At 39.4% G+C, this 57,671-nt stretch carries 55 protein-coding genes, 1 pseudogene and 1 riboswitch (2 of these 57 cut by a window edge); of the genes and pseudogenes, 38 read left to right on the top strand and 18 right to left on the bottom strand.

Going from position 1 to position 57,671, the window contains the following annotated elements; translation table 11 throughout:
* The 3 genes from ACUW85_RS03980 to ACUW85_RS03970 all read right to left on the bottom strand — a co-directional run.
* Window positions 1–1,078 carry the 5' portion of an aminopeptidase gene (locus tag ACUW85_RS03980; RefSeq protein WP_165696626.1) on the bottom strand. Its footprint begins 170 nt before the window's first position, so 1,078 of the gene's 1,248 nt are visible here — the first part of the coding sequence; its start codon is at window positions 1,076–1,078; its stop codon lies off the left edge, out of view.
* A 21-nt stretch (window positions 1,079–1,099) separates the two neighbouring features.
* Window positions 1,100–1,555 carry a flavodoxin gene (locus tag ACUW85_RS03975; protein ID WP_048729332.1) on the bottom strand — a complete coding sequence of 152 codons (456 nt, stop codon included), beginning with the start codon at window positions 1,553–1,555 and terminating at the stop codon, window positions 1,100–1,102.
* A gap of 106 nt (window positions 1,556–1,661) precedes the next feature.
* Entirely contained in the window at window positions 1,662–2,369 is a 708-nt protein-coding gene (locus ACUW85_RS03970) for a GntR family transcriptional regulator (protein ID WP_182023267.1), read from the bottom strand.
* Between the two features lie 236 nt (window positions 2,370–2,605).
* Here ACUW85_RS03970 and map point away from each other — a divergent pair, with 236 nt between their 5' ends.
* The 6 genes from map (at window position 2,606) to ACUW85_RS03940 (ending at window position 9,746) form a co-directional block, all read left to right on the top strand.
* Entirely contained in the window at window positions 2,606–3,361 is a 756-nt protein-coding gene (gene map / locus ACUW85_RS03965; protein WP_026466487.1) for a type I methionyl aminopeptidase, read from the top strand.
* A 211-nt stretch (window positions 3,362–3,572) separates the two neighbouring features.
* Window positions 3,573–5,168, top strand: coding sequence for an LCP family glycopolymer transferase (locus ACUW85_RS03960; protein WP_182023266.1), 1,596 nt, complete (start codon window positions 3,573–3,575; stop codon window positions 5,166–5,168).
* Between the two features lie 69 nt (window positions 5,169–5,237).
* Window positions 5,238–6,230 (top strand): LCP family glycopolymer transferase, encoded by a 993-nt coding sequence (locus ACUW85_RS03955; RefSeq protein WP_182023265.1) that lies wholly within the window; start codon window positions 5,238–5,240, stop codon window positions 6,228–6,230.
* A gap of 123 nt (window positions 6,231–6,353) precedes the next feature.
* Window positions 6,354–7,250, top strand: a complete 897-nt coding sequence (gene rbsK, locus ACUW85_RS03950; RefSeq protein WP_182023264.1) for a ribokinase — start codon at window positions 6,354–6,356, stop codon at window positions 7,248–7,250.
* A 349-nt stretch (window positions 7,251–7,599) separates the two neighbouring features.
* The gene (locus ACUW85_RS03945) at window positions 7,600–8,568 is read left to right on the top strand and encodes a GMP reductase (RefSeq protein ID WP_026466483.1); all 969 of its coding nucleotides are present in this window, start codon (window positions 7,600–7,602) and stop codon (window positions 8,566–8,568) included.
* Between the two features lie 197 nt (window positions 8,569–8,765).
* On the top strand, window positions 8,766–9,746 hold the full coding sequence (locus tag ACUW85_RS03940) for a DNA/RNA non-specific endonuclease (RefSeq protein WP_286163232.1): 981 nt from the start codon (window positions 8,766–8,768) through the stop codon (window positions 9,744–9,746).
* Between the two features lie 53 nt (window positions 9,747–9,799).
* Here ACUW85_RS03940 and ACUW85_RS03935 read toward each other — a convergent pair whose 3' ends face one another.
* A complete protein-coding gene (locus ACUW85_RS03935) occupies window positions 9,800–11,323 on the bottom strand; it encodes an FAD/NAD(P)-binding protein (RefSeq protein WP_182023263.1) in 1,524 nt (507 codons plus the stop codon).
* 259 nt (window positions 11,324–11,582) lie between these two features.
* Between ACUW85_RS03935 and brnQ the strand changes: the two genes are divergently transcribed.
* The 12 genes from brnQ (at window position 11,583) to ACUW85_RS03875 (ending at window position 22,909) form a co-directional block, all read left to right on the top strand.
* A complete protein-coding gene (brnQ, locus tag ACUW85_RS03930; protein ID WP_154837911.1) occupies window positions 11,583–12,938 on the top strand; it encodes a branched-chain amino acid transport system II carrier protein in 1,356 nt (451 codons plus the stop codon).
* A 366-nt stretch (window positions 12,939–13,304) separates the two neighbouring features.
* Window positions 13,305–13,457, top strand: coding sequence for an MFS transporter (locus ACUW85_RS03925; protein WP_154837909.1), 153 nt, complete (start codon window positions 13,305–13,307; stop codon window positions 13,455–13,457).
* 367 nt (window positions 13,458–13,824) lie between these two features.
* Window positions 13,825–14,694, top strand: a complete 870-nt coding sequence (locus ACUW85_RS03920) for a DegV family protein (RefSeq protein ID WP_149315032.1) — start codon at window positions 13,825–13,827, stop codon at window positions 14,692–14,694.
* 92 nt (window positions 14,695–14,786) lie between these two features.
* On the top strand, window positions 14,787–15,659 hold the full coding sequence (locus ACUW85_RS03915) for a DegV family protein (protein ID WP_182023262.1): 873 nt from the start codon (window positions 14,787–14,789) through the stop codon (window positions 15,657–15,659).
* A gap of 11 nt (window positions 15,660–15,670) precedes the next feature.
* Window positions 15,671–16,126, top strand: a complete 456-nt coding sequence (locus ACUW85_RS03910; RefSeq protein ID WP_149315030.1) for an NUDIX hydrolase — start codon at window positions 15,671–15,673, stop codon at window positions 16,124–16,126.
* A gap of 201 nt (window positions 16,127–16,327) precedes the next feature.
* A complete protein-coding gene (locus tag ACUW85_RS03905; RefSeq protein WP_149315029.1) occupies window positions 16,328–17,104 on the top strand; it encodes a tyrosine-protein phosphatase in 777 nt (258 codons plus the stop codon).
* Window positions 17,105–17,205: 101 nt separating this feature from the next.
* Window positions 17,206–19,041, top strand: a complete 1,836-nt coding sequence (locus tag ACUW85_RS03900) for a polysaccharide biosynthesis protein (RefSeq protein WP_182023261.1) — start codon at window positions 17,206–17,208, stop codon at window positions 19,039–19,041.
* Window positions 19,042–19,181: 140 nt separating this feature from the next.
* Window positions 19,182–19,937: a YveK family protein gene (locus tag ACUW85_RS03895; protein WP_182023260.1), complete on the top strand. Its 756-nt coding sequence runs from the start codon at window positions 19,182–19,184 to the stop codon at window positions 19,935–19,937.
* Window positions 19,938–19,948: 11 nt separating this feature from the next.
* Window positions 19,949–20,692, top strand: coding sequence for a CpsD/CapB family tyrosine-protein kinase (locus ACUW85_RS03890; protein ID WP_182023259.1), 744 nt, complete (start codon window positions 19,949–19,951; stop codon window positions 20,690–20,692).
* Between the two features lie 190 nt (window positions 20,693–20,882).
* On the top strand, window positions 20,883–21,311 hold the full coding sequence (locus ACUW85_RS03885; protein ID WP_182023258.1) for a PPC domain-containing DNA-binding protein: 429 nt from the start codon (window positions 20,883–20,885) through the stop codon (window positions 21,309–21,311).
* Window positions 21,312–21,465: 154 nt separating this feature from the next.
* Window positions 21,466–22,548: an LLM class flavin-dependent oxidoreductase gene (locus tag ACUW85_RS03880; RefSeq protein ID WP_182023257.1), complete on the top strand. Its 1,083-nt coding sequence runs from the start codon at window positions 21,466–21,468 to the stop codon at window positions 22,546–22,548.
* 199 nt (window positions 22,549–22,747) lie between these two features.
* Window positions 22,748–22,909 carry a hypothetical protein gene (locus tag ACUW85_RS03875; protein ID WP_182023256.1) on the top strand — a complete coding sequence of 54 codons (162 nt, stop codon included), beginning with the start codon at window positions 22,748–22,750 and terminating at the stop codon, window positions 22,907–22,909.
* Between the two features lie 79 nt (window positions 22,910–22,988).
* Here ACUW85_RS03875 and ACUW85_RS03870 read toward each other — a convergent pair whose 3' ends face one another.
* The 3 genes from ACUW85_RS03870 to proB all read right to left on the bottom strand — a co-directional run bounded on the left by ACUW85_RS03870 (window position 22,989) and on the right by proB (window position 26,250).
* Entirely contained in the window at window positions 22,989–23,987 is a 999-nt protein-coding gene (locus ACUW85_RS03870; RefSeq protein ID WP_182023255.1) for an asparaginase, read from the bottom strand.
* A gap of 98 nt (window positions 23,988–24,085) precedes the next feature.
* Window positions 24,086–25,354, bottom strand: a complete 1,269-nt coding sequence (locus tag ACUW85_RS03865) for a glutamate-5-semialdehyde dehydrogenase (protein WP_182023254.1) — start codon at window positions 25,352–25,354, stop codon at window positions 24,086–24,088.
* Window positions 25,355–25,446: 92 nt separating this feature from the next.
* The gene (proB, locus tag ACUW85_RS03860; RefSeq protein ID WP_016896438.1) at window positions 25,447–26,250 is read right to left on the bottom strand and encodes a glutamate 5-kinase; all 804 of its coding nucleotides are present in this window, start codon (window positions 26,248–26,250) and stop codon (window positions 25,447–25,449) included.
* Between the two features lie 159 nt (window positions 26,251–26,409).
* On the opposite strand from proB, the gene ACUW85_RS03855 reads away from it, so the two are divergent.
* On the top strand, window positions 26,410–27,426 hold the full coding sequence (locus tag ACUW85_RS03855; RefSeq protein WP_182023280.1) for a M15 family metallopeptidase: 1,017 nt from the start codon (window positions 26,410–26,412) through the stop codon (window positions 27,424–27,426).
* An 89-nt stretch (window positions 27,427–27,515) separates the two neighbouring features.
* Here the strand turns inward: ACUW85_RS03855 and ACUW85_RS03850 are convergent, their stop codons facing one another.
* Entirely contained in the window at window positions 27,516–28,769 is a 1,254-nt protein-coding gene (locus ACUW85_RS03850) for a diaminopimelate decarboxylase family protein (protein ID WP_048729375.1), read from the bottom strand.
* A 494-nt stretch (window positions 28,770–29,263) separates the two neighbouring features.
* Between ACUW85_RS03850 and ACUW85_RS03845 the strand changes: the two genes are divergently transcribed.
* The 3 genes from ACUW85_RS03845 to ACUW85_RS03835 are packed head-to-tail and all read left to right on the top strand — an operon-like array spanning window position 29,264 to window position 31,967.
* Window positions 29,264–30,226, top strand: a complete 963-nt coding sequence (locus ACUW85_RS03845; protein WP_149256416.1) for an ABC transporter substrate-binding protein — start codon at window positions 29,264–29,266, stop codon at window positions 30,224–30,226.
* Window positions 30,227–30,248: 22 nt separating this feature from the next.
* Entirely contained in the window at window positions 30,249–31,148 is a 900-nt protein-coding gene (locus ACUW85_RS03840; protein ID WP_149256417.1) for an ABC transporter permease, read from the top strand.
* Between the two features lie 15 nt (window positions 31,149–31,163).
* Window positions 31,164–31,967, top strand: a complete 804-nt coding sequence (locus ACUW85_RS03835; RefSeq protein WP_149256418.1) for an ABC transporter ATP-binding protein — start codon at window positions 31,164–31,166, stop codon at window positions 31,965–31,967.
* Between the two features lie 193 nt (window positions 31,968–32,160).
* Here ACUW85_RS03835 and trhO read toward each other — a convergent pair whose 3' ends face one another.
* Window positions 32,161–33,129: an oxygen-dependent tRNA uridine(34) hydroxylase TrhO gene (gene trhO, locus ACUW85_RS03830; RefSeq protein WP_016896444.1), complete on the bottom strand. Its 969-nt coding sequence runs from the start codon at window positions 33,127–33,129 to the stop codon at window positions 32,161–32,163.
* A 212-nt stretch (window positions 33,130–33,341) separates the two neighbouring features.
* Between trhO and ACUW85_RS03825 the strand changes: the two genes are divergently transcribed.
* Window positions 33,342–33,881: a GNAT family N-acetyltransferase gene (locus tag ACUW85_RS03825; RefSeq protein WP_016896445.1), complete on the top strand. Its 540-nt coding sequence runs from the start codon at window positions 33,342–33,344 to the stop codon at window positions 33,879–33,881.
* A gap of 68 nt (window positions 33,882–33,949) precedes the next feature.
* Here ACUW85_RS03825 and ACUW85_RS03820 read toward each other — a convergent pair whose 3' ends face one another.
* Window positions 33,950–34,696 (bottom strand): amino acid ABC transporter ATP-binding protein, encoded by a 747-nt coding sequence (locus tag ACUW85_RS03820; RefSeq protein ID WP_016896446.1) that lies wholly within the window; start codon window positions 34,694–34,696, stop codon window positions 33,950–33,952.
* Between the two features lie 212 nt (window positions 34,697–34,908).
* Here ACUW85_RS03820 and ACUW85_RS03815 point away from each other — a divergent pair, with 212 nt between their 5' ends.
* Window positions 34,909–35,841 (top strand): YitT family protein, encoded by a 933-nt coding sequence (locus tag ACUW85_RS03815; protein ID WP_048726204.1) that lies wholly within the window; start codon window positions 34,909–34,911, stop codon window positions 35,839–35,841.
* A 75-nt stretch (window positions 35,842–35,916) separates the two neighbouring features.
* Window positions 35,917–36,597 carry a hypothetical protein gene (locus ACUW85_RS03810; RefSeq protein WP_048726207.1) on the top strand — a complete coding sequence of 227 codons (681 nt, stop codon included), beginning with the start codon at window positions 35,917–35,919 and terminating at the stop codon, window positions 36,595–36,597.
* A gap of 77 nt (window positions 36,598–36,674) precedes the next feature.
* Here the strand turns inward: ACUW85_RS03810 and ACUW85_RS03805 are convergent, their stop codons facing one another.
* The gene (locus ACUW85_RS03805) at window positions 36,675–37,607 is read right to left on the bottom strand and encodes an AraC family transcriptional regulator (RefSeq protein WP_259345370.1); all 933 of its coding nucleotides are present in this window, start codon (window positions 37,605–37,607) and stop codon (window positions 36,675–36,677) included.
* Between the two features lie 396 nt (window positions 37,608–38,003).
* Between ACUW85_RS03805 and ACUW85_RS03800 the strand changes: the two genes are divergently transcribed.
* Both ACUW85_RS03800 and purB read left to right on the top strand, forming a co-directional pair.
* Window positions 38,004–39,086, top strand: a complete 1,083-nt coding sequence (locus ACUW85_RS03800) for a tetratricopeptide repeat protein (protein WP_259345369.1) — start codon at window positions 38,004–38,006, stop codon at window positions 39,084–39,086.
* Window positions 39,087–39,231: 145 nt separating this feature from the next.
* A complete protein-coding gene (gene purB, locus ACUW85_RS03795) occupies window positions 39,232–40,533 on the top strand; it encodes an adenylosuccinate lyase (RefSeq protein WP_048726211.1) in 1,302 nt (433 codons plus the stop codon).
* Window positions 40,534–40,781: 248 nt separating this feature from the next.
* Here the strand turns inward: purB and ACUW85_RS03790 are convergent, their stop codons facing one another.
* From ACUW85_RS03790 to ACUW85_RS03775, 4 genes are all read right to left on the bottom strand, one after another.
* Complete coding sequence (locus ACUW85_RS03790; RefSeq protein WP_048726214.1) at window positions 40,782–41,651, bottom strand: helix-turn-helix transcriptional regulator; 870 nt, start codon at window positions 41,649–41,651, stop codon at window positions 40,782–40,784.
* A gap of 122 nt (window positions 41,652–41,773) precedes the next feature.
* Window positions 41,774–42,664: a 4-hydroxy-tetrahydrodipicolinate synthase gene (dapA, locus tag ACUW85_RS03785; protein WP_149314732.1), complete on the bottom strand. Its 891-nt coding sequence runs from the start codon at window positions 42,662–42,664 to the stop codon at window positions 41,774–41,776.
* Window positions 42,665–42,833: 169 nt separating this feature from the next.
* Window positions 42,834–42,982, bottom strand: a riboswitch (Lysine riboswitch).
* A 91-nt stretch (window positions 42,983–43,073) separates the two neighbouring features.
* Window positions 43,074–44,237, bottom strand: a complete 1,164-nt coding sequence (gene alr, locus ACUW85_RS03780; protein ID WP_149358144.1) for an alanine racemase — start codon at window positions 44,235–44,237, stop codon at window positions 43,074–43,076.
* 175 nt (window positions 44,238–44,412) lie between these two features.
* Window positions 44,413–44,958, bottom strand: coding sequence for an FUSC family protein (locus ACUW85_RS03775; protein WP_149314734.1), 546 nt, complete (start codon window positions 44,956–44,958; stop codon window positions 44,413–44,415).
* 130 nt (window positions 44,959–45,088) lie between these two features.
* On the opposite strand from ACUW85_RS03775, the gene ACUW85_RS03770 reads away from it, so the two are divergent.
* On the top strand, window positions 45,089–45,457 hold the full coding sequence (locus tag ACUW85_RS03770) for a hypothetical protein (protein WP_149314735.1): 369 nt from the start codon (window positions 45,089–45,091) through the stop codon (window positions 45,455–45,457).
* A gap of 288 nt (window positions 45,458–45,745) precedes the next feature.
* Here ACUW85_RS03770 and ACUW85_RS03765 read toward each other — a convergent pair whose 3' ends face one another.
* Together ACUW85_RS03765 and ACUW85_RS03760 are read right to left on the bottom strand one after the other, a co-directional pair.
* The gene (locus ACUW85_RS03765; RefSeq protein WP_149314736.1) at window positions 45,746–46,858 is read right to left on the bottom strand and encodes a M24 family metallopeptidase; all 1,113 of its coding nucleotides are present in this window, start codon (window positions 46,856–46,858) and stop codon (window positions 45,746–45,748) included.
* Window positions 46,859–46,875: 17 nt separating this feature from the next.
* Entirely contained in the window at window positions 46,876–47,667 is a 792-nt protein-coding gene (locus ACUW85_RS03760; protein ID WP_378102555.1) for a response regulator, read from the bottom strand.
* Between the two features lie 313 nt (window positions 47,668–47,980).
* Here ACUW85_RS03760 and ACUW85_RS03755 point away from each other — a divergent pair, with 313 nt between their 5' ends.
* From ACUW85_RS03755 to ACUW85_RS03710, 10 genes and pseudogenes are all read left to right on the top strand, one after another.
* The gene (locus ACUW85_RS03755) at window positions 47,981–48,709 is read left to right on the top strand and encodes an amino acid ABC transporter ATP-binding protein (RefSeq protein WP_083069159.1); all 729 of its coding nucleotides are present in this window, start codon (window positions 47,981–47,983) and stop codon (window positions 48,707–48,709) included.
* A gap of 35 nt (window positions 48,710–48,744) precedes the next feature.
* Entirely contained in the window at window positions 48,745–49,560 is an 816-nt protein-coding gene (locus tag ACUW85_RS03750; protein ID WP_149256552.1) for a transporter substrate-binding domain-containing protein, read from the top strand.
* Window positions 49,561–49,573: 13 nt separating this feature from the next.
* The gene (locus ACUW85_RS03745; protein ID WP_182023252.1) at window positions 49,574–50,227 is read left to right on the top strand and encodes an amino acid ABC transporter permease; all 654 of its coding nucleotides are present in this window, start codon (window positions 49,574–49,576) and stop codon (window positions 50,225–50,227) included.
* A 16-nt stretch (window positions 50,228–50,243) separates the two neighbouring features.
* The gene (locus ACUW85_RS03740; protein WP_149256554.1) at window positions 50,244–50,936 is read left to right on the top strand and encodes an amino acid ABC transporter permease; all 693 of its coding nucleotides are present in this window, start codon (window positions 50,244–50,246) and stop codon (window positions 50,934–50,936) included.
* Between the two features lie 350 nt (window positions 50,937–51,286).
* On the top strand, window positions 51,287–52,003 hold the full coding sequence (locus ACUW85_RS03735; protein WP_149256555.1) for a TraX family protein: 717 nt from the start codon (window positions 51,287–51,289) through the stop codon (window positions 52,001–52,003).
* Window positions 52,004–52,055: 52 nt separating this feature from the next.
* The gene (locus ACUW85_RS03730) at window positions 52,056–53,438 is read left to right on the top strand and encodes a Sapep family Mn(2+)-dependent dipeptidase (protein ID WP_182023251.1); all 1,383 of its coding nucleotides are present in this window, start codon (window positions 52,056–52,058) and stop codon (window positions 53,436–53,438) included.
* A gap of 21 nt (window positions 53,439–53,459) precedes the next feature.
* Window positions 53,460–54,134, top strand: a complete 675-nt coding sequence (gene rpiA, locus ACUW85_RS03725; protein WP_149256557.1) for a ribose-5-phosphate isomerase RpiA — start codon at window positions 53,460–53,462, stop codon at window positions 54,132–54,134.
* 745 nt (window positions 54,135–54,879) lie between these two features.
* Window positions 54,880–55,218 (top strand): annotated as a pseudogene (locus ACUW85_RS03720) (mannonate dehydratase); the annotation flags it as partial.
* Between the two features lie 14 nt (window positions 55,219–55,232).
* Window positions 55,233–55,472 (top strand): glucuronate isomerase, encoded by a 240-nt coding sequence (locus ACUW85_RS03715; RefSeq protein ID WP_182023250.1) that lies wholly within the window; start codon window positions 55,233–55,235, stop codon window positions 55,470–55,472.
* Between the two features lie 196 nt (window positions 55,473–55,668).
* Complete coding sequence (locus tag ACUW85_RS03710; protein ID WP_149256215.1) at window positions 55,669–56,823, top strand: hydroxymethylglutaryl-CoA synthase; 1,155 nt, start codon at window positions 55,669–55,671, stop codon at window positions 56,821–56,823.
* 63 nt (window positions 56,824–56,886) lie between these two features.
* On the opposite strand, the gene ACUW85_RS03705 is transcribed toward ACUW85_RS03710, so the two are convergent.
* A protein-coding gene (locus tag ACUW85_RS03705) for a hydroxymethylglutaryl-CoA reductase, degradative (RefSeq protein ID WP_149256216.1) crosses the window boundary here: on the bottom strand, window positions 56,887–57,671 show its 3' portion. 529 nt of this gene lie beyond the right edge of the window; the window shows 785 of its 1,314 coding nt (coding positions 530–1,314); the start codon falls outside the window, past its right edge — the gene reads right to left on this strand; the stop codon is at window positions 56,887–56,889.

Raw genomic sequence — 57,671 nt, 5'->3', positions numbered from 1 at the left:
TAGTTGGGTAAGCAGCACCGATCGCCAAGTGGTTTGAAGCATTCTCATCAAATAGGGTATTGTAGAATGTTAGGTTACTTTGAGAAATTGGTGATTTATGTGGCACTAGGGCAACTTCACCTAAACCTTGCGCACCATCATTGTTGAAGACTAAATCTTTCATGATTTGCTCACCTTTATCAGCTGTAACGTCTACAATTTTACCGTCTGCAAAAGTTACTTTGATGCCTTCAATTGTAGAACCCGCGTAAGATAGTGGTTTTGTTGAAGTCACGTAACCATCCATCACGTTTGTATCTGGTGCTGTGAAGACTTCTTCAGTTGGCATATTAGCGATAAATGGTGAACCATCAGGGTTAAAGCTTTGAGCAGATACCCAGATGTGACCTTCAGGTAAACCTAATGTTAAATCTGTACCAGGTGCAGTGTAATGTAATTTTTTGAATTGTTTGTCGTTTAATTTTTGTGCTTTTTCGTCTAACAAGTCACGGTGTTTGTTCCAAGCTTCTACTGGATCAGCTTCGTATACGCGACTTGCTTTGAAGATGGCATCCCATAATGCGTCTGTTGCTGCTTGTTTATCTTCAGCTAATTCAGGGAAAACGTGCTTCGCCCAGCCGTAGTCAGCAGCTGCTGCAACTGTCCATTTAACTTGATCGTTCATTGTCGCAGTGCGGACAACTTTTAATTTTTGACCGTGGTTGGTTTGAACAGTGTCAATTTTACTTGCATCAATACCGTTTAATAGATCTGGGTCACCAGATACGATTGAAAGGCGTGACACTTTTTGGTTTAAGATTAAATCTTCTTGGCGGGCTACAGTATAGTCAGCAACTTCCGCTAAATCTTCTGTCGCTTGGTACTCGTAGTTTAAGCGGGTAGTGTAGTCATCTTTCCAAGTAAAGTGTACACGGCGAGCACCATTTTCATAAGCGTGTTTTGCTAAGTAGTGCGCTAGGGGTGCTTGGTCGATGGCAATGTAAATCATAACATTGTCGCCTTTTTGTACGTTAATCCCTTTTTCGATTAATAGGTTTGCATATTTGTCTAATAATTGGTCAAAATTCTCCATGTAAATATTGTCCTCCTAAGATTGCTTTTATTGATGTTGTTGGTAGCTATCTACACATTGCTGGGCAAGTTGTTCAATTAGAGGGATATCTTCGTCTTCAGGATACAACTCAATCTTTACAGCTTCACCAGCTTGGATAGCACCGGTTTGTTTGAATTGTTCGGTAAAATCATCAACAGATTTACAGAATTCTTCGTAATCATATTCGCCTGAACCTAAGGTCGCGAAAATCTTACCTGTTAAATCAACGTCCGACAATTCTTCGTATAGGTCTACAATTTCATCTGGTAAGTCTGCAGCAGCACCGTATGTATAGGTCACGACAACGCAGATATCCTCTTCTAGAAAATCGGTCGCATACACAGATTGGCATTCCACCATACGTGCATCTATGCCCAAATTAACTAAAGAGTTGGTCATAATATTTGCTATTTCTTCATCGTTTCCAGTTAAAGAAGCAAAGGTAACTAGTGCCTTTGGCAATATGGTTCGCTCCTTTCAATAATAATTTTCATTTCTAATTAAATTATAGCAAAAAAAGCACTCTTTGACGATATAGAGTACTTTCATTCGTTAGATATTCACTTTATCAAGCTAAACGGTAAGTATCGATATTTTCAAAAGCTTCTTGTGTTTCTTTTGGTAGTTGCATTTTCAGATAGTTGATAATGATTTCAAATAAAACACGTGCATCATTGAAGCGGTTTTCTGCAATCAACCGTACTAAGTCACCGAGGTACATCATGAAAGGATACATATCCAAAATGAAATCTTTTGGTTCATCCGTATGGTATTTCTCAAGAATAGCTGTCATTACAGTATGTGAACACTCTAAAGCTTCATTAACTAGGTAGTCATGATTACCAATATCCAAAATTGTTTTTAATAATGCTTCACTAGCTGCAAAGAAGTCATCAAAATTTTTGTGTTCATATGCATTCTGTACCGCTAGTACTTTCTCATCTAAAATATCCTTGTAGTTTTCACCTTTAACCTTTTGTTTAATCATTTGATCCAACATCCGGTAACTGATAATTAATTCATAGCGTAAACGGTGGGCTACGAAGTCAACTTTCGGCACATTATCTCCGACGAAGAATCCGCGATACGGAATCATAACTACAAAGCCTTCATCTGCTAAGGTACTTAAAGCAGCACGAATAGGGCTTCGACTGATATCTAAATCTTCAGAAATAAAGGCTTCAACAATATGAAAACCGGATTTCCAGTTTTCACTAAGTATTTGATCTTTAATATGTAAGTAGGCAACTTGTTCTAATTTTTGCGTTTTTCCCATGCCATTCACCTCGCTCAGGTCATTGGTAGATACGTTTCATATTTGGCTTTAAAAAATATGCAATAACGTTTTATTACTTTCTTAATCATACCAGTTTAGTCAAGAAAAAGCCAAAGATTATCATTAAAAGTTATAAAAAATAAAGCGGTTACAATTGGTAAAGGGTGTCGGATTCGTTTTATTTCGCTGGATTTTAAGGTATAATAAAGCAGAATATACAGGAAGGACGAGAGTGAATGATAACATTAAAATCTGCCCGTGAAATAGAAGGCATGAAAAAAGCAGGGGCTTTATTAGCAAGCATCCATGAACAATTGCGTCCAATGATGGTACCAGGCGTTACCACAATGGAAATTGAAGCCTTTTTTGATAAAAAAATTACTGAAGCAGGCGCTATCCGTGAACAAGTTGGCTTTGAAGGCTATGAGTATGTGACATGTGTATCCATTAATGATGAAATTTGTCACGGCTTCCCAGCACCTAACCGCGCTTTAAAAGATGGCGATATCGTCAGTGTCGATACTGTTTTATCATTAGACGGCTATTTTGCTGATTCTTGCTGGACATACGGTATTGGCCAAGTGGATGAAGAGGGTCAACGACTAATGGACGTAACGAAGAAAGCCTTAGAATTAGGGATTGAGCAAGCACGTGTTGGTAACCGTATTGGAGATATCGGTGCGGCAATTCAAACATATGTTGAAAGCCAAGGTTTTTCAGTTGTGCGTGAGTTCGTGGGTCACGGTATTCAACCAACTATGCACGAAGGACCATCTGTACCGCATTTTGGTGTAGCTGGAAAAGGACAACGTTTACGTGCTGGCATGACGATTACTATTGAACCAATGGTCAACACTGGTAAATGGCAATCGCAAATGGACGCTAACGGTTGGACTGCACGCACAATTGATGGCGGACGTTCAGCACAGTATGAGCATACCTTAGCCATCACTGAAGATGGGCCAATTATTTTAACGCAACAAAAAGATTAAAGAAATGAATGTAACCATTAAGGGCGGTCATGCAAACTTAATGGTTTTTTCACATAAATAATTATTAAGATTATTTAAATTAAAATGAAGTTAAATTTCATTATGCTATAATGTAAATTGGTATAGATTGCTTAAGTTTCACAAGATAAACCAGATATTTCTAGCAAAGAAAACCCAGCAATTTTCCTAATAATTCTCCAGAGGAGCGCTTATGACAAAGCAAGATAATCAAAAAAATCAAGCCCCTAGTCGCCGCGATAATAAAAAAGCGAATTCATTCAATTTAAAGGCCCTTACATCATCAAAATGGTTGCCTAAAGAAAAGAAAACCTATTGGATTTTAGGTGCTGCGGCTGTGGTAGTCGTTATATGTGCGATTGCATTTAAAGTATATGCTGATATTTCTGGATTCGGTTCTGATATTTATGAGGATGTGAATTCAGCGCAACTTCGTGATGCAGATGCACAATTAAAAAATGGCGAACCAATTACTATTTTACTAACAGGTCTTGATAGCGGAGCGCTTTATTACGAGGATGTTGAGGAGACGCGGACGGATGTAATGATGGTCTTCACCATTAATCCAAAGACCAACGAATCAACTGTCGTTTCTATTCCAAGGGATGCATTAGGGGTCCAAAGTGATACGGATGAATTTGATAAATTAAACCATGCTTATATGAATTATAATGGGATTGAAGGGACAATCAACTCCCTACAACGCTATTTAGATATGCCAATTGATTATTATGTGAATGTCAATATGCAAGGATTTATGGACGTGATTGATGCCTTGGGTGGTGTGGATATTACGCCAACCTTAACTTTTACTCAAAACGACGTTTCTTTTACAGAAGGCGAAACACGCACCTTATCTGGAATAGAAGCAATGCAATACGTGCGGATGCGTAAATCGGATCCTGAAGGCGATATTGGCCGTGAAAAACGACAACAACAATTAATCGAAGCGGTAGTAGATAAGGTCATTTCACTTGGAACAATTACCAATTACAATGACATCTTAGATGCCGTAGGTGATGATATTAAAACAAATATTACAGTGGATAATATGTTTGCCTTGCAGTCAAATTACTTAGCAGCCATGGATAATTTAAATAAATTAGTCTTTGATGACTATGTTGACCTAAACCTTGATTTTGGTTATTACATGTTAATTCCAGAATTAGAGCGTTTAGAAAATGTATCCATCATGCAAGACAACATCGATTATGAAGCAACTAATTCAGCCATTGTTTACCCTGTAGAGTATGGGGTTGAATCAACCTACTTCCCAGTGTCTGACTTGAATTGGGACGGCGTCTTAACAGATGATGAGATGGCCATTCAACAAGGGGTATATTCAAGAGAAGACTTGAATGAACTGGTCAAATATATCTTTGGTTATTCAATTAATGACTACTTAGAATCAACAGGGAACACAGACTTGATCGATGAAAATGAAGATCAAACGATTCCAACCACTTTAGATGATGAATTGCTAGAACATATTACAGCTGGTTTTGACCCAAGTGGCACTGTGACTGAGGATACAAGTAGTGACTTGGATACTTACGGCGACACAACTACGGGAGAAGACACGGGAACATATTACGATTCATCTACTTATTCGGAAACATCTAATTATACAGATACCTATAGCAATACTTATAGTGATGAAGCGCCGGCAACATCAGAATCAATGACATTACCTGAAGAAAGCGTGCCGGAAACGATTCAAGAAGCACCGGTTACATCTGAAGAACCCGTGACCGATACACCTGTTGAAGAAACCACCGTTGCAGAATAAATCATAGAATAATAAATAGCATAAAATTTATAAAAGTTTTTATATCTATCTTTGAGGAGGAGGGATTATATGGCAAATAGAGAAAGTCGCCATCGTAGAAGTCAAAGGGAAGCGTATCATGAGGAGCATCCTCGTAAGAAACGTCGTGGATTATTGGGTTGTTTTGGATGGGTATTGTTAGCCTTTTTAATTATTGGGGGCGGGATTCTTGCATACTCATATTACCGAATTGACCAAACAGGAGACGCGATTTATCAACCTGCGGACGCCGATGGTGCGGAACCGGTAGAAGAAGTCCGTGAAGAAGAAGTGACTGTATCGGATAAAGAGCCAATTTCTATTTTACTCATGGGGATGGACTCAGGGGGGACAAGAACGACTGGTGAACAAAATACTGACGTCATGATTCTTGTGACCATTAACCCGAATACACAAACTGCTAAAATGGTTTCCATTCCACGTGATACTTATGTTTCAAGTATTGATTTCAAGATTAACGGTGCTTATGCCATGGCCGGTGGGGCATCTGGTTCAATCAATGCAGTTCAAAACCTATTGAATGTGCCGGTTGACTACTATGCCTTAGTGAATATGACGGGTATGATGAACATCATCGATGCAATTGGTGGGGTATCCTTATACAATGATTTCAGTTTCTCTCAAGATGAATATACCTTCCCAGAAGGTCAAATTACCCTGGAAACAGGTGCTGAAGCCCTAGCATACGTTCGTAACCGTTACGATGATCCAGATGGTGACTATGGTCGTGCTGACCGTCAACGCCAAGTCCTATTAGCCATCTTAGACAAGTATTCTGATGTATCTAATATTGGATCTCTAGGTAGCTTATTTGACACAGTACAAGCCAATGTGGTTACTGACTTAACTGTTTCAGATATGACCCAATTAGCCTTGAACTACCGAATTGATTCTGAAAATGTTGAATCTACTACTTTAGTAGGTACGGGCGATATGTCGACAGGTATTTACTACAATATCTTATCTGAATCGCAAATTTCAGAAACCTCTGCAGAACTTAGAGATCATTTAGAATTAGAATAGCTTTATGCTTGTAAAATGGGAGTCGTGTGTAGTGCACGGCTTCTTTTTTTCGGAAAAATTCTGTTTAGCTGGCATGAATAACGTATAATATAGGTAAGAATGATACATGAGGAGGAATTTTAAATGATCGGTGTAATTGGTAGTATTTCAACAGATTTCGTTGTAACTACAAACCGTGTGCCAAAGCAAGGTGAAACGGTTTATGGTCAAGCCTTTGAAACAACTTTTGGTGGTAAAGGGGCCAACCAAGCGGTAGCAGCAGCAAGACTAGGTGGACAGGTGCAAATGTTTGGTTGCGTTGGTGGCGACCAATTTGGACAAGAAACTAAGGCTAACTTAGCGCGAAATGGTGTGGATGTGACAGCTGTTAAAACAATTGAAAATACGACAACAGGTTCAGCGCATATTACCGTTTTTGAAGGGGATAATGCCATCGTTTATGTGCCTGGTGCTAACCAAGAAGTCACCGTTGACTACTTGAAATCAGTGGAAGCGGACTTGTTAGCTTGTACCTATTTTGTGATTCAAAATGAAATCCCTATGCCATCTATTCAATACTTAATCGATTTGGCAGAGGCACATGACATTCAGGTGACTTATGATCCAGCGCCTTTTATTGAGATTGATAAGGCCTATTTAGAGAAAGTGGATTATTTATTGCCAAATGAAACAGAAGCTAAAGAGATGTTTGGTGATTTGGAAACGGATGCATTATTGGGCCAATACCCAGCCCAGTTATTGGTTACAATGGGTGGTGACGGGGTCCGTTACCATGATGGAAAAATGGCTGTACATGTGCCAGCGATTAAAGGGAATGTAGTGGATACAACGGGTGCTGGTGACACCTTCTCAGGTGCTTTTACCGTGGCCTTATCCAAAGGTAATAGCTTAGCTGACGCCATTCAATTTGCGTCAATTGCAGGTTCTTTATCTGTTCAAAAATTTGGTGCCCAAGGTGGGATGCCAACGATTGATGCCTTAAAAACGCATGAAGAATTTAATGATAGCTGGCAAGTATAAAGGTAGATTTTTCTTTGCAAGAGGGAGACTAGTGATAAGCTAGTTTCTTTTTTGTTTAAATAAAAATTCTCTGAGATTAAAAGTTCGTCTTTTAATATAAATTCTACGAGGGTAAAACCGCTTGTTTTGAATTTAGTGATATTCGGGTTAATTCGAAAGGGTAATGTTCGTCAATTGGTGAAAAAACCAGTCAATTTATACATTGATTTGGATAAATTTTAACAAATCGCTAAAAAAACGAATAAATAAAACTTGCAATTCAGAAAGTAAGTGTGTAGAATACGAATTGGTGTTTACGGACACTTTTTGTTGTTGAAGATATTGATAGAGAGAAAGGCGAGTTGAATTCGTGGAAACTTTTGATTATGAACAAGTCCAATTAATACCTGCTAAATGTGTGATTACAAGCCGTAGCCAGGCAGACACTTCAATTGAATTTGGAGGTCGTGAATTTAATATACCAGTTGTGCCAGCAAACATGCAGACTGTATTAAATGAAGAGTTAGCTGAAGAATTGGCCCGCAAAGGTTACTTCTATATTATGCACCGTTTTGAACCAGAAAAACGTATGCCATTTATCAAGCATATGAATGCTGAAGGTTTATTTGCGTCAATTTCTGTTGGTGTAAAACCAGAAGAATATACTTTCATCGACGAAATCAAAGCAAGTGGTGAACGCGTAGACTACATGACAATTGATATCGCGCACGGTCATTCAGAGACTGTTATCGATATGATTAAATACATTAAAGAACAGATTCCAGAAACATTTGTAATTGCTGGTAACGTGGCAACACCTGAAGCAGTGCGTGATTTAGAAAACGCTGGTGCTGACGCTACTAAAGTAGGGGTTGGACCTGGTCGTGTATGTATCACTAAAATCAAAACTGGTTTCGGTACTGCTGGTTGGCAATTACAAGCGATTAAATTATGTGCTAAAGCAGCGCGTAAACCAATTATCGCTGATGGTGGTATCCGTACAAACGGTGATATCGCTAAATCGGTACGTTTCGGTGCATCAATGGTTATGGTCGGTTCATTATTAGCTGCCCACGTTGAATCACCAGGTGAAACTGTAGAGCAAGATGGTGTAACTTACAAAGAATACTTTGGTTCAGCATCTCAATTCCAAAAGGGTATCTACAAAAACGTTGAAGGTAAGAAAATGTTGATTGAAAGCCGCGGTAGCTTATGGCACACCATGCGTGAAATGCAAGAAGATTTACAATCAAGTATTTCATATGCAGGTGGTCGTGACCTAGGTGCTTTACGTACGGTTGACTACATGATCGTACCAACTATTTACAACGGTGACTAATTTTAAGGCCGATATTATAACCAAGGTAAATTATAAAATTTTCAAGGGACTGTGGCTAAAAGCTGCAGTCCTTTTATTGACGAAAAAATTTGTCTAAATTGGCTTGTCAGCCATGAAAGTGCTGGTCCTTTTGCCCAGAAAAAATGGAAATATGGTATGATAAAAGGCAGATATTTAGTGAGAAGGAGGTGTTGTTGGTGGCTGGCAGAAATCAAAAAGGACCTAAGGATAAGCGGTTATTTGCCATGCTAGTTCTGGCGGGATTAATCCTATTTCTATGGGTTGGTAACCGGATGGCGGAAGAGCGGTTGGCTGAGCCGGTTGAGGTGGCCAAAGAGGTGTCCCAGACGTCGTCGATTTATCAGGATATTTTGGAGGACCACCAATTAGCGTCTGAGTCGTCGCGGGTACGTCAGGCTGATGAAGGGAATAAGAACGACCAAGCATCTTCTTCTATAGAAGATAGTAGTGGGGATGGGGCAAGTTCTTCATCTGAATCAGAATCAAGTGGTGACTCGACATCAGAAAGCCAACAAGGGGCATCTTCGCTGGAAGAGGCTGAGGATTTAGGTCAGCTCTACCACCAGAACCCGCCTAGTGTGCCGGGCGGGCAGGCTTATGTTGAAGTGAATGACAATGTGCCGATTTTTACGGATGCTGATTTGACGGATGTTGAAGAATCTTGGGAGCGGTATAGCCCTTTGGATGATTTGGGTCGGGTGTCTGAAGCCAATGCCTTGTTAGGGGTGGACTTGATGCCAGCTGAATCGGAACAACGAGAAGCTTTGACCGCAATCACACCAACTGGTTGGCAACAAAATCGGTATGATATTGTATCGGCTGGCTGGTTGTATAACCGAAGTCATTTAATTGGTTTTCAGTTGACTGGTCAGCAGGATAATTTGCTGAACTTGATGACCGGGACCCGGTATTTCAATGTGGAAGGTATGCTACCTTTTGAAAACTATGTGGCTGCCTACGTGGAAGATAGTGAAAATCATGTCCGCTACCGGATTACGCCTTTATTCATGGGAGATGAACTACTGGCGCGTGGTATTTTCATGGAGGCTTATTCCATTGAGGATGATGGTGAATTGCAATTCCATGTCTATATTCCAAATGTTCAACCAGGGATTGAGATTGATTATAGCGATGGATCAAATCAATTAGCAGTTTAAAATAAAGAGTCTGACCTGATTAAGAAGCATTGCGATCAGGTCAGACTCTTTATTTATTTATATGCTTTTACTTGCCGATCTAGAAATTGTTTTGCGACTTGTTGTCCAAAGGCAAAAGACATTTGTGCATTGTTGTTTCCGTATTGTGTGGTCATAATCCAACGGCCTGTTAAGAAGAGGTTGTCGAACGTTCCATACCGTTGAGAAATGACTTGTCCTTGAGGCCAGGTGACTAGCACACCACCGTCTAAGGCAGGGGTAAATATTTCACGGTTAACCATGTTTTTTATGAATACATCTTGTTGTGTTGCCGGTAGTAATTGACTTTCAAATCCAGCTGCATTCACTAAAATATCCACATGCTTACTTGAACCGTTCTCAAAAATCAGTTCAAACCCCCCGTCACTATATGGTTTGATGTCCGCCAGTTTATCGTGGAAGGTTACCTTACCCTCGTCATACCACTGCATAATATCCTCTAGGGCTTCATGTGTCATTTGACTTCTGAAATGTTCAAAAATAGGCATATATTCTTGCTTATATATATTGCGGTCAAGTACCGACATGCCCATGTATATATAAGGTAAATAAGGCGTGACAATACCCGTATAAATTTGGAATATATGTAAATCGCGATCGTAGTGGGCTAATTCTTGACGAATCTCCGTGATAGCGCCACTACCATATCGGTCAATTACGCGTTTAACATCTACTTTATTAACTGCCATATCTTCCATAAAAGTTTCCAAAATATTATCTAGTGGGATATAACCATTATGGGCTGACTGCTGATTTTTAATCCAATCCATATTAAACGTAGCCTGAATATAACCATCATATGGCCCTTGTTTGACAGAGGAGAATGGTGTAGATCGTGTAAAGAAGGTGATTGAACGAGCGAGCTGATTAGCATAGTGATATTGCAGGTAACGCATAACATCTAGACCAGTTAAGCCGGATCCAATGATGCCAATCTTTTTATTTGGATGAATGGCGGCAAGTTTCTCCTTTACCGGGTATGGATCATGGATGTATCCACTGTGCCCGATTAAATGATAGTGATCCGCATAAGGTGGATGTCCAATATTTAAGAAAACGACGTTATAGATGGTATTTTGCCAATGACCATCAGCTGTTTGTAATTGGTAGTAGCAATTCTTTTCCTGGCTACCTGTAATATGATTGCCTGTTTGATCTACAACTTGGATGTCTTGAATACGTTGGTAATGGATATGAACATGGTCATTGTCTAAATAATGTTTCATACGGTCCTTTAAATAATCACCGTACATTGCACGCGGGATAAAGGCTGCTGGATTACAGTATTCTTTGTGATGGTAGGACAACCAGTCTAATAAGTCATTGGGATTATCTGCTTCGATAGACAAATCTTTCGCATATGAATTCATTACTAATTTATTGTCGTCCTCTTGATAGGGGAAACCATTGCCTAAGGGCGTGGCTTCATCATAAATATCAATGGTTAAGGGTTGCTTTGGATGTTGCTTTTTAAAATCAATCAGGGCTTTTAGGCTGCCATTTCCAGCGACACCTAATCCTATAATCGCGATTTGCATAGTGTTCTCCTTATTTGTTGTTTAAAAATTTGTTGTAGGGACGAAGGTATATTGAAATATATTTGATTATTGCGTCTACCTTCCCCATTCTATTATCGCTATAAATTATAGCACATTCCTATATTTTATAAGAAACGCCTACGAGATATTTGTAGATCAAAAGAGGATAGGATTAGAATTCCCTAAATTTTATCTTAATGTAATGTTGTTTTATGTTAGGATATGGTATTTTTGTTGAATACGAAAAGGAGTTACAATTATGAAACCAAATTTAAATAAACAGCTGACAATGCGCGAGCTCATTGTCGTAGCTTCCACGTTGTTTGGCTTATTTTTTGGTGCTGGTAATATTATTTTCCCTGTTTTGATGGGACAAATGGCTGGTAACCATGTTTGGCAAGCAAGTCTAGGATTTATTATTACTGCAACTGGGCTACCTTTATTAGCAGTAGCTGCTATGGGGATGACACACTCAGAAGGTGTCTTTCATTTAGCAAGTAAGATTTCTAGAAAATATGCATACTTTTTTACGGTAGCATTGTATTTAACTATTGGCCCATTCTTCGCTAGTCCAAGGACGGCATCTGTATCTTTTGAAGTGGGTTTTGCGACAACAAGTTTCGCTGAGTCACCTGTCGCTTTATTGATTTATTCAGCCTTATTTTTCGGGGTAGCCTTGGCATTATCACTTCGGCCATCAAACATTATGGATTATATTGGTAAGTTCTTAAATCCTGTGTTTCTTATTTTCTTAGCAATTATTTTTATTCGTGCATTTACAATGCCGGAAATAAGCGTAGCTGAGGTAGAATCAATTGCTAGCTTTTCAAATCAAGCCTTTTTCCAAGGGTTTTTGGAAGGTTATAATACGATGGACGTCTTAGCGGCATTGGCTTTTGGTATTATTATTATTCGCTCAATCCGTAAATTAGGCGTGAATGAACCTAAAAACTTGGCCAATTCAACAGTAAAATCCGGTTTGTTAACTGCTATATTAATGGGTTTGATTTATTTCAGCTTAGCTATTTTAGGTACACAAAGTCGTGGCTTTATTGATGTACAAGAAAATGGTGGTATCGCGCTCTCCTTGATTACGCAACACTACTTTGGAACTGCTGGCTCAGTCATCTTAGCTATAGTTATGGTCTTCGCATGTTTAAAGACAGCAATTGGATTAATTGTAGCTTGTGCAGAAACTTTTGAAGAACTTTTTCCGAATAAATTATCATTGACCAATTGGACTATTTTATTTGCGGTCTTATCCTTCCTTGTTTCAAACATAGGATTAACAACGATTATCGGCTTATCCACCCCGGTATTAATGTTCTTGTATCCATTAGCAATTTCACTAGTTATTATCGCTTTATGTGAACCTATTTATACCAGTAAACATGTATATCGCTGGGTTACTATTTTTACAATGTTTGCAGCCTTATTCGATTTCATTAAAACTTTACCTGAAGGCATCTTTGATGCAATCGGTGGAGAAGCTATTGGTCATTTTGCTGATACGATTCTGCCATTCTATGCCTTTGGATTTGGCTGGCTAGTCCCAGCTCTGATTGGACTCGTTATTGGTATTATTCTTACTGAAAAAGAAAAAATAGCTAGTTAAACGAACGGATAACACCTCTACTTCTTGATTTGAAGTGAGGTGTTTTTTTGTTTGCAAAATACAACTATCGTTTATAAACTTGATAGAGATTATTTTATGTCGCATATATTAACTGTTACGTATGCCAACAAAATATAATAAACGTATATTTTTTTCTAGTGCAACGATAACAGTATCTTTAAAATGCCTATCATCTGGAATAAAAATACTACTGAACGTGTGAAGGTGGATAAGGAAGCTGCGTCGTTACAAAAATCTAGCTAGCCGTTTTGGTAAGAAAGAATTAGCCTCAGTTATTATGGATTTTGTTGGTCTCATATCTTCAACCTTGTACTTTAACAGTACTGATAATATGTATATAGTGTGATGACAGTTACGGGTTATCTTGGATCTGCTATGTTCAATACAGTTATCTGGGCGGCAATTATAGAGGTTGTAGATGATAGTGAAGTGACAACACATAATCGTCAAGATGGTGCTGTATATTCTCTTTATTCATTTGCACGTAAAGCAGGATAAGCTGGATTTATTTCGGGGCAAGCTTTAGCTATGGTAGGTTACGTTTCAGATGCGCTAGTGTAATAAGAGTCAGACATAAAAGAATGGATTTATATAATAGGGACTCTAGTACATGGTATTTCTTTCATTCTATGTGTATTGTGGTATTGCTTCTTTACTCATTCAAATCGTAAACGTGTATTAAATTTGGTTGCTGAACTTGAAGCGCATCGCAATGGCTAATGAAACTTTATGAATGATCTAGTTATGATAACTAGGAAAAAGAGTAAGTGTTAAAACTTACTCTTTTTTTTGTCTCGTGGTCATGTTAAACTATGTCGACACCATTTTTAGTACAATGATGTATTTTTTAAGGAGACCCATAAATATGAAAACAGCAATTATTGTTGACTCAACAGCAACTTTACCAGAAGACCTAAGCAGTCTAGAGAATGTATTTCAGATTAAATTGAGTGTTATTTTTCCTGATGGAGAAGTGCGTGAAGATTCTAGTGACCCCCAAGTGATCTCAGACTATTATAATGAATTAGAAAATATGACAGTATTACCAACAACGTCACAACCTACAAACGGACAAATTTATGACCTATATGAAGAAATTATCAAAGCTGGCTATGATGAAGTTTATGGCATTGTGATTGCTAGTCAATTAAGTGGCACTCTGTCTTCATTAGAAGCGGTATCAAGAGAGTTTACCGATCAAGTTACCACCCATATTATTGATGCTAAGTCGACATCAGCTGTGTCGCAACATTTAGTAGGTGAGTGTTTACGATTATTAACAGCAGGTCATACTGCAGAAACTGTTGTACCCGCCTTAGAACAAGTAGCTAATGAAAGTGAAACTTATATCTTGGTGGGTTCATTGGACAACCTAGTAAAAGGAGGCCGTTTATCAGCTGCCGGTGCCTTCTTTGGTAACCTATTAAAAATTACACCTTTAATTAAAATTGATCAAATGGGTGCGCTAGAAGTGATTGATAAAATCCGTACTGACCGTAAAATGAAAGAAAAATTCAAAGGGATTTACGAGACTGCCCACGCTAAGTATGGCGACCGTTTACATGTGTCTGTAGCCCATTCAAACGCTTCAGAACGTGCCTTAGAACTTGCTGCCAATATGTCAGATGATATGGATATGTCACAAGTAACTGTCTCTGCATTAACGCCGGTTGTAGGTACCCATTTAGGAAACGGTTCGATTGGGATCTTTTTATTGGTAGATGCCGAATTATAAAACGACAGAAAAATGCGATTTATCGCATTTTTTTTGCTATAATGTACCTTGAATAAACACAACACACCAAGTGTTACAAGGAGGAGAATATTATGCGCTCAGCAATCATTGTAGATAGTACATCTAGTTTGCCTGACGAATTAAAAAACCATCCCGATGTGTACGAGGTAACTTTAAAGATCGCTTTTAAAGATGGCGAAGTGATGGATGATACCACAAACGAAATGATTTTGAAACACTTTTACCACAAAATGGTGAGTGTAGACGAATTGCCAACCTCATCTCAACCCGAACCAGCGGACTATTACCGAATTATGGATGAACTAATAGCCAAGGGTTACGACGAGGTTTATGGGGTCTTTATGTCTAGTAAACTGAGTGGGACCTTCCAAACAGCCCGTATGGTTATGCAAGAATATCAAGATCGAATCAATGTCCACTTAATAGATACCAAGGCTGTATCCATTATTATTGCTCACGAAGTGAAAGAATTGATTCGTCTGATTGAATCAGGCTATAAAGCTGAACAAATTATTCCAGCAATGAACCAAATGATTCAAGATTCAGAAATTTATATCTTTATTGAAGATTTAAACAACTTGGTCAAAGGTGGCCGGGCCAAAGCAGCCTCAGCCTTTATCGGGTCTGTATTAAAAATCTATCCTATCCTACGATTTGAAGATGACGGTACAGTAGACGTTTTTGAGAAAATCCGTACTGAAGGAAAGATTAAAAAATCTTGGTTGCATATCTATGAAGAGGCCCGCAATCAATTTGGTGACCGTCTGCATTTAGGCTTTGCCCACGGTGATGCCTATGATAAGGCCATTGAATTCAGAGACTATTTCTTAGAAAACTATCCAAATGAAGACATCATTATCCGTTATTTAACACCCGTTTTAGGGGTTCACGGCGGTAAGGGTGCCTTAGGTATGGGGTTACTAGTAGACGCTGACTTAGAGTAAGTGGAGGCTTTATGTTATCAACACTTATTTATTTAGAAAATGACTTAAACCAATACTTGATGCTCCACCGGACGAAAAAAGCCAACGACGTCAACCACGGGAAATGGATTGGTATCGGCGGCAAATTTGAACATGGTGAATCACCTATGGAATGCTTGGAAAGAGAAGTCAAAGAAGAAGCTGGCCAAAACTTGAAATCAGCCGTTTTTCGAGGAATAGTCACTTTTATCTATGCTGACCAAGAACCTATGTATATTTTCTTATATACGGGTCAATTAGAAAATAATGAGGTCGGACAAACCAAAGAAGGGGACCTAGCTTGGGTAGACAAGGATAAGATTTTTGACCTAACCCTTTGGGAAGGCGACCGTATTTTCCTCAAAGAATTGATTGAATCATCTACTTTGATGGATATTAAATTAGTTTATGATGAAAATGATGTTTTAAAATTGGTTGAAAAGCGGTAGAGTATATAGTAGTTAGAAATGAATGATTGTTGTGAAATTGTAAGGTGACTTTACCAATTTCTTACATATAAATTGTTTATATACAGTATACTGTAGAAATGAAAATGCCCTACTTACAAAAAGATTCATGTATCCTGGATCTTTTTTTGTGTATATAGTGATCACAGTACTTCATTCAATAAATGAAAAGGAGGGAATGTAATGATAGATATCCATAATCATATATTACCTGGAGTGGATGATGGTGCTAAAGATATTGAAATGTCAATAGAGATGGCGAATGTCGCTGTTCAAGAAGGGATTACCCATATCTTAGCCACACCTCACCACCGTAATTCAGAATTCGTTAATGAACGTAACAAGGTTGAAGAAGCTGTTGGGCAACTACAAGTTGAACTTGACCGCAGAGGCATTGATTTAGTGGTCTTCCCTGGTCAAGAAATCAGACTCCACGGTGAGTTGTTAGACCACATTGACCACGGTGAAATTTTATTTACAGATTTAGAAGGTCATTATATTTTAATTGAATTTCCAAGTCATGAAGTACCGCATTATGCGGAACAAGTATTCTTTGATTTATTGTCACAAAATATTCGCCCAATCATCGTTCATCCGGAACGAAATCAAAAGATTATTGAAAAACCTGAAATATTAAAACGTTTTGTGGAGATGGGTTGTTACGCACAGTTAACAGCAGCTTCATATTTAGGGGAGTTTGGTTCTGGTGTTGAAGAAACGAGTCGTTTGTTGATTGAAGAAAATCTTGTCCATATGCTCGCTTCAGATGCCCACCGTCCACATGGACCTAGGGGCTTTAATATGGAGGCAGCCTTCAACAAAATGCAAGCGGAGTATGGGACAAGTATCGTGTTTGATTTTAAAGCCAATGCGAAAAGTTTAGTGAATGGGGATCCAATGATCACCAATTTTGTTTTAGACCAACCAAAACGTAAGAAGAAATTTTTCGGTTTGTTTTAGTTTGTTGGATTTGTAGTTTGTTTTAGTTTATTGGATTTGTAGTTTGTTATAAATACGTATCAGGAAAAAAGAAAAGAACAAGTTGGGAGCGTAACGCGTAAATGAATTTTTCTAAATACCAAAAATATTCGATACTAGCGATTGCTGATTTTGTATCGATTTTAGTTGCTGGTTTTGCCGCATATCTGTTACTTGAAATTTATGTAGGTTTAACCGTATCAATGACGTTAGGTTTATCAACTATCTATTTCATTACTTATATACTAGCTAGTTTATGGACAAAAAACTACAACTTGATTATTCGCTATATGAGTTTTAAAGGGGCATCAGATTTACTGATTACCCATTTTATTGCATCAATTTTAACCCTAGCGTCAGCAGCAATTATTTATAGAAGCTTTTCTATTCGATTTGTCTTCTTATTAGCAGTATTTGCCATTGGTTTAACATTTGTATCGCGTGCTTCATGGCGCTTAACAATGGACCGTAGAGAAAACATACCAAAAGGTGAAGGGGTCTTTGAACCAACTTTACTTGTAGGTGCAGGTCGAGGCGGAAATACCTTCCTTAAACAGTTTAAAAATGATGGTGCATATCGATTCGTCGGTTTTGTAGATGATGATAAAGAGTTACTACATAAGAAAATGGATAACTTGAGCATCTTAGGTTGCATTAAAGATATTCCAAGTATTATTGAACAATACCATTTACAAAACATCATTATTACGGCACCAACCCTACCGAGTGAAAAAATTGAACAAATCTTAGACTGGGGTATTGAATACGACGTGGATGTGCGTCAAATGCCTTCAGTTGAAAAAACATTATTAGGATATCAAATGGATACAACTTCTGGCCCACAAGAAATTTCAATTTCTGATTTGTTAGGTCGTGACGAAGTGGAATTAGACGATTCAGATGCCTTCCGTCAAATCTCTGGTAAAGACATCTTAGTTACAGGTGCTGGTGGTTCAATTGGTTCTGAAATATGTCGTCAGGTAGCTAAATTCGCACCAAAAACGATTTATCTTTTAGGTCACGGAGAAAACTCAATCTACTTGATCAACCAAGAGTTCGCTCAAAAAGACTTACCAAATACCCAGATTATTCCAATCATTGCTGACGTTCAAGATAAAGAACATATTGAACAGATCATGCAAACCTACAAACCAGATATCGTTTACCATGCAGCAGCCCATAAACATGTGCCGTTAATGGAAGCTAACCCAACTGAAGCAGTGAAAAATAATGTCTTTGGAACATTGAATGTGGCAACCGCAGCGAAGAATGCCAATGTTGATGTCTTCGTTATGGTATCCACTGATAAAGCCAACAACCCACCTAACGTAATGGGGGCTTCAAAACGAATCGCTGAAATGCTAGTAACTGGTATGGATAAAGTTTCAAACCATACGAAATTTGCAGCAGTACGATTCGGTAATGTATTGGGTTCACGTGGTTCAGTTATCCCTGTATTCAAGAAACAAATTGAAAAGGGTGGCCCGGTAACTGTTACAGACTTTAGAATGCGTCGTTACTTCATGACCATTCCTGAAGCAAGTCGTTTGGTTATCCAAGCCGGTGCTAAAGCTGAGGGTGGCGAGTTATTTATCTTAGATATGGGTAAAGAAGTCCTAATCCTAGATCTTGCTAAGAAAATGATTAAACTATCAGGCTTTACTGAAAAAGAAATTCCAATTGTTGAAAGTGGTATTCGGCCTGGTGAAAAACTTTATGAAGAACTGCTACTGACTGATGAAACAACTGGTCAAAAAGTTGATGATAAGATTTTTGTTGGAAAAATTACCAGTCAGCCAATTGAAGAAATTTATGAATTCGTTGAATCATTAGACTTAACAGCGGTTAACGATGATACCTTAAACAAAAAGTTAGTTGATTTTGTTCACCGTGATGCGAAAACATCTGAAAACGGATAATGAGAATCAAGTGAAAAATACTATGAATCACAATATCTTATTGAAAATTTAAAAACTGGTATGGTAGACTGACATAGTTATGATATTATATTCAAATAGGAAGTAAATAATATGCATTATATTTGCTCGAGGAGGACGAGATGAACGACACCCAAGAAATCTCTTTAATTGAGATACTGAATATTCTTACTGCGAATATTTGGAAGATTATTTCAACCACTGTTATTGGGATTGTATTAGCAGCTTTAGTGACATTTTTCTTAATGACACCAAAGTATACATCTACAACTGATATTGTTGTGAATAACACTGCTACCGCTACTGCAGAAAATACAATCACACAAGCAGGTTTACAAGCGAACTTGACACTTTTAAATACTTATCAATCATTGGTAAGCCGTCCATTAGTGCTTGATCCCGCCATTGCAGATGTACCTGAAGCAGAAGGTATGACAGCTACTGAATTAGCAGAAAACGTTACAGTTTCTATGGATTCAGATTCATTACTATTTACCATTTCTGTAGAAAATGAATCACCGTATGTTGCTGCTAACTTAGCCAACGCAATTGCTGTATCTTTCTCTGAAGTTGTACAACAAGTGTTACAAGTAGAGAACGTTTCGATTGTAACCCCAGCTGAACCTGGTCAATCGCCAACTTCACCAAATGTCATTTTAAATATCATTATTGGTGCATTATTAGGATTGATTGTCGGTGTTGTATGGCAATTAGTAAATGCAATGTTAGATAATTCAGTTAAGAGCAGTGATATCGTTGAAGAGCTTGGTTGGACTTTATTAGGAACTATTCCACAAATGGATAAAAGTAAAGTTGAAGATACGCGCTTCAAAGGTAATGCAGTCAAAGATGGTTCTAGAAACCGTCGTCGTGTCTAGGAGGTTCAATTTTGTTTAAGAATAAAAGAAAACATTTTGACAAGATGAATGCAGAACAACGCCGAGGCGCTAGTTTAATTACTGTTACGCAACCAAATGATGTCATTTCTGAATCTTTCCGTCAAATCCGTACAAATATCCAATTCTCAATGGTTGACCGTGATTTTAAATCAATCATGTTCACATCATCTGGTAGTTGGGAAGGTAAATCCACTGTTACAGCTAACACTGCTGCTGTAATGGCGCAACAAGGCTTGCGTGTCTTATTAGTAGACGCTGATTTACGTAAACCAACAGTAGCTAAAACATTCAATATCAACACAACTGTTGGTTTGACAAGTTTACTAACAGATCATGATGCAAACATCATGGATACTGTAAACTATGTTGCGGATGCAAATATTTACATTTTAGCAGCTGGTCCAATTCCGCCAAACCCATCTGAACTATTAGGTTCAAACCGTATGGCTGAATTAATCGGCGAATTAGAAGAAATGTTTGACTTAGTTATTTTTGATACACCACCAATTCTAGCTGTTACCGATGCACAAGTTGTTGCAACGCGTGTAGATGGCGTGATTGTGGTTGTTCGTTCAGGAATTGCTAACAAAAACGAAGTACGCAAAACAAAAGATTTATTGGACGTGGTGAATGCCAACGTGATCGGTGCCGTATATAACGGTGAAGATGCCAATAAATTGGGTTATGGTTATGGCTACGGTTATGGCTATGGTCAAAGCGAAACAAGCAAATAATAGATTTCAAACTAAGGGATAGGGTTTCGGCTCTATCTCTTTTTTGTACTTGTGAATCGGTTTAGTCAAGACGGCCAGGGATTTCGATTGGTTTTTGGTATGGCTTTTGATAATGCTTTTGATTCTAGATGTGTTATCCTAGTCGAAGAAGTAAAATAACTTGTGAATTTCGGCAAAGGAGAATGTACGAATGGATTATAGACGATTTGGTGATGTATTAGTTGTACGACTTGATAGAGGTGAAGAGATTATTACTACCTTGGCAGAATTAGCTAAGCGTGAGAAAATCTCTTTAGCAACTGTTCAAGGGATTGGCGCTTGTGACCAGGTGAAATACAGCCTATACAATGTGGCAGAGCGTTCATACAGTCCTAACGAATTAAGTGAAGAGTTAGAGTTAACTTCATTGAATGGCAATATGTCGATGATGGACGGCGAACAATATAACCACCTACATGCTACATTTGGCCGTGCAGATGGGTCAGTAGTTGGTGGTCACTTGAACGAAGCCATTATTTCAGGTACCGGTGAAATGTTTGTTCATATGATTTCTGGTGAAGTGGAACGGTCGAAAGACGAAGCAGAAACCGGCTTGAACTTGTTCGATTTCAATAAATAAGGTCTTTGTTCGTCTGATTGGAAAATGAATGTTTTCTTACTAACAGAAAGTTTCCTAACTAACAAATTGTAAGCTAAAATCTTGTGTTAATTCGGATTTGAAATTATAATAGAGCTATCTAAAAAATATATTCAAAAATGAATGGAGAATAATGATGACAACAATGAAAGAGAAGTTTGGTTTTAAACCAAATGAAGGCTTGCAATTTGGCCTGTATTCTTTAGGTGACTATGCCCCAAACCCACATACCAACCAAGGGGTAGGGGAACAAAAAAGAGTTCAAGAATTAATCGAAACGGCTCAGCACGCTGAACAAGCAGGCTTAGATATTTTTGCCCTTGGTGAATCTCACCAAGAACATTTTGTCTCTCAAGCCCATGCAGTCATTTTAGGGGCCATTGCCCAAGCGACGAGTAAGATTAAATTATCCTCTTCATCAACTGTTGTATCGACATCTGACCCGGTTCGAGTTTACGAAAACTTCGCTACTTTAGATTTAATTTCTGACGGACGGGTTGAATTAGTAGGTGGTCGTGCCTCTCGAATTGGTTTATTTGAACTATTAGGTTATGAATTACGCGACTATGAAGAATTGTTCGAAGAAAAATTTGAATTATTAAATTACATCAACCAGCAAGTTGAAAAGGGTGAAAAAATCTCTTGGGAAGGGCAATTCCGACACCGTTTAAACCAGGCGGAAATTTTCCCTAAACCAAAAGACAACTTCATTCCAATTTGGCGTGGGGTTGGTGGGTCACCAGCTTCTGCAGTGAAAGCAGGACGTGCGGGTATCCCGATGGTCCTAACGACCTTGGCTGGACCGGCTATGGCCTTTTATTCGGCTGTAGAGGCCTATCATGAAGAATTAGCCAATCTAGGTATAGACCCAACAACCTATCCTTTAACGACAGCTTCTCCCATGTATATTGCCCCTACAGGTCAAGAAGCTTTGGCGGAATTTTACCCCCATGTAAAATCATCATTCTTACATTCAAATGGGTCTATTTTCCCTAAGCAACAATTTGCACAAGCCCGGTCGGTTCAAGACACCATGATGGCAGGAAGTCCAGAAATGATTGTTGATAAATTGATCTACCAATATGAAGTCTATGGTATGGACCGGTATATCGGCCAAATTGATATGGGTGGCGTTCCGATAGATAAAATCAAACGAACCATTGATTTACTAGGTGAAAAGGTCATTCCTGAAGTGAAGAAATATACTAAGAAAAACTAGTGATTTCTGAATTGTAAAAAATTCGAAAAACAACTAGTTTAAATCAACGATTGCAATATAACATTATGAATATATATAATTACAAGGAGCTGAAAATCACAAATTCAGCTCTTTTTCTTTGTGTAAAAGAATACAAACCACTATTAAAACCGTTATCTTTTTGCTGTATAATTCTCATCATAAGGACTTACAACAACATTTGCGAAGTAAATATTCAAATAAGGTTGGCGAAAATGGTATTTATGCATCACCTAATGATGTGCTAGGCTACGGCAAAGAATTTTACTTGGACCGTCCTTACACTTATGAAGACAGTCAAGGAAACAAATACGGATACGGATTCGGATTAAGTTACCAATAAAGCTACTTCAATCAAGAATACTTAAATAAAATAGCAGGTGCATCCAATTAGATCAAAAGGGTACACCTGCTTTATTTTCCTATTTCAGATAGTCATAATCCACGGGGCGTTGAATCATAGCTTTGAACTGGTCAAAATCTTCCGAATTCCCAAGTGCCCACATAGCCTTCATGACTAGGGCTTCGCTGGTGATATTGGCTGTTTCAATAATATGCTTTTCCCCTAGAATTGACTGGCCAACTGCATAGACCTCATAATCAGATCCTTCCATCGGGACCTGCGTGGTTAAAATCACATATTTTCCTTGGTTGACGGCTGCCCGAATTTGCCCTGCATAATCGAGAGCGGTTAATTGCGGAATCCCACCAATCCCAAAACCTTCAATAACGATGACATCCACCAAGTTACAATAGGCTTCAATGACTTGAGCTGGAAGGCCGGGAGTTAATTTAATCAAACCCACGCGCGGATTCAGTTGGTTGTAGAATTTAACTGGCCCTAAATCACTAGATTGATTTAAGATAGGTAAAACCCTTTGTGACCGGACAACTGCCCGGTTGGCGAAATCAATGGTTTGAAAAGCTTGGTAAGACCGAGACCGTACTTTGCGCGACCGGGTGCCCAGCAAAACTTCTCCATGGAATACAATTGATATAGCGTAAGCTTGGTCAGATATGGCGTAGGTTACAGCGTCTAGGATATTTTTCACGCCATCATTGCCAATTTTTGATAGGGGCACTTGAGACCCAGTAAAGACAATTGGTTTGGCGCTATTTTGAACCAGGTAAGATAGGGCAGCAGCGCCGTAAGCCATGGTATCTGTCCCGTGCACCACAATAAAGCCATCATAAGCCTCATATTGGTCCTGGATCACTTGGGCTACCTGCAGCCAATTTTCCGGCTGCATATTAGTTGAATCGATAGATAGCAGGTTGACTGCATTATAAGTAAAGTCTAATCCAGAAGACGCTAGGATTTCAGTTAGTTCTTGTTTGATAGTCCCAGCAACAAGTCCATGGTCAGAATCTTGAGCCGAAATGGTCCCACCAGTCAGTATAAATAAAACGCGCTTGGTCATGAAATGCTCCTTATTAAAAATATTTACGCCCATTATACCACGAAAAAGCGCACCAGATAGGATCATCCAGTACGCACGTTTCTGTTATCGTATGGTGATTACTGACGGATTTGCCCGTCGCCGTAAATCACATATTTATAAGTCGTTAAAGCTTCAATACCCATTGGTCCGCGGGCATGCAATTTCTGAGTTGAAATCCCAATTTCGCCACCGAACCCAAATTTATCGCCATCTGTAAAGCGAGAAGAGGCATTAACAACCACTGCAGCAGCATCAATATCATCCACGAATTGACGGGCTACTGAGTAGTCTTGGGTTACAATCACTTCTGTGTGGGCAGATGAATAAGTTTGGATATGTTCAATCGCTTCATTGTAGCCAGAAGTCACCTTGATTGCAATTTCGTAAGCCAAGAATTCCGTCGCATAATCTTCCTCATTGACAGGTAAGATATCGATTTTCCCTTGCAAGATTTCACGCGTTCTTTGGTCTCCGTGCACCACAACCTTGTCTGCTTTAAAAGATTCAACGATTTGTGGCAAAAAGGATTCTGCGACTTTTTCGTCGACTAATAGGTTTTCTAAAGCGTTACATACTGAAACCCGCTGCAACTTTCCATTTTTCAAAATGGCTAAAGCCTTGTCTAAATCAGCCGCTTCGTGCACGTAGAGGTGGTCGTTTCCAATACCGGTCTCAATCGTTGGCACAGTTGCGTTCTTAACGACATTTTGAATTAAGGCGGCACCACCACGTGGAATTAACACATCCAAGTATTGGTTCATCTGCATAAATTGAGTCGCTAAAGCCCGGTCAGGATTGTCGATCAAGTTAACCGCATCTGTTGTTACGCCAGCTTCTGATAAACCAGCTTTAATGGCTTCAATAATAGCCAAATTGGATTGAATCGTTTCGCTACCCCCACGTAAAATGACCGCATTACCGGCTTTAAAGGTTAGGGCAGTAGCGTCAGCTGTTACATTTGGACGTGATTCAAAAATAATCCCAATAACTCCAAGTGGTACACGTTTCTTCCCAATCTCAATGCCATCTTCAGTAAACCACATTTCATCCGTTTGCCCGATAATATCCGGCAAATTCGCCACCTTTTCAAAACCAGCGGCCATATCGTCAATCCGGCTTTCAGTTAAGGTCATGCGTTCAATAAAGCTTTCGGGGCGTCGACCAGCCTCTCGTGTATTTTCAATATCGGCCTGGTTAGCCGCTAAAATAGCCGCTTGGTTATCCCGTAAAGACTTGGCTATTGCTAATAAAGCCGCATTTTTTTGTTGGCTTGGCAACTTGCCTAATTCTCGTGAAGCCACCTTTGCAGCTCTACCAAGATTCACTAAACCTTGTGCATCAATCATGTCCGTACCTCCATTACATTAGAATTATGAGTATTTTCTCATTGTGTTCATTAATTATATCCATTTCTATTGAGAAAGGCTATTAGATTCGCTTATTTTGGCATGAAAAGAGTTCCAATTGATTCGCCCTTAACTAAGTCTAAAATCTGCATAGGATCTTCAGATGACATAATCACCGTCATTTGTCCGGATTTTAAAGACTCGTTAGCAGCCGTCAATTTCGTTTCCATTCCTCCAGTTGAAAAGGCCGAAACATCACCCTTAGCCATATCCATTAAGTCGTCAGTCACCTCATGCAAGACATCAAAGCGAACCGCATCAGGGTTTCGCTTCGGATTGTCATCATAAAAGCCGTCCACATCTGTTAGGAATATCAACAAGTCCGCGTCCATCGTCGAAGCAACCAAGGCAGATAGGGTATCGTTATCACCAAAACGGGTTTGGTGGTCCATTTCATCAACCGCTACCGCATCGTTTTCATTGATAATCGGTAAGATTTTTTGACCTAATAAGGCATTCATGGCATTTTTATAGTTGTTGTAAGAATCCGGGAAGTCGATAATGTCCCGTGTTAACAAGATTTGCCCGATAAATTGACTGTAGTAGTTAAATGACCGACTATATAAATTCATTAAAGCTACTTGTCCAACAGCGGCAGTCGCTTGCTGTGATGCCATATCGGTAGGTCGGCTAGTTAAGCCCATTTTGACAGAACCAACACCAATCGCACCCGAGGTTACAAGGATTACTTCCTTACCCTCTTGAATTAAGGTAGAAAGGGCCAAAGCTAGGCGGTCAATCCGGTTATAATTAATCTGATTTTGACTATTCAAAAGAGAATGTGTCCCGATTTTCACAACAATTCTCTCCGCGCTTAAAATTCCTTCACGATTCATCTCATTCATCCTCATCTAAAAATTTTGTATATTAAAAGTAGTTTTACTTTTTTTTAATCTAATTGAAATCTCACTCTGTTATTATAGCATAGAGGACCTGTGATTTTTAGGCAGGTAAAAGAGAAATGGGAAAAACGAGGAGTGACTCAAGTGTCAAAAATGAATATCAGTCTATTTAACAAGGCCTACATCGCCGTCGTCTTGGCCTTTATTTTAGTGCTTGCTACCTACGATATCAGCTACAGTAAGACCAACGCCGAAACAGAAACCACCACAAACCAGCCCACAGATACAAAAATCACCGAAGAAAGTGCCTCTTCAGATGATGAGAAAAAGGCTGAAGCACGTAAAGCTGAATTGGCAGAAACCATTACTACGCCAGTCGCATCAAACGCCACAAACGATGAAGAAGCCAGTCGAATGGCCGAATTTTCAGCCGACTATGCAGATGACATCCAAACTTATTCTGTGAAGGATATCGCAACAAATGTAGCTGCTACGCTGGAACTGGACGAAAATGCAGCCATGGCCCAGTTGCTGACAGACCTACCTAAAGAAGTTGATGTAGATTCAGCACAATATCAATTAGTCAATAAACTTAACCCATTACTTACCGAACCAGTGATGGATTTTACTTATGCAAGTTCAGGTAAACCCTATAACGCCACAATCACAGATGCTTATACTGCACTAATCGACGGTGCTACAAATGCTGGATATACACTTGCTACTATTTCAGCCCACCGGACAATTGCTTACCAAGCACAAAATGTGGAGAATGGTTTTCAAGATTACTTAGCTCAAGGCTACTCAGAATCAGAAGCGCGTGACCTAACAAATGCTTATTTTGCACCAGCTCAAGCCAGTGAACATTCAACTGGACTAGCCTTTGACTGGCTAGGCACTGAATGGACAGGTATAGGTGGCAGTTTAGATGAGGCTTATGCAGACCAACCATCAGCTCAATGGCTCGCAGAAAATGCCCCAGATTATGGCTTTATTTTACGGTACCCACAAGGAAAAGAGCAGGTAACGGGGTATAGCTTTGAGCCATGGCACTACCGTTATGTCGGTGTAGAAGCTGCGCAATATATCACTAAGTATGACATCACACTAGAAGAATTCTTAGCCCTAGTAAACTATCAAACAGCATTAACAGAAGAAGGCTTAGTTTAGAGGGCTGACTTAATTGTTCACAAACTAAAAGAAAATAGCAAAAAGCGCCCAAACATCATGTTCGGGCGCTTTTTACTGGATATATTTTTTTAGAAATTAAAGTCCATAGTTGCGAAGTAGTCTTCTGGTGTTTCAGGACGACGGATTTGTTTGAATGTGCCGTCTTCTTTTAACATGACTTCTGCTGAACGTAATTTGGCGTTGTATTGGTAACCCATTGAGGCACCGTGGGCACCAGCGTCGTGGATCCAGATGTAGTCGCCAATGTTTGTTTTTGGTAATTGACGGTCGATAGCGAATTTATCGTTGTTTTCACATAAACCACCCGTTACATCGTATGTTTGGTCGGCATTTTCGTCTTCTTTACCTAAAACAGAGATGTGGTGGTAAGCGCCGTACATTGCTGGACGTAATAGGTCAGAGGCTGATGCGTCTAATCCTAGGTAGTCTTTGTAAGTGATTTTTTCATGTAGGACTTTGGCTACTAAACCACCGTTTTCAGCTAACATCCAACGACCTAATTCGGTAAAGATGGCAACATCGCCCAAGCCAGCTGGTTGCATGATGTCTTCGTATGCTTGGCGTACGCCGTCACCGATGATGTCGATGTCTGCTGGTGTTTCTTCTGGTTTGTAAGCAACCCCAACACCACCTGATAGATTGATGAAGGCGATATTTAAATCAGTTTGGTCTTTTAATTCAACCGCTAATTCAAATAAGGTACGTGCTAATTTTGGATAGTATTCGTTGGATGTCGAACCTGAAACCAAGAATGAGTGGATGCCGATGTTTTTCACGCCGTAGTCTGCTAATTTTTGGAAGGCTTGACGGGTTTGTTCAGGTGTCATACCGTATTTGGCGTCACCAGGGTTATCCATGATGCCGTTCGCAACTTCGAATGTGCCACCTGGATTGTAACGGATACAAACTGTTTCTGGGAATTCACCTACATGTTCTTTGAAGAAATCAATATGTGTGATGTCATCAAAGTTAATGATCGCACCCAGTTCAGCGGCTTTCTTGAAGTCGGCTGCTGGCGTAACGTTAGATGAAAACATGATGTCGTGGCCAGAGAAACCAACTTTGTCTGCTAGTACAAGTTCTGTATAAGATGCACAGTCGACGCCCATGCCTTCTTCTTGCATAATTTTCAATACGTGTGGATTTGGTGTAGCTTTAACTGCGAAATATTCATGGAAGTTAGGGTTCCAAGAGAACGCTTTTTTAAGACGACGACAGCGGTCTCTGATACCGGCTTCGTCGTATAAATGGAATGGTGTAGGGATTTCAGCAGCAATTTCTTCAACTTTTGCCAGGCTGGTAAATGGACGTTTGTTTTGCATGAATTGTTGTCTCCTTTAAATTTAATCTTACTCTCATTATGAAGAAAATGGGTGGTTTATGCAAGCATATAATCCTTGTCTGGCAGCGACCTTATAAAAAAAACAATAATATGAAAAAACTATGTGAATTGGCTTGACAATTTTTTTATTTAAATCTATGATAATGCTATTGAAAGACGCAACTATATGAATGACAGCCATATTCAAGGGGATTTATTGATGAAAATGAACAGCCTACATACGAATAATCGCTTTTACTTTAGCTATTTTAGGTAGTTTGTATTTATGAAATCTGTTTTAGATCATAGATACAAACGTCAGTAAACAACTGAACCGTATCTATGATGGCTAAACATTTTGTTGCGTAACAAGTGGCCACGTAGAGATAAAATCTATTGTGGCATAGCTAGATATTTTAGCGCTATAAGCACCTATTTAGATTTTATCTGGATAGGTGCTTTTTTCTTTGGATTGATTGTAAAGGGGAGTAAATAATGAAAAGATTGAGCTTAAAGAAAGGCTTGGTGACATTAGTAGCGAGTTTAGCTATTTTTGCGGCTGGCTGTGAGAATGCTGAAGATAATGGCATTTTAGATATCGGTATTTTATCGATTATGGACCACAATTCCTTAAATGATGCGGAGCAAGGTTTTATTGATGGGATGACCGAACTAGGTTATGAAGAGGGCGTTGACGTGGTTTACCACCGGATGAATGCCCAAGGTCAGCAAGCCAACTTGTATCCAATGGCAGGACAATTGTTGAAGAATTCTGAGCTGGTTTTAGGTATCGGAACGCCAACTATTCAGGCACTAGCCGTGACGGAAGAGGAGAAAGCACTCCTTTTTACAGCCGTAACTGACCCTATAACAGCAGGTTTGGCAGAATCACTAGAGGGTTCGGGCCGAAATGTGACAGGAACAAGCGACCAGATGCCGGTTGAGAAGCAAGTTGAGCTATTAATGTCGATTAGACCTAAAGCGGAAAAAGTTGGCATCATCTACAACACGGGTGAGGTCAACTCGCAAATTCAAGCAGAGCAAGCTGAAGCAGCCATTGTATCGGCCGGTAAAACGCCAGTCATTCGTACGGTCACCTCAACTAATGATGTACAACAAGCCTTGAATTCTGTGATGTCAGAAGCGGAACTGTTATATATTCCAACAGATAATATCATGGCAGGGGCAGCGTCAACGGTGGGTGCGGTATCTGAACAATACCAAGTACCGGTTGTTGCTGGATCAATTGACCAAGTGGAAGATGGTGGACTAGCGACTTATTCATTAAACTACTACGAATTGGGCCGTCAAACAGCTGAAATGGCAGCACGGGTAATTGAAGGTGAAGATCCTTCGACCATGCCGATTGAGCAAGCGGAAGAATTAGAATTATACGTAAATGAAGACATGGCGGAAGCGCTGGGCATCGATCCTGACAGCATCCAAGTGGCAGAATAAAGGGAAGAAAGAGGTTTTTAATATGAGTGTTATTTTAGGCAGTATATCAGAAGGATTGTTATGGGGATTATTGGCGATGGGGGTTTACTTAACTTACCGAATCCTAAATGTGGCCGATATGACAGTTGAAGGGTCGTTTTCTTTAGGGGCAGCCTTGGTATCACGGTTAATTTTTGAATTTGCCATGGAACCTTGGATTGCCACCTTACTATCATTTGTCATTGGGGCAGGTGCTGGACTAATCACTGGTTTATTACATACGAAATTAAAAGTGCCAGCTTTGATTGCATCTATTATTACCATGACTGGTTTGTACTCTATTAACCTACGTATTTTAGGTCAAGCCAACTTGCCATTATTAAGTCAAAGTACTTTGGTCACTCAAATGCGTCAATTAATTGAAGACAAGACTTTAGCAGTTATCGTCATTGGTTTAATCATTGTTGTAGCCATCGTGGCCTTACTTAAATGGTTCTTCGATACGCAAATTGGTTTAGCCATCCGTGCCACAGGTGATAACTACATGATGAGTGAAGCCAACGGGATCAATACTGACTGGACAAAGATTATCGGCTTCATGGTAGCCAACGGATTAGTAGGTTTATCAGGTGGTTTATTAGCGCAAAACAACGGCTATGCAGATGTCAACATGGGTGTTGGGGCAATGGTTATCGGTTTAGCCTCAGTGGTCATTGGTGAAGCCATGGGGAAAAACATTACCTTTGTTAAACGCTTATTAGCGATTGTATTAGGGTCAATCATATACCGTTTACTATTACTATTGGTATTAGAATTAAACTTCAATCCAAACGACGTCCGTCTATTCTCAGCCTTAATCCTAGCCGTAGCGCTTGGGGTACCAGCTGTTCGTCAACACGGTAAAAAAGTTGTGAAAAATTCAATCACAAGTAAAGAAGCGTAGAAAGGAGATTGACCAATGACTAGCGTATTAACATTACAAAGCGTACATAAAACATTTGAAGCTAAAACACCAAACGAAAACCACGTATTAAAAGGGGTCGACCTAAAGGTAGAAAAAGGGGATTTCATCACCATTATTGGAGGTAACGGGGCTGGAAAATCGACTTTCCTAAATGCCATTGCCGGTTCGCTATTGGTAGACCAAGGAACTATTAAAATTGAAGATAAAGACGTGACCAAACTTACTGCTAACAAACGTGCGGGCCTAGTATCACGCGTATTCCAAGACACACGGATGGGGACTGCTAGCCGGTTAACTATCGAAGAAAACATGGCTATTGCAGACCGTCGCGGACACTCATTTGGATTTGGACGAGGGGTCAACAACAAGCAACGTGAACAATTTAAAGAAGCCTTGAAACTATTGGACTTAGGCTTGGAAAATAGATTAACTGCTGAAGTTGGCTTGCTTTCTGGTGGACAACGTCAAGCATTAACATTATTGATGGCAACTTTGAAAAAGCCAAAAGTCTTACTATTAGATGAGCATACAGCAGCCTTAGACCCTAAAACATCGGACATGGTTTTAAAATTAACTGGAGAAGTGATCCAACGAGATCAATTAACTGCCTTGATGATTACACATGATATGGAACAAGCCATACAAATGGGTAATCGCTTGTTGATGATGGACAATGGTCGCATCTTGATTGATATCTCTGGTGAAGAGAAGAAACAATTAACCGTACAACAATTATTAGACATGTTCAAAAAACAATCAGGACGTGCATTAAACGATGACGCTCTAATACTAGGGTGAGAGCGAGACCGTATATAAAATGATGCTCCATAAATGATGATAGTGATTCAAAATCTTTAGTATAAACTAGTCTCTAGTGGTTAGGCTAACTAGCTCACCAAGATGTGATGATGGACTCATCATGAATAATATCGTCTTTCTTTAGACGCAAAAAGACCGCCAGGGTTTTCCTAGCGGTCTTTTGATTTCTAAATTATGCTTCTACGGTTAGTTCTTCACCGATTGCTGCTAAACGTGCAACGATTTCATCGTGTGACCAACCTTTAGCTTGTACGTAACGGTTGCGTGGGTGAACACGGCATTCGTGTGTACAACCACCAAGATGTTTTTCTTGGTTTTCTTCTGAAGCTAAGATTTGTTTGTTACATTCAGGGTTACCACAGTTTACGTAACGTTCACATGGTGTACCGTCGAAGTAGTCTTTACCAACGATTGATGGGTCAACATGGTTGATTGGTACAGAGATGCGGTCGTCAAAGACGTACATTTTACCTTCCCATAAGTCGCCACGAGTTTCTTCATCTTGACCGTAGTTTTCGATACCACCGTTTAATTGACTAACGTTTTCGATACCTTCACGGATCATCCAACCAGAGAATTTCTCACAACGTACGCCACCAGTACAGTAAACAAGGACTTTTTTGTCCATGAATTTTTCTTTGTTTTCGCGTACCCATTCAGGTAATTCGCGGAAGTTACGGATATCAGGGCGGATAGCGCCTTTGAAGTGACCAAGATCATACTCATAGTCGTTTCGTGTATCTAATAAAACAGTATCTTCATCTAACATTGCTTCACGGAAATCAGCTGGATCTAAGTGGGTACCAGATAATTCGTTAGGATTTAAATCTTCTTCTAGGTCTAAAGAAACGATTTCTTCACGGTAACGTACGAACATTTTTTTGTGTGCGTAGTCATCCGCTTCGTTAATTTTAAACCATAGGTCAGAAAATTCTTCCATAGCGTGCATGTGTTCCATGTAGCGTTCAGTCGCTTCTTTTGGACCAGATACAGTACCATTGATCCCTTCATCACCAATTAAAATACGGCCTTTTAAGCCAAGTGATTTACAGAATTGTAATTCGTCTTTGGCGAATTGTTCTGCATCTTTAATAGGTACATATTTATAGTAAAGTAGTACCTGGAATTCGTTATTATTCATTTATTATTCCTCCATCATATTGCAGGTATGACTGCGAGTTTTTACGGATTACATTATAAGGCATAAACCAGGGATAAACAAGTACTAAATTTGTTTCGAATGTTTAGAAAATTCACAATCCTATTTTTACATTAGAAAAACATGCTATAATAGATTGTGAAATATGAATCGATTACATGAATTTTCAAGTAAATCGTTAGTAGGGGTTAGTTATGAATCATAAAGGAACCAAGACAATAGAAACGCAACATCTATTGTTACGTAAGTTCAAAACAAGTGATGCCAAGGACATGTTCAAGAATTGGGCAGGGAATACGGCAGATACAGAATTTGTTACCTGGGACAAGCACCAATCCGTTTCTGATAGTAAAAGCATTTTAGAGAAGTGGGATAAACGCAAGGACAGAAGTAAAACCTACAGATGGTGTGTGGAAGACAAATCTTCTGGAGAAGCGGTAGGAGAAATCGTAGTGACTGAAGTGCATAAAGACACCCAGGCAGCAGACTTAACCTTCTGTATGGGTCAAGCCTATAAAGACCAAGGTTTGGCGAAGGAAGCTTTAGAAAATATTGTGCATTTCTTGTTTAAAGAAGTGCAAATGAACCGTTTGTCTTTTGATCAAGATAGTCGAAATGAAGCTGACAGACAACTGGCTTTAGCCTTAAACTTCGAATATGAAGGGCTACGAAAAGCAGCTTTAGCCAATAATTCAGGTATTTCGGACAAAGCCTTGTATGGTGCTGTAAGATAGAATTTGAAGTGAATAAAGAAAAAGGTATGTGATAGAAAACATCACATACCTTTTTCTGTCGTTATTTATTATAAAACTTTGTCTAAGAATTCTTTTGTACGGTTGTGTTGTGGGTTACTGAAGATGTCTTCAGGTTTACCTTCTTCGACAACGTATCCGCCGTCCATGAAGATTACGCGGTCAGCTACTTCACGGGCAAAGCCCATCTCATGTGTTACAACGACCATGGTCATACCTTCTTTAGCAAGGTCTTTCATTACGTTTAATACGTCACCAACCATCTCTGGGTCAAGTGCTGATGTTGGTTCATCAAACAACATGATGTCAGGATTCATTGCTAAAGCGCGGGCGATAGCCACACGTTGTTTTTGTCCACCAGATAAAGAGTTTGGAAAAGCTTCTGCTTTATCCGCTAAGCCTACTTGCTCTAATAAAGACAAAGCTTGTTCTTTGCTGGCATCTTTTTGTGTCTTACCTAATTCAGTCGGGGCAAGGGTAATATTCTCTAAAACGCTTAAATGTGGGAATAGGTTAAAGTGTTGGAACACCATGCCGATATTTTGACGTGCTTTATTAATATCAATAGATTTGTCGGCAATATTTGTGCCATCTACTAAAACTTCACCACCGTTAATGTCTTCTAAGCGGTTTAAACAACGTAAGAATGTTGATTTACCAGACCCTGATGGTCCGATGATACAAACTACCTCACCTTGGTTAATGGTTAAGTCGATCCCTTTAAGGACCTCATTTTTACCGAAGCTTTTCTTTAAATCATTTACAATAACTTTTGCAGTTGCTGTTGTTTCAGCCATTTTCTCATCCCTCTCGGATTTAATTCTTATTCATCTATTCGTATATTTTCGATTGATAAATTTAATGGTATTTTAATTTGAAATTGTCACTTTGTCAACTTTTATCACAAGCTTTAATTTGTAATGTAAACAATGAGGGTCACTGATTGATTGCCCAGGGGTATTTTGTTATATTTTGTGTATTAGATTGGACAAAAAAGAGAGGTATTAAATTGAAAAAAGTATTAGCAGCTATAGATATTCAGCAATTATTCATCATCACTTTGGGGACTTTAAGCATGACCATTGGTTTGTATTTCTTCTTAGTACCTGATTCCCTTGTTGGTGGGGGTACTGGAGGTATGGCGCAGGTATTGGCACCATTTATTCCGCTACCTTATTCAGTGATCCTTTTTGCCATTAATATAGTCTTACTGGTCATTGGGATTATGGTGATTGGTAAGGAGTTTGGTGGGACAACCCTGTATTCTGTCATCCTCTATTCAGGCTTTTATGCCTTATTCGAACGGTTTGTACCAGTTACAGGGGCAGTTGCTGATGATCCCTTGGTCAACTTGATTTTGGGGCAAGTCCTCCTTTCAGCTGGTGTCGGCTTAGTTTTTAATGCCGGTGCTACAACTGGTGGGGTAGATATTATTGCCAAGATAATGAACATGTACCTACCTGTCACCTTTGCGACAGGGGTCATGATTTCCGATATGACTATCTTGCTTGCGAATATGCTGGTATTTGGGATTGAACGTGGATTGTATGCCACAATCGGGGTCCTACTGGCCAATGTCGTTGTTGACCGCGTAATCACTGGTGGTTCTGCAAGATACAACGTGAATATTACGTCAGAAATTGCTGGGGAAATCAACGATTTTATTTTGATAGAATTGGCCCGTGCGACAACAATCTATACGGCTAAGGGTGGATACACTAAGAAATCACGTGCGGTGATTACTACAGTTGTTGACCGTGAAGAATTATTACGGTTGAAAAACCAAGTAACTGAAATGGATGCGAATGCTTTTATGTATGTGTCGCCAGTATCTGAAGTGACTGGGCGCGGATTCTCTTTTGAAGTGAGGAGAAAACAGTCTCGAATTGCTAAACTAAGAGCGCGTGCTTTGAAAGGAAAAAATTCTAGTATCAACAATTAGCCTTTTTGTTCCAATAATCATGTATAATTAAGGTATATATCATAAGAATGATAGCAATACGAACGGAGGGCTAGTGTGAGAACAGATGAACTATATTCAAAGTTGATTAATTTAGGATTTATTGAAAACTATTATGTAGCTAGCAAAGAATACAAGGATGGGTCGAAGCATCGTATATTAAAAATTTACGATGATGATTCCAAACTGGCTGAAGTAGCTTTAGACCAACCATACATGATTCGTACAACTTATGAAGGTTTTGAGGCAAGAAATGAACTCGAAAAACAAGCCTTATTAACCTTACTCATCAACTATGCACAAACACCAATTGAAGGACGGCAGTCAGCCCTATATTTTGCCTATTACCATGATTTAAATAATATTGTGCATTTTATTAAACGCCTACGAAACAAACGTTTAACGGACGATATGATTCCATTAGCTTATTTTACTACGCTAACACCAGAACAAAGAGAAAGCTTCTTATTCTCAATGTCAGAATTTGATGATTTCCCGGAGGCATATCGACCACGCTTTACCCCAGATTCGTTTGTTAAAGTTATTTCTTATGAAGAGTTTTCACAAAATATCCATGACCGCTATAATCTGGATATGCCTGAGGCTGAACCATCATACAGTAAAGCTGATGAAGCAGATGAAAATATTGATAGTGAAGAGGATAACCATTTAAATTCTGGGGATATTCACGATATTTCAGATTTTCGAAGAAATGGTGAAGATGATAAACCTGAATAAAATATGATAAAAAAAGAAGCACGATGTCCATGGAAATTCTAGGGTATCGTGCTTCTGCTATTTCGTCTCTTAAACCACTATAGAATAGACTGTGTACTTTGTTGTGCATACTTCTTCGGAGAGGTGTTGAATACTTTCTTGAATGAACGGTAGAAAGTAGAATAGTCACCGAATCCGGATGCGTTGGATACGTCTTGTAAGGACATTTTGTTGGTGCTCATATGATTGATTAATTGTGCAGCATAGTTGGCACGTTTCTCAATCAAATATTCGTGGAAATTTTGGTTCATTTCTTTACGGAATAATTTTGATAAATAATAGGGCGAAATATCAAATACTTGTGTAATCCGGTCTAATTGTAAGTCAGATTCTTTAAAGTGCTGGTCGATATAGTAGATGATGTGACTAAAGTGCTTGTCATCTTTATAATCACCAGACATAGACGGGATTTTCTTCGCATGGTAGACATTCATCAATGAATGGTATAGGTAAAAAGCAGTTACGAAGGTAGTATCTTCTACTTCTTCATCACCATGAGTAAGAATTTTATTTAAATGAGTAATTGTCTTATCTAGATTTTCTTTATCTAAACGGTAATGACCCGGTTCATTATAAAAGCAAATAATATCTTCAAAAATATTATCATTTACCATAGCATATTGATGAATCAAATTCTCAGGCACCATACAGATATAACGGGTATTATTAATGCCTTCTTCACTAGACATTAAATGCGGAACGTTAGGTGGAATGATCATAATATCACCATTGTAGAGTGTGTAACTGGTATCATTTACGATAAACTGACATTGATTGCCTAAGTAGAATAGAATTTCAAGATGGTCATGATAATGCATACTAGTAGTAATTCTAGAATATTCTGCAAGATCCATTTCATTAAGGTTTAATTGTTCCTGATTGTTATAGGACTTACGCATCATGGTGCGACGCTCATCATGATAGCTAAGAGAGAAATGTTTCTGAAATGTATTAACCGCTAATGCTTCCAAGATTTCACCTTCTAATTTAACTTTCTTAATATAATTATACTTTGCAATATTTAACTTATGTCTATAGTGTACTAAACTTCTACAAGCGGTTTCAAGGCTTTTTATAATTTAATTTTAAGAAAGGGATTGTGCCGTAAAAATCCTGTAATATATGTTATAATTTAAGGGAAGATGAGGCCTTTGATAACCAATGCCAGTTTTAATCTCATGCAATACAGTATTTTACAACAGTCAGGAAAAATACAATTTTTAACACTGCGCAACTTTAAAAGCAAAAATGAAAGAGTATTTTAAAGGCTTTTTGGTTTCAATAGCACAAAAAAAACAGTACAATAAATTTTGGTGTAATGAAGAACTTATTTTATGCTGAAATTTATTGCTTTAGGAGACGAGCTTATGGATAAGGACCAAGAAAAACTTATACAAAGAATTCAAGCTGTGCCAACTGATGATTACAGCTACTGCATTCAAGTTATCTCTAAAATTTTAAGAGATAACCACAAACACACCAGCGATGAAGCTTTTATTAAAGCCTTCAATGAAGTGATGACAGAGAAATTCCCGAATCAATCAACAGATTACAATCAAATGATTGCTGAAATTAAAATGCAAGATGATGCCGAATTCGTCAAACGCATTCGCAACATTACGGCAGTCGACCCAGTCCGTGCTAATTTTGAAATGTCATTATACATTCGCCGGATGGAAGACGATTTCGACCGATTCACACCAAAGAAAAATATTAAAAATTTAAGTATTTATGATGAACTAGACCTTTTCCAATTTATCTATAATAATGATACAGGTTTAGAATTATCACCAACTACGCGCGATTATGCGGGTATGTATGTGGAGTATGCCAAAGTGCAAATTAAAGCGAATAAATGGCGTGAAGCGATTGACTCATACCAACAAGCCTTATTATGGAATCCCTATGATGTAGATACCATCTACGCCTTAGCGGAACTATACCAAGAAATGGAACAGTATGGGATGTCTTACCCAACCATTCTTAATGGCTTGAGTTACTCACTTAGAGTAGAGGACCTAGCTTATGGTTTTGCTTTAATCGGGGACTTCTACTACCGTAAAGAAGACTTTGAAAAAGCTTATACGTTATACCATATTTCCCTTATGTGGAATGAAAATGACAATGCCAGAGCAGGTTTGGAGGTCTTAGAAGAATTAGACCGCGAGTGGCCAGCAATTCTTGAAGGTAAGGAACAAGAAGCCTTCCTTGATGATCTGGGCTTAAACGACTACCCATCAGTGGATATGTTAACAGCTTTAAAAGAAGCCGCATTCCGCTTTAACGAGCACGACCAATATGAAGCGGCCTATGAATATTTAGCCATTTATGAAGATATCTTAGGAAACGTTGACCCGCAAGTGACGGCAGTTTTAGACCAACTAGAAGCTGACCATCCTGATTTATTGATGGAAGAATTGGACCATGATCACGACCACCACCATCATTAAGCCATAAAAATTACAGAGACGAGACCAATTACAATTCAGTAGCGGGACTCGTCTTTTTTTTCGAAAAATAATCACTGCCAGAAAGCTGGCTTGTGATATAATTGTTGCATACAAAAATTGAGCGCGTGCAATAAAGGAGAATGTTATGATACCTAGATATACCCGTCCTGAAATGGGGCAAATCTGGTCACAAGAAAATAAATATGCATCTTGGTTGGAAGTTGAAATTCTTGCAACAGAGGCATGGGCGGCCTTAGGTGAAGTCCCTAAAGAGGATGCGCAAGCCATTCGTGAAAAGGCCACTTTTGATGCAAAACGAGTGGAAGAAATTGAAAAAGAAACCCGTCATGATGTGGTTGCCTTTACCCGTAACGTGTCTGAATCATTGGGCGAAGAACGTAAATGGGTGCATTATGGCTTAACGTCTACTGATGTTGTGGATACAGCTCAAGGTTACCAATTAAAACAAGCAAATGATTTAATTCGTAAAGACTTAGACCGATTCTTGCAAGTGTTAAAAGCGCGTGCGATTGAACATAAATACACTGTTACAATGGGCCGTACCCACGGTGTTCACGCTGAACCAACGACTTTTGGTTTGAAAGTAGCGCGTTGGTATTCAGAATGTAAACGAAATATCCAACGTTTTGAAGCGGCTGCTCGCGGTGTTGAAGCAGGTAAAATTTCTGGTGCAGTAGGTACTTACGCCAATGTACCGCCATTTATTGAAACTTATGTATGTGAACACTTAGGCATTAACGCACAAGAGATTTCAACGCAAATCCTACCACGTGACCTACACGCTGAATATATTTCATCACTCGCTTTAATCGCTACAATGATTGAAAATATTGCGACCGAGGTCCGTTCACTACAAAAATCGGAAACACGTGAAGTGGAAGAATTCTTTGCAAAAGGGCAAAAAGGTTCAAGCGCAATGCCACATAAGCGTAACCCAATCGGTTCAGAAAACATGGCTGGATTAGCCCGTGTCGTTCGTGGTCATATCATGACTGCTTATGAAAACGTGACCTTATGGCATGAAAGAGATATCTCTCATTCATCGGCTGAACGCATTATCCTACCAGATACAACAATCTTAGTAGATTACATGTTACATCGTTTCGCAAACATCATGGAAAAACTAACCGTATTCCCTGAAAATATGAAACGCAACATGGATGCTACTCACGGTTTAATCTACTCACAACGTGTATTGCTAAAATTGGTTGATGCAGGCTTATCACGTGAAGCAGCCTACGACTTAGTACAACCTCTAACTGCAATCGCTTGGGACGAAGGCAAGCACTTTAAAGGGCTTGTAGAAGCCAATGAAGAAATCACTAGTCACCTTGATCAAGCAGCTATTGATGATGCATTTGACTACCACTACCATATCCAAAAAGTAGAGGACATTTTCGAAAAATTAGGAATAGTAGAAGAGTAGATTATTAGCAAAATTGCAATGACTGTATACAAAAAAAGCTCACGGTACTTAACCCAGATTAGGGCAAGTACCGTGAACTTTTTGTTTGATGTATGAAAAAACTTGTTGCAAGTAGCATGATTCAGCACTATTTTGTCCGATCCTGGACTGAGGGTGGTGCCACTGCTTTTAAGGCTATGATAGGTAAAGAGACAGCCGACGACTGAAATCAATAAATCAATAAATCTATAATCAAAAAAAAGAGATTCTTATGAGTCTCCTTTTTTTGGTACCTGATGCGGTCTAATATGATAATGCTTAATAAAGGCTCTATAGAAGTTACTATAATCATTAAAGCCAGCTTTTTGCCATGACTCCGTGATAGACAAACCATTTTCAATCAGGGTATAGGCATAGCCCAACCGCAAGTCCAAGATGAATTGGTAAATGGTTGAATGGAAGTAAGGCTGAAATACTCGGTTGACAGTTGACGTTGAAATGTCGAACTTGTCTGCGATGTCTTGAAGGGTTAGGTCTTTTCGGTAGGAATCAACAATAAAATGTTTAATTTCGTAGGCTAAAATTTCTCTTTCAGACATCTCTAATCGGTTTTGGTTTGAAGCAGAAGAAAGTCGACACAATTCAAGGAATATGGTCGATACAATACTAAAGATCATTTTCTTTTGAATGTTATCTTCAGGTCGTTTCAATTCCAACTGTAATTGAATCAAAGTTTGTAGTAGATGTTGCCAAGTGACGAAAGAGAAACTGAAGACATGGGGTTCATCAAAAATGTGTTTAACTTCAGGCGTTTCCACAAAATCATTGGCAATGGCATCTAAGTAAGGTTCGCCTAGGGATAAAATATAGGCATATATTTTTTCTTCTGTTGGTTTGTGGTCGTCAACGTGAGGATCACAGTCTTTTTCCGGTAAGATTAACCGTCTCATAATCGGTTCAGGTAAGACAACAATTTGACGAACAGAGACGTCAATTTTCTTGTCGGCTAACTCAATAGAGAAGGGTCTAAGGGGAATCAAGAGTTCGTTTCGATGGAAAGAAGAACGATTATAAATGTCAACCATTTGCTGATCAACTTTTTTTAGTTTGATTCGAAATGGAGGTGTTCCAGTTGGCATAAATCAAAACTCCTATTTTACATATTCAATCTATCACTTATCAGCTGCAATAAAAGAAAGAGCGTGCACTCATAAGGTACACACCCTTTAATATACCACAATTTACTTCAAAATTGAAAAGACTATAGCAAATTCAATCGTTTCATTTCAGCTTCTAGTGCAGCCACTGTTTCCTCTTGGGCAGGGACTAGTGGTAGACGCACTGAACCTGTATCGAAACCAAGCATAGACATAGCTTTTTTGATTGGAATTGGATTTGGTTCACTGAATAAAATGTCGATTAACGGTTTAAAAGTCGTTTGAATTTCAGCCGCTTTTTTAAAGTCGCCATTTAAGGCATAATGAGTCATTTCATGTACTTGTTTTGGTGCAATGTTAGCCAAAACAGAAATCACCCCTTGGCCACCCAAACTCATTAATGGAATAACCGTATCGTCGTTTCCAGAGTACACATCAAAATCAGGACCAACGTGGTAACGCGCATCCACTGCATTGGCTAAATCACCAGTTGCATCTTTAATCGCGACAATGTTTTCGATATTTTTAAGTTCCGCCAATGTTTTTGGTGCAATAGACATACCTGTACGTCCTGGTACATCATATAAGATAATAGGCGTCGTTTTTACAGCATCTGCAATGGCACTATAATGCGCCAATAAACCAGCTTGGCTCGTTTTTAAATAATAAGGCGTTACAGAAAGAATAGCATCTGCACCTGCGGCTACACAGTCTTTCGTTAATTGGATTCCGTGGGCAGTATCATTAGACCCAGCACCAGCAATCACGGGCACACGGCCATTGACTTTTTCCACACAGAATTTTACTAATTCAACTTGTTCTTCGTCAGTTTGTGTTGAAGCTTCACCAGTTGTTCCGGCAACGACAATGGCATCTGTACCATTTTTAATTTGAAATTCAATCAACTCCGCAAACACATCGTAATTGATATTTTGTTCTAATGAATTATCGTAAGGGGTAACGATGGCTACCGCAGAACCTTTAAAAATTGTCATGAGAATCCTCCTATATTGTTCGCACTTTGTAATTGTCTTTATGAAAAAACGATCAGATAGCTTGAGTATAAAAAAAGGCAGACAAGAGCATCACTCTATGTCTACCTAGGAAAACGTGTCAAAAAATACTGATAGCATTCAATAACCCTAACAGTTTTTAATCCCTAGCATAAGACAAGCGCTCCTCACCTTAATGGGCATTAAGGTTTGACAGGGATAACCCTTTTAGGTATTACCCCCAACACAGAAAATCTGCATTTCGGCACAACCACCTTTCACCATCGGCTACTGATTGGTTGCGCATCCTCTATATCTATACTTTCTATTTGTATAATCGTTAGTTTAAAATTAACATGACTATCCACTAAAGGCAAGGATTAAATGAAAAAACTATTAGATTTCGAAAGCGTTATTTCATTTTCTTTTTCTTATTAGAGGTATATTCTCTGGGCAATCGTTGGCCTAAATTCGTCAAGACTTCATGGGCAATCGTTCCAGCATGACTAGCAACGTCCACTACATCAACAGTTTGGCCGCCATTTGTCCCGATTAAAGTCACCTTAGCGCCAACAGGCATCTCATGGGGTAGGCGAATAATCATCTGGTCCATACAGATCCGGCCCACACTCGGGCACCGCTCGCCGTCAACAATGGCATCCAAGCCCAAATAACTTCTTTGCCAGCCGTCCGCGTAGCCAATCGGTAAGGTAGCCACCCATTCATCCGCACCGGCCACATACTCAGCCCCGTAGGAAATCGTATCGCCCGCATGCATTTGTTTGACGTAGATAATTTCCGTCTCCAAAGTCAATGCTTGCTTGAAATCAACAGGTGACGCCACATCTTCCATACTTGGAATGGATCCGTATAAGCCCAGGCCAAGTCGCGCAGCATCCAAAGTTTTTTCCGGGTACCAAAGGCTTAAGGCAGAGTTTGATTGATGGAAAAGGGGGGTGTACCCTAATGCTGAGTAGTCCAATTGACCAAGCAAACCTTCAAAAAAGTCAGATTGGGCTTGAACCTTGTCCTTACCATGGTCAGTGAAGGAATCAGCGGTTGCATAGTGGGTAAAGACTGAAGCCAACTTAAATTTCTTCGGATGTTTGGCAATGTAATCAATGATTTTTTGCGCTTTTTCAGCAGATCGCACGCCAATCCGCCCCATCCCAGAATCCACTTTAAGGTGGACATTCAATCGATGAAGGCGAGAAAAGTCTTTATCGTGTTTCTTGGCGTATTTTAAATAGTCCAAGCTAGAGACTGTCACACCAATTTCTAAATTAGCTAAAAGCCAAGCATCGTCTGGATCAGTCAAACCTAAAATCATGATAGGGGCAATAATCCCAGCGTCTCTTAGTTCTAACGCTTCATCCGCAACTGCGACCGCAAAACCGTCCGCACCGCGAGATTGGAGGGCGTCAGCTATTTTGACGGCACCTAAACCATAGGCGTCAGCCTTAACAACTGCCATGACAGCTTTATTACCGATATGCTTTTTAATAGCGAAATAATTATGAATAATCGCATCTAGAGACACGCTGGCCTTACTAGGGCGATGATAACTAATGGTCATAGTTTAAACCTCTCTTTAATCACATGGATTGATCGAAATAGATAGGAAAGGGCGTTAATATCGCGCATTTCACTTCTCATTTATTATACCACGTGTGGGTGAAAACTCGAAAGAAGGGTCTCTAACTTAAGGAAAAGCTAAGTTAGTTCAACCCTAAGGTAACCTTAGTGGTCAGTTAAACGTCTTCAGAAGTAGAAATTTGTAGAAACTTCGGTACATGGCTATTGTAAATAAGGATCCAAGGAACAACTCGGTCTCTTGGAAGAATGTACTCGATTCCAACAGCGACAATGGCACCCAAGAAGGTATCTAATACCCGAAGTAGCGCATATACATATTGATTGTCCGCTGGAATATTGAAGACAATGACAAGGAAAGTGGCGCTACCACCAATAACCCCTTGTGGATTCTTAACTAGAAGGTTGGTTTGAATCGTAATTAAAATACCTAAACCGCCTAAAAGTGCAGTAATCAAATAATGGTCAGGCAATAAGTTATGTAAAAAAATAAAAACTAATGAGGCAAAAGCCCCACAAACAATGGCTAAGGTTCTGCGCAAACCAAAAGAAAGCGACGAAGTGACGTCAGCCCTTTGTGAAAATACCGCTGAAAGGGCAGCGATTTGTGGGTCAATAGAGATAAATGCTGAAATAAGAACAATCATAAAGACACTCAAAGAAGTCTTCAAGGTCCTCATACCAACGTGAAAATTTTGTTTCACTGAAATAAGCTCCTTTAATTAAGAGGGAAAGTTGAAAAATTCCCCTTCTCTACAATTTGAATTTTCTTGTAAATAGATTATACTAGGAATACTTGATGAAATGAACTAAATAATGAAGGTGGTGCACTAGGTGAAGCGGCAAACATATCGCCAAGCGAAAAAGGAGCTTGAACGCGAGAAGAAGAATAACCAAAAAAAATATGGAAAAAATTTTTCAGATGATATTAAATCCTTGGTCCCTGAGACGACACTCACACAGGATACTGCTGAATTTAACGTCGAAACGTTTGCGGAAACACCTTTGCCAAAAGAAACCTTCCAAGACTTAGACACCAATGAAATCTTCTTTGAAAGACAAAAACAGAAACAGTACTTTTGGTCAGGTTCAAGCAATCACTCACGCAAAGTACTGGTATGGATCATTCTAGCCCTCGCCATCCTAGCAGTAACCTTGCTCGGACCGCGCGTATTCGAATTCTTCCAAATGATCTTTAAGTAGAAAAGGTGCGACAGAAGTCGTTAAGAAATAAACCACTAGAATACAAGCAAAAGCTCCCTTCACTTGTCGTGTTGGGAGCTTTTTTGAAGCTTATATTTTTAATATTTGAAATCATAAAATGAAAAATAGGGCATTTGTGGCCTGGGTGGTCTGTATTAATTTGGACGTTCCTTGAAAAGTGAAGCCAAAGCCTTCTTTATTACGAAATATATCTAAATTACTACATAGGGTATATAAACATAGATCTAAAAAACACGACAACTGTCGTGTTTTTTAGTGTGTAATGTTTTATTTTGGTTGAATAATAATCATATCTTTGGTGAAGTGGTTCAAGTTTTCAGTGCGACCATCATGTGCAATCACTAAATCTTCAATACGAACGGCTGTATTACCAGTCAGGTAAATACCAGGTTCGATTGAGAAGATATTGCCATCTTTAATGGTATCTGTATTAGCTTTTGACACATCGCCTTTTTCATGAACTTCGCGTCCAATGAAATGCCCTAGTCGGTGGGTAAATTGGTCCCCGTATCCTTGGGCTGTGATGTAATCACGCGCTGCAGCATCCACATTTGCCAAAGTTTCGCCAACTTTGACCGCATCAATGCCACGTAAATTGGCTTCCAGTACGATGTCGTATACCCTTTTGGCCTCAGCACTAGGCTCACCGTAATAAACGGTACGGGTCATGTCGGAACAGTATCCTTCATGTTTACAGCCGATATCAATGACAATCGAATCACCGCGCTTCGGCAAGGTATGGTCAGATTCATGGTGTGGGTCAGCGCCGTTTGGACCGTAAGCGATAATGGGTTCGAATGAAAAGCCGGCATCTGCACCTTCTTCATCGTAAATGCGGGCTAATTCATCTACGGCAGCCAATTCGTCCAAACCAAGTGGTAAGACTTCTTCGATTAAACGAGCCATGGCACGGTCGTTAATATCTGAAGCTTTACGCATTTTTTCTTGTTCTTCAGCGGTTTTAATGGCTCTTTGGGCATCAACTAAGTCAGATCCTACTTCAAAAATGGCCTGGTTGTATGTTTTGGCGATGGCTAATAGTTGGTCAGCCCGCCACAATTTATCCACGCCGATTCGTAGTGGGGCGTCGGTTGCTGGAAAATCCGCTAGATTTGCGAAGGCTTCAACGATTGTATAGTTATCATCTACCCAAGTGACGTCAACTCCAGCTAATTCGTCGAACACAAATAGCTTGTTAGCAATAATTTGTGGATCTTTTTCCGGTTGGATAATTAATAACCAAAAACGTTCCATAGGGTCAAAAATGACACCGGTGTAGTAGTCGATGGATGCCTTGTCGCTAATGATTAGGGCATCTAGGTTGTGGTTTTTAACTTGTTGTTGAATGGTTTTTAGTCGGTTGCTATGTTCTTGATCCATATGTCCTCCATCTCGTCTTACAGATAGCCGTCAGAAGAATCTTCACTATATTTCTCTTCAGCTTCTGGATGTTCCTCAATATATTCCTCAAATTCACGTAAGGTCATACCATCATGGGCTTCAAGGAAGTCCTCGCGACGGTCTTTACGGTATTTGACCATTTTCTCTTTAAATATTTCACCAGTAGTTGGCGGTGTCCAAGAAACGGCGTTGGCGCCAGCTTCGATTACCTTACGAATGGTGTCTTCATTCTGACCACCGGTTGCGATAATCGGCACATCTGGGAAATCCCGGCGAATCCGTTCAACTATAGCGGCTGTTTCTTTGCCACCAGAGACGTTTAGGATATCCGCACCGGCAGAAATTCGTGCATCAATATCGTTATAGGCAGAGACAACTGTCGCTACAATTGGAGAGTCGACGGTGTGTTCAATATCTAGAATATTTTCTGCGGTCATCGGGGCATTCACCACAACCCCTTGAACGCCTGTTGCTTCGGCAAAAAGGGCAATATCTACGCTACGCTTACCCTGAGTTGTACCACCACCAACGCCAGCAAATACAGGTTGACTGGCTACTGATGTTACTGCTGAAATGATTGCAGGATGCGGGGAGAATGGGTAGACAGCTAAGACGGCATCCGCATTACAATATAGGATTGTGGCGACGTCAGTTGTAAAGACGAATGATTTCAAAGTTCGTCCAAACACGCGAATACCCGATGCTTCGTTAATAACTTCTGGCACCATCACCATATCGCTTCTAAATTGCGAAGAGATATTTTGAGAGCCGTTTTTTGGTTGATTCAACGTTATAACCTCCATTTAATTGATTGAATGGGTGTTTCAAATAGTTCTAGTCTTATTATAGTACTTATGTAAAAAGAATGACAATTCAAAATTTCGACAGGGCGTCATATCAAATAAAAAGCTGTTCAAATAATTCGATTATGAAATATAAATTAACATTGATATCGAAACATGTTAAGAAATCTATCAAAAAATTTGACACCTATTTAAGAAATGATTAGAATTATTTTATCTTTATGCAAAAATCCTGTTTACATTCTAGTTTATTGCAATTGTATTCAAAAGGAAAAATCAAATAAGAAGAGGTGCTATGATGATTACATTTGATCATGTTGAAAAATATTATGGTAAATTCCACGCGTTGAAAGACATAAATCTGAAGATAAATGAGGGTGAAGTTGTGACCTTAATTGGACCCTCTGGTTCTGGTAAATCAACTTTGATTCGGACGATAAATGCTTTAGAAAAGGTAGATTCAGGCCATTTAATTGTTGACGGGAAAGATATTACAGATCGCAACACTGACATCCGTCAAATTCGCCGCGACTGCGGTATGGTGTTCCAACACTTCGAATTATATCCTCACATGACCGTGTTAGAAAATGTGACATTGGCACCTTTAAAAGTCTTGAAGAAAACTGATAAAGATGCCCAAGATAGAGCAGAGCGTTTATTACAACGGGTAAATATGTGGGATAAACGTGACGCATACCCAAGTCAATTATCTGGTGGGCAAAAACAACGTGTTGCCATCGCACGTGGTCTAGCTATGCGTCCGAAAATGATGCTATTTGATGAACCAACTTCAGCCCTTGACCCAGAAATGGTTGGGGAAGTATTGGACCAAATGAAACGTATCGCTTTTGAGGATAACATGACTATGGTTGTTGTAACGCATGAGATGGGCTTTGCCAAGGAAGTATCGAATAGAACCATCTTTATGGCAGAAGGAGAAATTTTAGAAGACCGTCCATCGAAAGAGTTCTTCGAAGATCCTCATGATGAACGTGCCGTTCAATTCCTAAGCAAGATCTTAGTCTAATCACCAAGTCACGCTTAAGGAAAGAGGGGGATACTATGAAAAAACTATGGCGAATTGTTGCGCTAGTGGCTTTTGCTTTCTTGGCTACGGCCTGTACAAGCTCTGCTACAAGCCAACAGGATATTGCTGAGCGAATCGACAGCGAAGCCTACCCGGTCATCACTTGGGGGGTAAAAGTCGATACCAACTTATTTGGGAAATATAATATTGAAGGAAACCGTATCGAAGGTTTTGATATCGATATGGCGAAAGAAATTACTAAGCGTGTCGGTGGGGAAAATGCCGAAGCAGAATTTGTTGAGGTAACCTCCAAAACCCGCATTCCTTTACTGAAAAATGGGAACGTAGATGCTTTGATTGCCACCATGACCATCTCAGAAGAGCGGTTAAAACAAGTTGACTTTAGTCAAGTGTACTTTGACGCCGGGCAAGCCTTGATGGTACCTGAAGATTCTGATATTGAAAGTGTTGAAAGCTTGACGAGTGAACATACCGTTTTGGCAGTAAAAGGGTCTACATCAGCCCAACGAATTAAAGAAGCAGCGCCGGATGCGAATATCTTAGAGTTAGAAAACTACGCTGAAGCCTTCACGGCCTTAAAATCGGGTCAAGGAGACGCAATGACTACTGATAATGCAATTTTATTAGGGATCATTGAACAAAATCCGGGTTACAAAATTGCTGGCTCAACCTTTACAACAGAACCATATGGTATTGCCATCAACAAAGGTCAAGATGGCTTCTTAAATGAAGTAAACCAAGCCATTGATGACATGGTAGCTGATGGTACGTATCAAGAAATATATGCAAAATGGTTTGGTGACGATACTGAGTCATCAATTGCAGAGTAGGGAGGTTGAGCACATGTTTGAATTATTAACAAATTATTCTGATTTAATTATCGAAGGATTTATCAATACCTTGATTGCATCAGTGATCGCTCTGATTGCTTCCTTAATTCTTGGTGGTTTAATGGGGATTATCCAAACCTTAGATAATAAGGTTTTAGCTAAAATTGGGGATATATATGTAGAATTTTTCCGTAATATTCCTTTATTGATTATTGTAATGTTTTTCTATGTAGTTATTCCTTTATACGGGGTGGAAATTACCGGATTCCAATCAGGGATTATCGGTTTAACCCTTTACACATCTGCCTTTATCGCGGACGTTGTTCGTTCAGGGATTGATGCTGTACCTGAAGGTCAAAGAGAAGCAGCTATTTCACAAGGGATGACTTACAGACAAACGATGCAGTACGTGGTTTTACCACAAGCTGTGAAAATTGTGATTCCGCCATTGGGTAACCAATTTATCAACCTAGTGAAAAACTCTTCTATTCTAGCTATGGTAGCTGGGTTAGATTTAATGTATTACGGTGATTTAATTGCCAGTGAAACCTTTAATACTTTAGGGACTTACACAATGATCGCAGGTATTTACTTGATCATTACAGTACCTTTAACTTTATTAGTTTCATATATTGAAAAACGATTAGCACAACAGGACGTACGTTAGAAAGGAGCGGTAATAGATGGATTTTGCAGGTGCATTTCAATGGATGAATATCCAGTTTTTACTTGATGGTCTATGGGTTACGCTTCAAGTAACGTTTTACGCTATCATATTCTCGTTAATTTTAGGTGGTATTTTTGGGATAGTTCGTTTTATGGGGATTCCAATTTTATCTAAAGCTTTAGGGCTAGTTATTGATATTATTCGTAACTTACCTTTACTATTGATTATCTTCTTTACTTACTTTGCTTTGCCACAATTAGGGATTCGCTTAAATATTTTCTGGGCAGCAGTAGGGGCCTTGACCATATTTGAATCAGCCATGATTTCAGAAATTATTCGTGGTGGATTGAATGCTATTCCAAAAGGGCAGGCAGAAGCAGGTATTTCAACCGGTTTAACCCGTGTTCAAACCTTGGTATATATTTTATTACCACAAGCTGTGCGGTCAATGGCACCTTCGATTGTGTCGCAATTAATTGCTTTGATTAAGGATACATCGCTTGCGACAATTATTTCCTTACCGGAATTGACGCATAATGCGAAGATTATCTACAACCAAGATACAGCATATGTGATTCCAATGTTTGTGATCATGACCTTCCTATATTGGTTGGTATGTTATACCTTGTCTAAATTTTCAAAATACCTATCAAACCGACGTTCTAACAAGGCCACAGCAAAAGATGGCGCTTTGAAAACACCGGCATAGTACAATTCAAGCTGTTTGCTTTTGCTTTTTCTATCATGGCCTCTGAACCAGGGTGCTAAGACAGACAGCACTGGAAGAAGTCGTGATTTCAAAGGACCACAAGAATATGTGGGTTGATTGTAAGATAGGATATTTTTTAACATTGTGTCTAAATGGTTTCATGAAGCTGAACATAGGTTAGGGATTCAAAAAAATAAGTCTTTGTTCGATAATGTTTTAATATCAACTAGGGGTCGGGATTTTTTCTCGGCCTTTTTCTTTGCCCGTACAATGTGATAAATAAAGAAAAATGAAAAAACTATGATAAAATAACACTATCATGAAAATCGTGAAAATAAGGAGGTAGTCGCTTGGCTCAAGCAATGAACGCACAAAATAAACAGGGCGGGCTTTCGGGTTCTACCTTGAAATGGATTGCCATGGTCACCATGATTATTGACCACATGGGTGCAGCTATTTTACTGCCTTTATTAAATAGTGGGCAACTGGAAACCTTTGATTACTCCTTGGCTTATACAGCTTATACCAGCTTTCGGCTAATCGGGCGGATTGCTTTTCCGATATTTTGTTTCCTATTGATTGAAGGTTTCTTCCATACCTCTAATAAACAAAAATATGCTATAAGGTTAGGGATTTTTGCCTTGATATCGGAAATTCCTTTTAACCTAGCCATTAGCCAGCAATTTTTTGATTTGGCCTATCAAAATGTATTCTTTACCTTATTGTTGGGGCTATTAGCAATCTGGCTGGCCAGTATAATGAAATACCGCTGGCTAGGTATTATCCCTATCGTCTTATTAGCAATCGTAGCAGAGTATTTCAATACGGATTACGGCATGTTTGGTGTTATTTTAATTGGTGCCCTTTATGTCACCCGAGAGCAACGATTCATCCAATCCTTTGCTGGGGCGGTACTCGTGCTATGGGAAGTGACTGCGCCGATATCTTTTGTAATAACCTACTTCTACAATGGATTAAGGGGCCGTTACAACGCCAAATGGCTGTATTTGATTTACCCTACTCATCTGCTGATATTCGGCTTAATTGCCCGTTATTTCATCATTTAGCCCATTAATATAACACAAAAAATTTAAAATTTAGAAAAACTAGGAGAATAACATGTTAGATAAAATAGATTTCGCACAATATATACCACAAATGATCGAAGACATCCAAGGCTTGGTTCGCATCCCATCTATTCGCGATGATGAGGCGGCTACAACAGATGCCCCTTATGGACCTGAAGTCCGCAAAGCACTAGATTTTATGCACGATTTAGCTGTCCGTGACGACATGAAGGTTGGGGATGTTTACCCATATACCGTACACATGGAATCCCGAAATGCGGGGACTAACCACCGGGTGGATGTTGCTAGCCATATTGACGTCGTACCTGTAGGGGCCTTGTCAAATTGGACCAAAGAACCATTTGGCGCTGAAATTATCGACGGTCGTATGTATGGCCGCGGAACATCAGATATGAAACGGAATGCCGTTTTGTCATACTATGCCGTTAAAATCTTACAGGACTACCAAATTCCCTTAAAAAATACCATCCGTATCGTGATTGGGTCTGACGAAGAATCGGACATGACGGACATCCCACAATACGTTATCAAAGAAGGGGCACCTGACTTCGCCATCACACCAGACGGGCAATTCCCACTACAAATCGGGGAAAAAGGGGCCACAACATGGAACTTCAAGGGCGATTTAAAGTCAGATACCATCATTAAAAGTGTAGTCGGTGGGGCCGGGTCAAATGTAGTGCCATCAGAAGCGACATTTGTCATCGCTGATACCTTAAATCCTGGTTTAGAAGCTTATGCTAATAACAAACAATGGCCAATCGCTATCAAAGAAGAAAACGGGCAAACCATCCTAACTGTTTACGGAATTTCTGCCCACGCCTCAACGCCTGAAGCAGGGGACTCAGCGATCACCCGTGGCTTTGAAATCATCGCCAATACCTATTCAGATGACTTGGCCAACAAGTGGACACGCCTATTTCGTCCTTATGATGGGTCAGGATTTGATGTAGCCCGTAACCACGATATTATGGGCCCATTGACTTTAAACCAAGGCGTTATTGAGAAAACAGCAGACGGGCAAATTGCCTTTACCATCGATGTTCGTTACCCAACCAATATTACCGAACCAGAATTGACAGCCGCCTTCACCAAAGAATTCGCGGATATTCCATTTGTGAAATCCTTTGATACAGCACCAATTCTGTCTGACGTGAATTTACCAGCAAACCAATTATTGTTAAATACTTTCCACAAACATTTCCCAGACCACGCTATTGAACCTATTATCTCTGGTGGGGTATCATATAGTAAAGTAATGCCAAATTGCGTGTCATTTGGGATGAACTTCCAGCATGACGCACATGTAGCGCACCAAGCTGATGAATACATCGAAATGGATACATTAGAAAAACTATTAAAAATATATACAGATGCCTTTATCCAACTTGGTCAAGCAGATCAATTAGGATAGGGCGCCAGACAAAGGAGTCATATGGTGAACGAAAAAGAACTCGTTGGGGTTGCAGCAGCCCAATACGTTGAAGATGGTATGGTCGTTGGATTAGGCACAGGCTCAACAGCCTATTACCTGATTACAGAACTAGGCAGACGGATAAAAGAGGAAGGCTTAACCTTTACCGGTGTACCAACCTCCATTCAGTCAGCCGAATTAGCAACCAGTCTAAACATTCCAATAGCCTCATTAAATGATGTCCCAGCCATTGATCTAACAATTGATGGCACAGACGAATTTGATCCGGCCTTAAACGGTATAAAAGGCGGCGGGGGTGCCCATTTAATTGAAAAAATCATCGCCGTTAACAGCAAACGCGTCATTTGGATTTGCGACCACAGCAAGCAAGTAGACCAACTGGGGGCCTTTCCCTTACCTGTAGAGGTGATTCCAGCAGCAAGTCAACACTTATTGTATGCATTTGAGGATAAAAACTATGCTCCGACATTCCGTTTATCACTAGATGGTACTAAATTTGTAACTGATTCAGGTAACTTTATTATTGACCTTCATTTAGAAAAAATAGTAGACGCAGCAAAGTTGGCTGACGATTTGATTCAAATGGTCGGTGTTGTTGAACATGGCTTATTCTTGGGAATAGCGGACAAAGTCTTAATGGCCAATGATGGGCAAGTCGTAGAATTTAATGGGTAGTAAGTGAGTTAAAATCGAGTTAGGAATTTTCCTAGCTCGATTTTTTTTTATGCAGTTTTTATTAAAGGGAAAATATAAATTTAGACTGAAATCGAGTGAATAGGAATGGGGGAAATTTAAGATGAGAAAGGTAGTTTTATAAAGCAGTAAAATATTTTTAAATGGTAGGATTCTGTTGCACTACTTATCTTCAAAATATTATTACTTGATTATATTTTTCTTAAATGCTCAATATCATTGCATATTTTGATAATGATAGGTATTCATAAAAAAACGTCAAAAAATAAGGAAAACCATTTTTTGACGTTCTAATTATAGTATATTCAATTAACTATGCCTGATCATCATCTGAAATCAGAAAACCTTGTACAATCGTAAAAATGATTAACAATAGATACCATAGTATTTTACGGTTTCTTTTTTTCTGTGCCTTACTAGTTGGCATATGCTTAACCCCCTTACAGATAAATAACTTTTTTGGTATGTCTTATTATACCATGAAAAAGATTAAAGTTTAAAGTGATAGCCTATAAATATGTACCCTCTAACATTTTTTACGAAAAATTTCATTTATTGTTATTTTACTATTAAATATGTTTTCTTCACTATGTAGAATGTAGTTGAATGAGCGTAAGTGTTTGCTCATAAAATATAGTGCGAGTTTATATCACACAAAAAGGCGTATTATATTATGGAAATGAGTTTTAGATGGTATGGATAGGACGATCCTGTTACAGTACAACAAATCCGTGAAATCCCAGGTATACAAGGTATCGTTACAGCGATTTACGATATTCCTGTAGGGGAAGTTTGGCCAATGGCGCGTATCGAACAACTTAAGAAAGATGTTGAAGATGCAGGTCTACATATTTCAGTTATCGAATCAGTACCGGTTCAGGAGGATATCAAACAAGGTAAACCTAACCGGGGCTAATTAATCGAAAACTACAAAACGACTTTAACTAACCTGGGTAAAGCAGGAATACCTGTTGCATGTTATAACTTTATACCAGTATTTGACTGGACTCGTTCTGACCTAAACCATGGCTTACCAGATGGTTCTAAATCGTTAGCGTCCATCAAAGAAGTTGTGAACGTATGGATCCAGCTGAAGGTGGCTTATTAATGAACTTTGTTGGTATGTTAACTGACCCCCGTTCATTCATCTCTTACACTCGTCACGAATACTTTCGCCGTTTGTTCTGCGACTATATCGGTGACTTGGTTGAACGTGGTGAAATACCTAATAATGAAGCATTATTAGAAAAATTAATCACTGACGTTTCTTTCAACAACGCAGTACCGTATTTTGACGCTGCTGACGTCGTATCAAAATAAGACTTTTTGGTAAATGATGACTTGTAACTAAAGTATTAACCCAATTGATCGGACAGTTTCCGCTTTTTTTCTGGAAAAATATGTTCAGAATTTCCTAAGAATGCGACAAATGCGGATAGGGAGGGTGAAATATGATAAAATGATAGTTGAGAAAGTACGTTATGCGTATAAAAATGATGTTGGGAGAGTATTGAATATGAACATTGGTATAGATAAACTACATTTCTTCACACCGCATGTCTATGTGGATATGGAAGAACTTGCTGAAGCTAGAGACGTTGAGCCGGCTAAGTTTACAATTGGTTTAGGTCAAACCGAGCAAGCAGTGGCACCCTTAACCCAAGATCCAGTTTCAATGGCAGCTAACGCAGCTTGGCCAATTTTAACAGATGAAGATAAAGAGGCAATTGATTTCATTATTGTGGGATCAGAATCAGGTGTCGACCAATCAAAAGCAATGGCAGTCCATGTGCACCAGCTTTTGGGGATTAACCCATTTGCTCGCGCTATTGAAATGAAAGAGGCGTGTTATGCAGCAACTGTAGGTCTTCAAACTGCTGTAGCCCATATCGCTCGTCATCCAGAGTCAAAAGTGTTGGTGATTGCAACTGATATAGCTAGATACGGCTTGAATACTTCAGGAGAATCAACACAAGGTGCAGGTGCGGTGGCTATGCTAATCAGTAAAGACCCACGCGTTGCAGTTATTAACGACGACGCAGTTTCTTACACAGGAGACATTTACGACTTCTGGCGACCAAATTATGCTACATATGCCCAAGTAGATGGTAAATTCTCTAATGAACAATACCTATCATACTTAGAGACAGTGTGGACTGAATATAAAAAACGGACCAATAAAACTTTAGCTGACTTTAAGGCTTTAGCCTTCCATTTACCTTATTCGAAAATGGGCTTAAAGGGCTTGCGTCAATTATTGCCGGAAGTGGATGAAGCTAAACAAGCAGCCTTAACAGAACAATTTGAAGCCAGCCGCGTCTACAATAAACGGGTTGGAAACATCTATACTGGGTCATTGTATCTAAGTTTAATTTCCTTATTGGATCAAAGCCAAGACCTACAAGCAGGTGATACTATTGGCCTTTATTCATACGGATCAGGCGCAGTAGGTGAGTTCTTCTCTATTACTTTAGTGGAAGGCTTCAAGGGCATGTTAGCTGACGAAAGTCATCAAGCCATGTTAGATAACCGCGTCCAACTATCGGTTGCCGACTACGAATTGATTTTCCAAGAAGAATTACCAACAGATGGTAGTCAATTAGTTTTATCTGAAGATGAAGAGCAATTCCAATTAGCTGGGGTAGAAGGCCACAAACGATTGTATAAATAAAGAAAATCGTTACCTAGAAGAAGTATCAACTTCAAGTGGGTAACGATTTTTTGCTTATTTCGATTATTCTTGTCGTAATTTTTCTAAAATTTCTTTGGCTGCGGCCAGGTTCTTATGGTCAGCGTTTTCTAAGGCCGTCACTACGGCATTAATTTCTTGGTCGCCGTCAGCACCTGCTTGAATGGCCAATGATTTAGCTTGTAACTGCATGTGGCCAGCTTGGATGCCTTCAGTAACAAGGGCCCGAACTGCGGCAAAGTTTTGCGCTAAGCCTAGTGAAACAGCAATTTCCATCAGATGTTTAGCGTCCGATTGACCTAAAATTGACTTGGTTACTTGCACAGTTGGGTGGATCCCAATCGACCCGCCAACAGCCCCTAAGGCTAGCGGTAGGGTGAGTTCACCAGATAAAATTTCTCGGTCACTGTCGTAAGTCCATTTGGCTAAGCCTCGGTATTGGCCGTCTCGAGCTGCGTAGGCATGGACACCCGCTTCAACTGCCCGCCAATCATTTCCAGTGGCCAATACAAAAGCGTCGACCCCGTTCATGATTCCCTTGTTGTGTGTGGTCGCCCGGTAAACATCCACTTGCGCCAACTGGCTAGCTAAAGCGATTTTGCTGGCCACTTCAACCCCGGAAATAGGGCCTTTATCCAGTAAACGGGCCGTAATTTCACAAGACGCCGTTGCCGTCGCTTCAACCGCATAATTGGATAGGATAGCCATCAACCCATCAATATTCGCTATAAAATCCACCTGTCCAAGAATATGCGCCTTCAAAGCCTCCAGCATAGTATTCATCATATTGGCCCCCATCGCCTCCTGAGTGTCTATCGTTAGATACACAA

The sequence above is a fragment of the Aerococcus sp. 150760013-2 genome, from assembly GCF_053627715.1.
The sequence above is the reverse complement of the archived record's forward strand: the minus strand, read 5'-3'. Positions and strand labels throughout refer to the sequence as shown.

Excerpts from the sequence above, each read along its gene's own strand:
- ACUW85_RS03970 (WP_182023267.1), bottom strand. The coding sequence starts at position 2,369 with ATGGGAAAAACGCAAAAATTAGAACAAGTTGCCTACTTACATATTAAA.
- map (WP_026466487.1), top strand. The coding sequence starts at position 2,606 with ATGATAACATTAAAATCTGCCCGTGAAATAGAAGGCATGAAAAAAGCA.
- ACUW85_RS03960 (WP_182023266.1), top strand. The coding sequence starts at position 3,573 with ATGACAAAGCAAGATAATCAAAAAAATCAAGCCCCTAGTCGCCGCGAT.
- ACUW85_RS03955 (WP_182023265.1), top strand. The coding sequence starts at position 5,238 with ATGGCAAATAGAGAAAGTCGCCATCGTAGAAGTCAAAGGGAAGCGTAT.
- rbsK (WP_182023264.1), top strand. The coding sequence starts at position 6,354 with ATGATCGGTGTAATTGGTAGTATTTCAACAGATTTCGTTGTAACTACA.
- ACUW85_RS03935 (WP_182023263.1), bottom strand. The coding sequence starts at position 11,323 with ATGCAAATCGCGATTATAGGATTAGGTGTCGCTGGAAATGGCAGCCTA.
- brnQ (WP_154837911.1), top strand. The coding sequence starts at position 11,583 with ATGAAACCAAATTTAAATAAACAGCTGACAATGCGCGAGCTCATTGTC.
- ACUW85_RS03925 (WP_154837909.1), top strand. The coding sequence starts at position 13,305 with ATGACAGTTACGGGTTATCTTGGATCTGCTATGTTCAATACAGTTATC.
- ACUW85_RS03920 (WP_149315032.1), top strand. The coding sequence starts at position 13,825 with ATGAAAACAGCAATTATTGTTGACTCAACAGCAACTTTACCAGAAGAC.
- ACUW85_RS03915 (WP_182023262.1), top strand. The coding sequence starts at position 14,787 with ATGCGCTCAGCAATCATTGTAGATAGTACATCTAGTTTGCCTGACGAA.
- ACUW85_RS03910 (WP_149315030.1), top strand. The coding sequence starts at position 15,671 with ATGTTATCAACACTTATTTATTTAGAAAATGACTTAAACCAATACTTG.
- ACUW85_RS03905 (WP_149315029.1), top strand. The coding sequence starts at position 16,328 with ATGATAGATATCCATAATCATATATTACCTGGAGTGGATGATGGTGCT.
- ACUW85_RS03900 (WP_182023261.1), top strand. The coding sequence starts at position 17,206 with ATGAATTTTTCTAAATACCAAAAATATTCGATACTAGCGATTGCTGAT.
- ACUW85_RS03895 (WP_182023260.1), top strand. The coding sequence starts at position 19,182 with ATGAACGACACCCAAGAAATCTCTTTAATTGAGATACTGAATATTCTT.
- ACUW85_RS03885 (WP_182023258.1), top strand. The coding sequence starts at position 20,883 with ATGGATTATAGACGATTTGGTGATGTATTAGTTGTACGACTTGATAGA.
- ACUW85_RS03880 (WP_182023257.1), top strand. The coding sequence starts at position 21,466 with ATGACAACAATGAAAGAGAAGTTTGGTTTTAAACCAAATGAAGGCTTG.
- ACUW85_RS03870 (WP_182023255.1), bottom strand. The coding sequence starts at position 23,987 with ATGACCAAGCGCGTTTTATTTATACTGACTGGTGGGACCATTTCGGCT.
- ACUW85_RS03865 (WP_182023254.1), bottom strand. The coding sequence starts at position 25,354 with ATGATTGATGCACAAGGTTTAGTGAATCTTGGTAGAGCTGCAAAGGTG.
- proB (WP_016896438.1), bottom strand. The coding sequence starts at position 26,250 with ATGAATCGTGAAGGAATTTTAAGCGCGGAGAGAATTGTTGTGAAAATC.
- ACUW85_RS03855 (WP_182023280.1), top strand. The coding sequence starts at position 26,410 with ATGAATATCAGTCTATTTAACAAGGCCTACATCGCCGTCGTCTTGGCC.
- ACUW85_RS03850 (WP_048729375.1), bottom strand. The coding sequence starts at position 28,769 with ATGCAAAACAAACGTCCATTTACCAGCCTGGCAAAAGTTGAAGAAATT.
- ACUW85_RS03845 (WP_149256416.1), top strand. The coding sequence starts at position 29,264 with ATGAAAAGATTGAGCTTAAAGAAAGGCTTGGTGACATTAGTAGCGAGT.
- ACUW85_RS03840 (WP_149256417.1), top strand. The coding sequence starts at position 30,249 with ATGAGTGTTATTTTAGGCAGTATATCAGAAGGATTGTTATGGGGATTA.
- ACUW85_RS03835 (WP_149256418.1), top strand. The coding sequence starts at position 31,164 with ATGACTAGCGTATTAACATTACAAAGCGTACATAAAACATTTGAAGCT.
- trhO (WP_016896444.1), bottom strand. The coding sequence starts at position 33,129 with ATGAATAATAACGAATTCCAGGTACTACTTTACTATAAATATGTACCT.
- ACUW85_RS03825 (WP_016896445.1), top strand. The coding sequence starts at position 33,342 with ATGAATCATAAAGGAACCAAGACAATAGAAACGCAACATCTATTGTTA.
- ACUW85_RS03820 (WP_016896446.1), bottom strand. The coding sequence starts at position 34,696 with ATGGCTGAAACAACAGCAACTGCAAAAGTTATTGTAAATGATTTAAAG.
- ACUW85_RS03800 (WP_259345369.1), top strand. The coding sequence starts at position 38,004 with ATGGATAAGGACCAAGAAAAACTTATACAAAGAATTCAAGCTGTGCCA.
- purB (WP_048726211.1), top strand. The coding sequence starts at position 39,232 with ATGATACCTAGATATACCCGTCCTGAAATGGGGCAAATCTGGTCACAA.
- ACUW85_RS03790 (WP_048726214.1), bottom strand. The coding sequence starts at position 41,651 with ATGCCAACTGGAACACCTCCATTTCGAATCAAACTAAAAAAAGTTGAT.
- dapA (WP_149314732.1), bottom strand. The coding sequence starts at position 42,664 with ATGACAATTTTTAAAGGTTCTGCGGTAGCCATCGTTACCCCTTACGAT.
- alr (WP_149358144.1), bottom strand. The coding sequence starts at position 44,237 with ATGACCATTAGTTATCATCGCCCTAGTAAGGCCAGCGTGTCTCTAGAT.
- ACUW85_RS03765 (WP_149314736.1), bottom strand. The coding sequence starts at position 46,858 with ATGGATCAAGAACATAGCAACCGACTAAAAACCATTCAACAACAAGTT.
- ACUW85_RS03755 (WP_083069159.1), top strand. The coding sequence starts at position 47,981 with ATGATTACATTTGATCATGTTGAAAAATATTATGGTAAATTCCACGCG.
- ACUW85_RS03750 (WP_149256552.1), top strand. The coding sequence starts at position 48,745 with ATGAAAAAACTATGGCGAATTGTTGCGCTAGTGGCTTTTGCTTTCTTG.
- ACUW85_RS03745 (WP_182023252.1), top strand. The coding sequence starts at position 49,574 with ATGTTTGAATTATTAACAAATTATTCTGATTTAATTATCGAAGGATTT.
- ACUW85_RS03740 (WP_149256554.1), top strand. The coding sequence starts at position 50,244 with ATGGATTTTGCAGGTGCATTTCAATGGATGAATATCCAGTTTTTACTT.
- ACUW85_RS03730 (WP_182023251.1), top strand. The coding sequence starts at position 52,056 with ATGTTAGATAAAATAGATTTCGCACAATATATACCACAAATGATCGAA.
- rpiA (WP_149256557.1), top strand. The coding sequence starts at position 53,460 with ATGGTGAACGAAAAAGAACTCGTTGGGGTTGCAGCAGCCCAATACGTT.
- ACUW85_RS03715 (WP_182023250.1), top strand. The coding sequence starts at position 55,233 with ATGGATCCAGCTGAAGGTGGCTTATTAATGAACTTTGTTGGTATGTTA.
- ACUW85_RS03710 (WP_149256215.1), top strand. The coding sequence starts at position 55,669 with ATGAACATTGGTATAGATAAACTACATTTCTTCACACCGCATGTCTAT.